The organism is Nocardiopsis sp. N85, assembly GCF_028882275.1.
Lineage (GTDB): Bacteria > Actinomycetota > Actinomycetes > Streptosporangiales > Streptosporangiaceae > Nocardiopsis > Nocardiopsis lambiniae.
On record NZ_JARBUT010000021.1, the window covers coordinates 1 to 57,671 of the forward strand.

Below are 57,671 nucleotides of genomic sequence, written 5' to 3' on the forward strand. Positions count from 1 at the left end.
TCGGTGCCCACCGGTCGGGCCAGGAACACGTCGTCGTTGAAGTACAGGTAGTGCTCCGACAGCCCCTCGATGTGGTGCAGGCGAGCGCCGATGGCGTGGGAGTTGAACGTGGGCAGAGCGGTCTCCGGAAGGATGTCGCGGTGGTCCACCACCGTGATCCCCGCCGCGGAGGTCTCCAGCCAGGCCGGGACCTGGGCGTCGGTCACCAGGTACACGTGCCGCACCCACGGCGCGTACATCTCCACCGACCGCAGCGAGTAGCGCAGCTCGTCACGGCTGGTGAACCGCGACGCACCGGCCGCCAGGGGGGTGTGCCCCTCGCCGCGGTGGAGGGCTCGCTTGGCGGCGTGAGCAGGATCGTCGCCGTCCACCCAGGTGTAGACCACGTCGACGGGGAAGGTCACCTCGTCCACCGGTGTCCACGCGAACGGCTCGAAGGTCGGATACTCACGCTCGGCCACGGTCACGGTGACGGGCTTGCGAGCGTCCGCGGGGAGCACGTCGGCGACCCGGTTGCGGCGCGGAGCCACCCAGGAGTCGGCCAGTACCTCCTCCGGGGCCTGGGCGCGCAGCTTCGCCCGCTGCCCCTCGGTGTCCTCGTGCTCCAGGATCTTGGCTCCCTCGCGCCAGAACTCCACATCGCACCCGAACTCGAACCCGGCCAGCTCGCGTCCGCTGGGGGAGAGCAGGCGCTCGGCGAACCGGATGACGAGCCCGGACTTGACCTTCTCGTCCAAGGCGCCGTCGACGTAGGCGCTGGCAGCGGCGACCACCCCGCCGGGGCCGGGCTTGATGGCGTAGAGGGCACTGGTGCCGTACAGCTCACGCATGGTGTCCAGCAGGCGCTTCTTGTCCGAGCGGTGCACCCCGACGACGTGGCGCAGAGGCGAACGGCCGCGCACCAGGAAGTGGCCGACCCCGGCGTGGGTCAGGGCGTCGGTGACCAGCCGGAGGTTGCGGGCCGATGCCCCGGCCGCGGTGAATGAGGTGACGGCCCGGCCCAGCAGTTCGGTCCCGTCCACGTCGTCGAGACGCAGGTCGGGGTCGGCGTCCAGCAGTTCCCGGCGGCGGCGGGCGATCTTCTCGACCCGCTTGTGCTCGGCCTCGGCGGCCTTCTCGGCGCGGCGCTCGGATTCCAAGCGTGCACGGGTGGCGGCGGGCAGTAGGCGTTCGCTCGCGCGCTTGACGCGGGAGGGCAGGGCCATGCGGGTAGTCCTTCGGCCGAGGGCAAGGAAATGAAGGGGCATCTGTCCGAGATTTCGGACAAGTGACCGCAATATAACGCATGGCTGTCATGTGAGGTTTGCATGGAGGAGGAGTGGAACTCTCCGTGTTCAAGTGACTTCTTTGTGTTGTGTCGAAGGCTTCTGGCGTCGATCTGCGACCCGGGGGTCGTCTGGCTGCGGTGGCCAAATGTGGTCACTGGGGTTTATGTGCAGTTGATGAAGCTTTGGTGTGAAAGTTGGCTGGTTTCCGTGTCGGGAAAACCCATGGGGATCTTGCGCGAGGAGTGAGGACTTCACTACCGTCACCCCGGGTTGCATCGGAAACTCGATCTGTTTTGGGTCTGAATCCCCCAAGTCACAACTGAACTAGACAGGTTCCCCCCACATGTGTCGTTCCCTGACCCGTGCGACAGCGGTTTCCACCGCTGCGGCATTGGCGTTGTCGTTGCTGGCCGTGCCACCCGCCTCGGCGGATGAGGACGACGAGCCCGTCTCATCCGCTGAGCGGTCGGTGGTCGATCTGGTCGAACGGGACGCGTTGGCCTTGGCGCGTGAGACCGGGGAGCCGGTCGAGATCGCCGCGCTGACCGATGAGAAGACCATCCACTACGCCAACCCTGACGGCACCCTGACCGCGGAGATCTCCGCCCTGCCGGTCCGAGTCCGCTCCGAGCAGGGGTGGATCGACGCCGACACCACCCTCGTGGCCGGAACTGACGGCCTGGTCCGTCCCCGTGCGGCGGGTATGGACATCGCCTTCTCCGGCGGGGGCGAGGCCCCCATGGCCCGCATCGGGATCGGTTCCAACAGCGTCGAGATCGACTGGGACGGCACCCTGCCCACCCCGGTTCTGGACGGTGACCAGGCCACCTACCCCGGCGTGTTGCCCGACGTCGACCTGGTGCTCACCGCTGGGGTCGAGGGCTTCACTCAGGTCTTGGTCGTGCACACCCCCGAAGCCGCAGCCTCCCCCGAGCTCGCCGAGCTCGAACTGCCCCTGGACACCAGCGGCGTGACCTTGAAGGCCGACGAGCACGGCAACATCGAAGCCACCGGTGACGAGGGCGGTCAGGGCGTGTTCAGCGTCCAGGCCCCGGCCATGTGGGACTCCACCGGCATCGAGGACACCCGGGACGAGGACCCTGTCCTCGCCCCGACGACCGGTGCCCGTACCGCGCTGGTGGAGACCGACGTCACCGTCGACGGCATCCGCCTGGTCCCCGACCAGGAGCTGCTGACCGGTGAGGGCACCGAGTACCCGGTGTACATCGACCCCTCGGTCAACGCCAACCGCCCCAACTGGGCCTACGTCGACAAGACGTTCCCGAACCAGGCTTATTACAACAGGAGCATCGACAGTGTCGGGGTGGGGTACTACTCGGGGGCTGATGGCACCTTCACCCGCCGGGCCCTGTTCCAGTTCACCGTGATGGCTCGGACCAACCAGTCCAACACGGTCATCAACTCGGCGACGTTGCGCACCGAAGTGGCCTGGTCGTACGACTGCAAGAACAAGAGCAATGTGCAATTGCATCGCGTGGACGCCTTCAACAGCAAGACCACGTGGAGCAACCAGCCCACCGCCCGCACCCTGCTCGACACCCAGAACGTCAGTGGCAGCTGGGCCACCTGCCCCGCCACCAGCGGAGTGGAGTTCGACGCCACCACCGCCTACAAGTGGGGGGTCGACAACGACGCCTCGCACATCTACCTGCGGCTGAAGGAAGAGAACGAGTCCTCCACCACCGCTTGGCGCCGGTTCGACGTCAAGAAGAAGCCTCCGGTGCTGGTGGTGAACTACAACAACCCGCCGGCTCAGGTCGCAACGTCGAGTATCTCCGACTCACTGGGCGGGGCCTGCTCCACCGACAAGACCAAGCCCCGGCTGATCAACAACACCACCACCACTTTCCGGGCCACGATCCGTGACTACGACGCTCGCGCCGACTGGGGAGGCCAGAAGCTCAAGGTCGCCTTCTCCTGGTCGGCCAACGGAGAGGGCACCGCTCTCGGCCAGGCCGAATCGGGTTACGCCGATGTCGGCTACTGGCCCAACGGCTCTGAGCGGTCGGTCAAGGTCTCCGGGCTTCCCGAAGGACAGCTGCTCGGGTATCGGGCACGTGCCCACGACCAGGCGGCCTGGGGTGCGTGGTCCGGATGGTGCTGGATCAAGATCGACACCACCAAGCCCGACACCGGTCCGACGGTCACCTCCGAGGACTACCCGGCTGATGAAGAGACCCACGGCAGTGTTGGCCGTACCGGGGACTTCACCTTCTCCAACAACGGAGTAGAGGATGCCGACTCGTACTACTACAGCTTGAACGACACCTCGTGTGAGACGAAGGCCTCCCTGTCCGCTCCGGGCGCCAGTGTCACTATCGCCCTCACACCGAGGCACAGCGGTGCGAACATGATTTACGCGCGTACCGTCGACGCCTTCGGTAACTCATCTCCCTGCGAACTCGCCTACTACTTCCTGGTGTCACCACCGAGCGGACCCCTGTCTCACTTCACCTTCGACGAAGGTCAGGGCACCACGGCCGTCGACAGTGTGAAGAGCGATAGGGCAGCCGTCTCCACCGGTGAAGTGGACTGGACCCGCGGCCGTGTCGGCAGGACCCCTTCAGGCGGCCACCGCCTTGAAGGCACAGCGGTCGAAGTGTCCGGGGGATCCCACCTGCGTACGGACGGTCCTGTGGTGGACACCAGCGGAGCCTTCTCCGTCTCTGCATGGGTGTACCTGGACGGGACCCCGACGGAGAATCTCGCCGCCGTCGCCCAGGATGGCGACCGCAACAGCGGCTTCTACCTCGGTTACCAGCACATCGAGGGCGGGCGTTGGGTGTTCAAGCAGGCTCCCTCGGATACCGACAATGTTTCCGTGTCACACCGTGCGATCTCGGCTGAGGCCGCCACGGCCGGTGTCTGGACCCACTTGCTGGGCACCTTCGACCCTGAAAACGGTGAACTGGCGCTTTACGTCAACGGAGACAAGCAGGCCACAGCCACGCAGAGGACCCCCTGGAACGCCGACGGCGACTTCGTCATCAGCGGTGCCCGCTACCACGGCGAACACATCGGCACCTGGCTGGGAGCCATTGACGATGTCCGGGTATGGGACCGGGTCATCAGCGACGAGGTGTACGTCGATGACCCCGAGGCGCGTTCGGAAGTATGGAACCTGGCCAACCGCCCCATCGCACTGGAAGGCCGCTGGAAGCTGGACGAGTACGAGGGCACGGCGGTCGCCGATTCCTCCGACCACGGGCTGACCGGAACGCTTCACGGGGACCCGCTCACCGCGTGGAACCAAGCGGTGAACGACGTCACCTTTGCCCCCGGGGTGAGCCTGGACCGCTCCAAGAGCGAGCGCATCTCCACCCAGGGCCCCGCGGTGCGCACCGACCGCAGCTACAGCGTGGCGGCCTGGGTCCGCCTGGACGAGGTCGGAGCCAACACCGCGGCCGTCTCGCAGAGCGGTAACGACCACAGCGCTTTCACACTCGCGTACCAGCACACCTATGACTGGAACAACTGGGTGATGAAGCTGCCTCCAGAGGACCGTACCGGTGCCACCGGCTGGCACCGTGCCCTCTCCGACGAGGCCCCGGAATTCGGCCGCTGGACCCACTTGGCCGCCACCTACGACCACACCCGACGTGAAGCCACTCTGTACGTCGACGGCATCAAAAACGGCACGGTCCAGGTTCCCAACGCCTGGCACGCCAGCGGTCCTGTGCTGATCGGCGGCGGGTTGTTCGAGAAGAACTTCGCCGACTCATGGGCCGGTGACATCAGTGATGTTCACATCTACCAAGGTGTGCTGAGCGAAAGCGAGATCCTCGCGGTCCTGGAAGGCATCGCTCCCGCACCCGCTCCCTGAGCCGTATGAATCAACCCCTCTGATCCCCCTTTGGCTTTCGGCAGCTGCGAGAAAGGCGTGCCGTGTCCGACACCTTTGCCGGTCGTCCTGAACCCGAGACGACCAAGAATCCCGATTCCCACGAAGAATCCGCCCCACCCGAAACCCGGGTCATGGCGAACAGCCGTGTGATCCGCTGGGTCAAGAGGCCCCTGACCTGTACCGCTGCGCTGGTCATGGTGGGTGCCTTCCTCCAAGCCGCACCGGCGTCGTCCCTCACCTACAACACCCGGCCCGAGGCCGTGGACGAGGAGTCGGTGCCCGGTAGCGATACCGAAGGGCCGTTCACCCTGTCCGCGCGGGGAGAGGACACCGTCGGCCAAGCCGACCTGGACGGGCCTCTCAGCTACTCCTGGCCCGGGGAAACGGCCGGCGAGGTCGAACTGGCCGAACCGGGCGCGAAGATCGAGGCGGTCGAAGACCTGCTCACCGTCTCCCAGGTCACGGACGAGGAATTCGTCACGTGGGCGGAGGCCACGGGTGGGGACTTCGCTCCGGCCCCCTCCGAGCAGACGGGGCCGGACGGGACGCGTGTCGTGCCGTCGAGCGCGATGGAGCCTCCTGTCGGTGAAGACGGCGGCGCCGAAGGGCGGGGTCCCGGGGAGACCCCGGAGGACCACGAGACGGAGGTCGAACCTGGCGACGAAGAGACTCCGAACGGGGAACAGCCGGTTCCCGAAGAGGAGCCGTCACCAGAGGTAGAGGAGCCCGCGGCTCCCGAGCCCGAAGAAGAACAAGAGACGACCGAGGAAGCCGCACCGGTCGAAGCGGTTCACGTCGAGGTCCTGGACCAGGACGCCGCCGAAGCGGCGGGTGTCAACGGCCTCCTGCTCAGGGTGACACGCGTCGACGGCCACACCGGAGTCGGACCGGTCGACCTGACCGTCGACTACTCCGGGTTCGCCGACGCCTTCGGCGGCGACTTCGGGTCCCGGCTCGAACTCATCGAGGTGGACCCCTGCCTGACAGGAGAAGGCGCCGATTGTCAGGACCGGGCACCGCAGCTCTTCACCACCGACAATGACGCCGAAGCCCGCACCGTCAGCGGAACCGTTCCCGCGCTCGCCGGCGAGGGGCTGCTCATGGCCGTCGCCGCGACGGGTGAGAGCGCGAGGGGCGACTACAAGGCCACCGACCTGGCGGCGGCGTCCAGTTGGGACGTGGGCCTCCAGAGCGGTGACTTCTCCTGGAGCTACCCTGTCGACACGCCCGCGGTGGCCTCCGACCTGACACCGGGCGTCGAGCTCGACTACTCCTCGGGGTCGGTCGACGGCCGGGTCGCCTCCTCCAACAACCAGACCTCCTGGGTCGGTGAAGGCTTCAACTACAACCCCGGATTCATCGAGCGCCGGTACGTGCCCTGTTCCGACAGCCAGCCCGACTCCGGCAAGACCGGGGACCTGTGCTGGTCGCGCCACAACGCCACGTTCTCGCTCAACGGCCGCTCCGGCGAGATGTTCCTGGACGAGGACGGCACCTGGCGCATGCGCCACGACGACGCCTCCAAGATCGAACGCCTCACGGGCACCACCAACGGTGACAACGACGGTGAATACTGGCGCATCACCACCACCGACGGCACCCAGTACTACTTCGGCATGAACCGCCTGCCCGGCTATAGCAGCGGAAAGGCCGAGACCAACTCCACCTGGACCGCCCCGGTGTTCGGCGACAACTCCGGCGAACCCTGCAACAAGTCCGCCTTCGCCGACTCCTGGTGCCAGCAGGGCTGGCGGTGGAACCTGGACTACGTGGTCGACGTGCACGGCAACGTGATGACGTACTACTACACCAAGGAGACCAACTACTACGGCCGCAACATGAAGGCCGATTCCCCCACCGCCTACACCCGCGGCGGTTACCTGAACCGCATCGAGTACGGCCTGCGCTCCGACAACGTCTACGGAACCGCGCCGGCCCGGGTGAACTTCACCGTCGGTGAGCGCTGCATCCCCACCAGCTCCTTCGACTGCGCGGAGAACAAGTTCACCAGCGCGAACGCGAGCCACTGGCCCGACGTCCCCTTCGACCAGCACTGCGCCCAGGGGCAGAACTGCACCAACCGCTTCTCGCCCACCTTCTGGACCCGCAAGAAGCTGAACGGCATCACCACCCAGGTCCACGACGGAACCGCCTACCGCAACGTCGACTCCTGGAAGCTGACCCACGCCTACCCCCAGACCGGGGACGGGACCCCTCCGGACCTCTGGCTGCACTCGATCGAGCACACCGGACACGTCGGCGGCGAGCAGAGCATGCCGCTGCTGGAGTTCGGCGGCACCCCGATGGAGAACCGGGTCGACACCACCGACGACGGTTTCGCACCCATGTTCAAGTGGCGGATCACCAAGATCCTCACCGAGAGCGGCAGCCAGATCGACATCACCTATTCGGGTGGTGAGTGCGACCCGAAGAAACCGCCGACACCCCACGACAACGGAACCCGCTGCTTCCCCGTCGTGAACACCACCGCCGACGGCAAGAGCGAATACACCGACTGGTTCCACAAGTACGTGGTGACCCAGGTCAGCGAGTTCGACCTGGTCACCGACCAGCCCGAGCAGCGCACGACCTATGACTACGTCGGCAACGCCGCCTGGCGCTACCGGGACGCCGACGGGTTCATCCGCGACAAGCACCGGACCTGGTCCGACTGGCGCGGATACGCCCAGGTCCGCGTCATCGAGGGGATGCCGGACGAGACCCGCTCGGAGACCGAGCACCGCTTCTTCCGCGGCATGCACGGCGACCGCCAGCCCAACGGGACCCGCACGGTCAAGGTGACCGACAGCGAGGGCAACGAGCACACCGACCTCAACGAGTACAACGGGTTCACCCTGGAGGAGATCACCCGCAACGGGCCTGGCGGGGACGTCGTCGAGAAGACGATCTCCCTGCCCTGGAGCCGGGTCACCGCGCAGCGCGCCTACTCCTGGGGCACCGTCGAATCCCGTATGACCGGCATGGCCTCCACCACCCAGTACATCGCCGTCGACGGCGGCTGGATGCGCACCCGGGAGACCGCCGAATACGACACGCTGGGACGTGCCACCCAGGTCCACCACCACGGCGACGTCGACGACCCCGGTGACGACCAGTGCACCCGCTACACCTACGCCGACAACTCCACCCTGCGGATCCTGGACGCCGTTGCGCGGACGGAGAAGGTCGCCGTCGGATGCGGCACCACCCCCTCCCGTCCCGGCGACGTCATCAGTGATGACCGGGTCCTCTACGACGGCCGGGGCTACGGGCAGGCGCCCACGGCCGGGCTGCCCACCGGTACCCAGCGCATCAAGGACTACGACGGATCCGCGCCCGTCTACCAGACGGTCCAGCAGACCGAGTACGACGCCTTCGGCCGGACGGTCTCCGAGACCGACGCCTCGGACAACACCACGGTGACCTCCTACACGCCGAAGACGGCCGGAGGCGTGGCGGTCACCGTCACCACCACCAACTCGCTGGGGCACGTCGACACCGAACACTTCGATCCCTTGCGCGGACTGCCCATCGCGGAGATCGACCCCAACGGCAACCGCACGGACCTGACCCATGACCCCTTGGGCCGCCTCACCCAGGTGTGGACACCCGACCGCAAGAAGGCGGACGGTGTCGACCCCGCCATGCGGTTCGAGTACCACGTGCGCAACGACGCGCCGTCGACCGTCATCACGCGCGCCCGACGGGAAGACGGCACCTACGCCTCCACGTACCAGATCTACGACGGGCTGCTGCGTCTGCGTCAGGAGCAGGCTCCGGCCGCCGTGGGCGAGGGTCGGTTGATCAGCGACGTCTTCTACGACGGCCGCGGGCTGAAGGTCAAGGAACGCCACGGCTACCACAACGAGGAGGCCGCACCGGGGCAGACCCTCTTCCACCCGGCTCAGGGAGACGACCGCATCCCCCGGTACACCGAGACCGTGTACGACGGCGCGGAGCGCCCCATCGAGGTCATCTCCCTCTCCCGGAGCAGGGAACTGTGGCGCACCAACTCCCAGGACCTGGGGGACCGTGTGCTGGTGACCCCGGCCGACGGCGCCATTCCGACCACCACGATCAAGAACGCCCTGGGCCAGACGGTCGAACTGCGACAGCACGCGGGGGACACCCCCCAGGCGGACTACACCGCGCTCACCTACACCTACACCGAAGCCGGTGAGGTGGCCACCGTCACCGATGAGGCGGGCAACGTCTGGCGCAACCACTACGACCTGCGTGGCCGCAAGATCAAGACCGAGGACCCCGACCGGGGAACGACCACCTACACCTACGACGACGCCGACCGCCTCGTCTCCCGCACGGACGCCCGCGACGAGACCGTCTCCTACGTGTACGACGCCCTGGGCCGCAAGACCGGCCAGCACAAGGGCGGAACGGACGGAACGCTGCTCGCCTCCTGGACCTTCGACACCGTCGCCAAGGGACAGCTGAGCAACGCCGTTCGCCACGTCGACGGGCAGCAGTACACCACCACGATCCACGCCTACGACCCCCTGGGGCGGTCCACGGCGACGACCGTCTCCATTCCGCGAACCCCGGAGAACGGTGGACTCGGCGGCCCCTACCGGTTCCGCAGCACCTACAACTCAGACGGCACCATCAAGTCGAACACCTTCCCCGCCGCCGGCGGACTGCCCGAAGAGGTCGTGACCTACACCTACAACAAGGCGGGCCTGCCGGTCTCCATCAAGGGGCTGAGCGGTACCTTCCAGGTGAACTACCTGCACGACGCCGTCTACTCCAGCCGCGGACAGGTCCTGCAGCGCACCTTCTACCGCAACGACGGCAACAGCCAGGCCAAGGAGACGTGGGCCACCCGCACTTACGACCCGGCCACCGACCGCATGACCGTGGCGAGAATCCACCCCGAGGTCGGCCACGGCACCCTCATCGAACAGACCTACACCTACGACGACGCCGGCAACGTGCTGAGCATCAAGGACGAGCCGACCGCCGAGGGGCTCCTCCCGGACGTGCAGTGCTTCGCCTACGACGACATGAGACGCCTCACCGACGAGTGGACCTCCCTCCAGGGCGGCGAACAGGCCTGTGACGGGGGACCGGCACGGGAGGACGTCGGCGGCGCCGCACCGTACTGGAACAGCTATACCTACGACGAACTCGGCAACCGCACCTCCGAGACGCGCCGCGGCCTGATCGAGGGCGGGGACGTCGAGAGCACCTATCACCGTCCCGAGGCGGGGGAGGACCGCCCGCACGCGGTGACCCAGGTCGACTCCAACGGCAACAGCGGGCTCGCCACCTACACCTACGACGAAGCCGGGAACATGACCTCCCGGCGCAGCGCGACCCGCGACCAGACCCTGGAATGGAACGCCGAGGGCCAGCTCGCGGCCGTTCACGAAGGCGGGAACACCTCCCGGTTCGTCTACGACGCCGAGGGTGAACGCCTGCTGCGCGACGACGGCGACACGGTGACCCTGTTCCTGCCGGGAACGGAGATCTCCTTCAACAAGCAGCAGCTCACCAGCCAGGGGACGCGCCTGTACGAGCACGAGGGCGAGGTCATCGCCAGTCGCTCCAGCAGCGGGGATATGCACTGGATCTTCTCCGACCACCACCAGACCGGCCAGTTGGCGATCAACTCGCTGACCGGCGAGAGTGTGCGGCGCAGGTTCACCGCCTTCGGCAACGAGCGGGGAACCGCCACCGGGACTTGGCCGAACTCGCGCGGGTACGTGGGCGGAGTGATCGACGAACAGGCCGGCTTCACCCGACTGGGGGCACGCTCCTACGACGGTGAAACGGGGATGTTCATCTCGGCGGACCCGGTCGTCGACTTCGCTGATTCGCAGCAGATGAACGGGTACGCGTACGCGAATAACAACCCGACGTCGTTCACGGACCCCGACGGGTTGTACTACCGTAAGAGCTTCTCCCAGGCCCGCAAGTGGGCCGCTGTCTACCGGGCCCGGCAGGCCGCCATCCGTGCTTACCAGGCCCGCATGGCCGCCATCCGTGCTTACCGAATCCGCCAGGCCGCGATCCGTGCTTACCAGGCTCGGCAGGCTGCCATCCGCGCGGCCAAGATCCGCGCTGCCCAGATCCGCGCGGCCAAGGCCGCCGCGGCCGCCCGCGCTGCCGCCATGCGAGCCGCCGCGGCCCGCAAGGCCGCGGCCGCGAAGGCCGCCCGTGAAAAGGCGAACCGGGAAAAAATTATCGGGCAAAGAAGTCTCCAAAAGGGCGAAAGGGGAAATTCTTTCCATGGGCCAATGGCGATCTCTCGCGTTATGGGCAAGGGGAAATCCAATGGTTCTAATTTTGGGATGAATGCGCTATCCTTTTCTGTTGTAAGATTCAACCGTCCTGAGCCCACGGATGAGCCCTCTGGCACAGAACCAGAGGGGACAAATTATGATCCACGAAATCAGTGTGTCAGGGCAGTTGTTCTAGCGGTCGGGGCTGGAATGGGTGCGTTTGCTGCAGGCGCGATGGTGGCAGCCCCTGGAACTCCAGTAATCGCTGTAGTCATTGGAGGGATTGCCTTTGTTGGGGGGTCTGCGGTGATGTACGTTTCAATTCAGGATGCCGCGTATGTCTGCTGATCGTTAGCTTTGTGTAGGGGTGCGTGGAGGAATTTTGATAGATTTTCTTTAGTGCAAGAACAATTGTTTGGGGCTGTAGGTGGCGGGGTAAGATGTCTGTGCTCCGCCACCTGTTTCTATCTCGCGTCTTGCCTGTCTTGTTGTTGTATAAGCTCAAGGGTCATGTGAGTGAAGTATCGCAAAGCGATCTTCGCGCCGTATGTCGTCTCTGTAATGTCTGATTTTGAATGTCCGCCTGATCGGTAATATCAGGAGGCCCCTTCAGTGATCCTGTGGTGATATTTTGTTTCATCCAGAAATTAATTTTTGGCAAAAATGAAAGAGTTTCAATGTTTTCGCGTTTTTGTGCGACATGGTGAATTGATTGGGTGAAATTATGGGTTGGAGAAAATTCATATTTATCTTGCTTGCGGCATCTTTCATTTCTTTCATGCTTGCTTTGTCTGTTCTCTTGTTTGATATATTTTCCCGGGGGTCTGTGGATCCGATTCCTTTGTTGGCTATTTTCTTGTCTCTTATTCCATTGGGGCTTTCGATTTACCATCTCTTCTGGAACGATCGAATAAATTGAGTTCTTTTGTAAGCATTCGGAAGGGTGAAAGCATGCGCTTGCTGGTCACGCCGATGCGGGGACGGGTGGCATCGACAACCTCGATTCTTCGTGTGTCCCGAACGGGAAGGAGGGTTCGATGCAGGGCGGTTTCAAAGTTGCTCTTGGGGTTTGCCGACCGTGAGCGCGTTGAGCGCCCAGTGGGTGTTGCGGGCATAGGCGCGTACTGATCTTTGATGTGTGGGTTGACGTTCGAGTGAGCTGGGAAAACCCTGCTCATGGAGCTTCCCCTCTCCTCTCCCCGCACCCCTGCCGAGTACGAGAAACGACGCCTGGTCGCCGCGGAGCTGTTCGACCAGGGCGAGCTGTCCCAAGCCGCGATCGCCCGCCTGCTGGGCGTGAGCAGACAAGCCGTCCACACGTGGCACACCATCTGGAAGAGCGAGGGCCCCGCCGCGCTGACGGCCCGCCCCCGCGGCGCCGAACCCTTCCTGAACGGCGCCCAGGAACGCGCCCTGGCCGCCCTGCTGGACTCTGGCCCCACCGAGCACGGGTGGCCCGACCAGTCCTGGACCCTGGACCGGGTCAACCACCTCATCAGCGAACGCTTCGAGGTGTCCTACGCCGATCCCTCCGGGGTGTGGCGGCTGCTGCAGCGGATGGGCTTTTCCCACCAGGTGCCCGCGATGCGGGCCGCCGAAGGAGACGAGGAAGAGGTCGACCGGTGGCGCACCCAGGTGTGGCTCCGGGCCAAAGGAGGACGCTGAAACCCGTGGTGCGTGGATCGTCTTCGCCGATGAGTGCGGGGCGAGCACGTCCCCGCCCACCCGCCGCACCTGGGGGCGCAGGGGGCGCACCCCGCTGGTGGCCACCCGTCGGGGCCGATGGGAGCGGGCCAACGCCGTCGGATGGCTGTGCGTGCACCCCGCCACCGGGGCGGTGAGGCCGTTCCACACCGTGCGGTGCTCTGCGATCACCGCCGCGATGCTGCCCACCCTGCTGGACCGGTTGCACCGGGCACTCCAAGGTCCGGTGGTGCTGATCTGGGACAACCACTCCTCGCACTCCGGGAAGACGATGACCGCCCAGATCACGGCACGGGACCGGGTGCGGGTGGTGTTCCTGCCCCGGTACGCGCCCGAGCTGAACCCGGTGGAGACGCTGTGGGCGCACCTGAAGCGGGTGCTCAGAAGCCGTCTGTTCCGGAGCCTGGAGGAGTTGGAGCAGGTGATCAACGCGCATCTGCGTCTGGTGCGCAAACGCACCGATCTGCTGCGGGGGTTCATCGACTCGGTGGGCTTGGACAGGGCCCGTGCAAGTTCCGGATCAGTGAGGATCGTCCGGTTCGGGCAGACCACAACCGTGCACGCAGACAGGCACGGGAACCCGCGATCATTGTGGTGTCGAAGCCAAATGATCCCGAAGGTCTCCCGTGCCCGCCCTCTCATCATCCCCGATCCCGACCGTGCTCGCGAACCTGAGCCCGATCGATCCACACACCATTCCCGACCTGCGCACCTACCTACGAGCGATCCCCGACCCCCGATCCCTGCGCGGCCTGTGGCACCCCCTGGACGCCATCTTGGCCATCTGCTCCTGCGCGGCCGCCTCCGGCGCCAAGACCATCGAGGAGATCGCCGAATGGGGACAACGCGCCCCCCTGCGCCTCCTGACGGCGCTCGGCGTGCGCCCCCACCCCCTGCACTACCGGCGCTCCCCGGCGGCCTGCACCATCGACCGCGTCCTGTGCCGCATCAACGCCCACGCCCTGGACGCGGCCATCGGCGCCTACCTCGCCGACCGACACCACGCCACCACCGCCACCGGTGATGACGGCGACGGTGCCACCGACAACGCACGGCCCGCACTCCCGGCGATCGCCGTGGACGGCAAAGCCCTCAAGGGCTCGGCCCGGCTCGACCAGCCGCGCCGCCACCTGCTCTCCGCCCTGGCCCACCACCCGCCCCTGACCCTGGCCCAGAGTGAGGTCGGTGCCAAAACGAACGAGACCCGCCACTTCCTGCCCCTGCTCCAGGGCCTGGACCTGGCCGGGCGGGTGGTCACCTTCGATGCCCTGCACACGGTCAAGGAGCACCTCAAACGGTTGGTGAAGGGCAAGGGCGCCCACTATGTGGCCATGGTCAAGGGCAACCAGCCCACCCTGCACGCCCAGATCTCAGGGTTGCCCTGGGGCAGGACACCCATCGCCCACACCCGTTCGGAGAAGGGCCACGGGCGCCGCGAGTCCCGGTCGATCAAGGTCATGGGCATCGCCGACAGCCTCGGCGGTATCTGCTTTTCCCACGCCAGGCTCGTGCTGCGGGTCCACCGCCGCCAGCAGGAGACCGGCAAGAAGCAGACCCGCGAGACGGTGTTCGCCGTCACCAGCCTGGACGCCCACCAGGCCACACCCGCCGATCTGGCCGCCTACGTGCGCGGACACTGGGCGATCGAGAACTCCAGCCACCACATCCGGGACGTGACGTTCGGCGAGGATGCCTGCACGGTCCACACCGGCAGCGCTCCTCGGGCGATGGCGGCGTTGCGCAACCTGGCCATCGGGGTGTTGAAGTCGGCGGGGGCGGACAACATCGCCAAGACCACCCGCGCGATCCGGGACCTACCCGAACACGCTCTGCCGTTCTACGGGATCGGTTACGAACCCGACCTCTCGGGAACTTGAACGAGCCCTGGAGGTGCCGGGAGACGGCCAAAGCGGTGAACACGATGGTCAAGTGCGCCTCGATCGATTCGCGCACGTGGTGAAAGACCGGCCGCGCGGCCAGATCGGACTTGGCCATCCGGAAGGACCGCTCCACTTGGTAGAGGTCGTGATAGGCGTCGATCACCGCCTGGCCGCCCATCACCTCGGGGCCGATGTTGGTGATGTAGCCTTCAGCCCGGCCAGGTCCCGGGCCCGTTGGACCAGGCCCCAGTCCACCCCTTTGGCAGCGCCGTCCAGGCGCACGAACCGGTCCTTCTTCAGCGGCCGAGACCCGTCGGCGACCTTCTCGGCCCGGGTGATCTGGGCGTTGATCGCCCGCTGGTCGCGCTGGTGGCGTTCGAACAGGTACTGGTAGACCACCCTGCGGGTGCGGGCGTTACGGCCGGTGCCCATCACCCGCGCCGATTCGAGAGTCTGCCCATCGGTGAAGTAGGTGCCGCAGGTCTGGAAGTGTTCGGCCAGATCGTAGGGCGCCTTGGTGATGCGCGAGCTGACGATGAACCGTGGTCCCGCTTTCTCCAGGGTGTTGAGGTTGGCGGCCGAGAGCATGCCGGCATCGGCCACCACGACGACGTCCTAGGCCTCGGGCAGGCCTTCGATGAGGTCGGTGACCACGGGCAGCAGCGTCTTGGCCTGGGCTTTGTTGCCCTCGAAGCAGTGCACCGCCAGCGGGAACCCGGTGGCGTCCACCAGCAGGCAGACGAGGATCTGCGGGTCCACGCGGCTTTCCTTACCCATCCCGACCTTGCGCAGACCGTCCTCTTTCTCGGCCTCGAAGTACACGGTGGTGCAGTCGTACATGATCAGGGCCAGGCCCGTGGTGGAGCGGCCGTGGGCCAGGCAGGCGTCGGTGATTCGTCGGCGGTAGTCGTGCTCCTGGCAGCGGGCCAGGCACCGAAAGACGGTCCGCAGCGAGGGTACGGACACGCCGAGTTCTCCCAGGACCCGCAGGGTGTCGGCCTTGGAGGTGGGTTCCACGATGTGGGCGAGCACGAGCTTGGCGAAGGTGGCATCGCGCACGGCATCGAAGCCCAGGCGGGTGTAGGCATCGGCCAGGGTGTCCCACAGCAGTTCGGAACGGGCGCCCACGCCCCTCGGGCCGCTGCCGCTGCCGGTGCCGGTGTGGGGCGCGGGTTCGGGTTCTGTCGCAGGTGCCGGTCCCACATCCAGGTCCAGGGTGAGCTGGCCGGGGTGCAGCCGTTGGTGGCGATCTCCATCAGCGCGGCGAGTTCGGCGTCGTTGTGGGCCGAGCCGATGTGGTCGATGTCCACGATCTGGCGGCCGTTCTTATGGACGATCTGGACCGCTTGCGCGCCTGATGCGGTGGTGACCTTCCGGATGAACGATGCCACTCGTTCACGCTATGGCCGGCACCTTGATTAGTCACCCCAGCCATCCTTCCCGAGCACTATCAGACCAGTTCAGCAGCTTGTTCCTTGCCGCGATGCTCAAAAGTGGCACGAGTCAGGTCGGACACCGGTCACGACCGGGTAACGCATGTCCCACGTCACTGTGACGTGCACAGGGGTGTGGGGCCGCACCGGACGGTGCGGCCCCCACGGATCGGGTGTTCTCCAGGTGTTCTAGGCGTCCGTCTTCTCCGGGCCACGCTGCTCCGGTTCGCCGGCGTCCGGAGCCGCTCCGGCGTCACCGGTGGCCGGGACGCGCACCGGTGCCACCAGGTTCAGCACCCAGTACAGGACGAAGGCGCTGACCAGTCCGACCACCCAGCCGTAGTCGGCCAGCGGTGCCAGCGGCGGGATCAGGCCGTCCTCGGGGAACGGGCCCAGCTTCGCGCCGGTCGCCGCGTCCACACCCGAGTGGGAACCGCCGACGGCCAGCAGGGTGCCGGTGCCGAACGCGACCAGCGCCCGCCAGTTCCAGCCGCCGCCGTACCAGTACTCCGACCCGCGCCGGTACAGGCCTGGCAGGTCCAGCCGGGTCCGGCGCACCACCCAGTAGTCGGCGAGCAGGATGCCCGCCACCGTGCCCAGGACACCGCCGACGGTGCCCAGCCAGGTGAAGATGTAGACGCTCTCGTTCTCCAGCAGCTTCCAGGGGAAGATCAGCACCCCCAGGAAGCAGGTGATGATCGCCCCGGTGCGGAAGTCGATCAGGCGCGGCGCCAGGTTGGCCAGGTCGTAGGCGGGCCCCACCAGGTTGGCGGCGACGTTGGTGGAGATCGTCGCCAAGAGCACGACGAAGATCGCGAACAGCAGTCCCAGGCCGCTGCCCATCTGCGCGACGATGTCGATCGGGTTCCACAGCGGTTCGTCGTAGACGGCGGCGGTGCCCGCCGTCACCATGACGGCCAGCAGCGAGAACAGGGTCATCGTGGTGGGCAGGCCCAGGGACTGTCCCACCGTCTGGGCGCGCTGGGAGTTGGAGAAGCGGGTGAAGTCGCTGATGTTCAGGGTCAGCGTGGACCAGAAACCGATGACGCCCATGAGCGAGGGGAAGAACAGCGCCCAGAACGACGGACTCCAGTCGAGTCCCTCGGGGGCGGCGGCGAGCATGACGCCCACGCCGCCGGCCTCCACGGCCATCCACATCAGCAGGGCCGCACCGCCGACGATCATCAGCGGGGCCGCCCACACCTGGACCTTGCGCACGCCTTCCATGCCCCACAGGATGATGAGCACCTGCACCACCCAGAACACGGCGAACGACAGCCACAGGGTCCACGGGTTGCCGCCGACCTCGGCGGCGCCGAGCCAGCCCTCGCCGAACATCCGCCCGGCGAGCACGTACACGCCCTGGCCGCCGATCCAGGTCTGGATGCCGAACCAGCCGCAGGCGACGGCGGCGCGCATCAGCGCCGGGAGGTTGGCGCCGCGCAGGCCGAAGGAGGCGCGGGCGAACACCGGGAACGGGATGCCGTACTTGGCGCCCGCGTGGCCGGTCAGCACCATCGGCGCCAGCACGATGACGTTGCCCAGGACCACGCAGAGGATCGCCTGCCGCCAGTCCATGCCCGCGGCGATGAGGCCGCTGGCCAGCGTCCAGGCCGGAATGCTCACCGACATGCTCACCCACAGGGCGGTGAAGCTCCCGGTGCCCCAGGTGCGCCGGGACATCGGCACCGGCTGGAGGTCCTCGTTGACGTAGGGGCTCTCGGGCATGGACGCGCCCTCGGCCAGGGAGACGCGCCCGTCGGGGTGGGTGACGGCGCTCGGTTCCGGGGTGGGTGGGGCTTGGGTCACGGGGCACCTGCTCTTCGGGGATACGGGGGATCAGGGGGTGGGCTCGGCGTCGGGCCCACGGGTGACGGGGCTCCCCCGGAACGCTGGAGAACTCCGGACCCGTTTCGGGCCGTCGGATATCCTCGCACGTCACCGAGGGTGCGAGGACGGCTCGTGGCGCCTGTCGCCGTGCCCGCCACGGCAGTGTGCGCGTCCCGTGTGACCGGGGTGTTCCGGAAGGCGCACTCGTCGGTGAAGTCCCCTCGGGCCGCCCGGGGCGCGGGCCCCGGGCGACCGCGTTCAGGACCGTCGGGACACGGCGGGGACCACGTCGCGCCCGTAGACGTCGATGACCCCGTCCACGTCGTCGTGCATCGCGTAGACCGCGAACTGGTCCACGCCCATCGCGCGCAGCCGCTCCAGCTTGGCCACGTGCTCCTTCACCGGCCCCAGCAGGCAGAACCGGTCCACCACGCTGTCGGGGACGAAGGCGGTGTCGGGGTTGTCGGCCCGGCCGTGGTGGCTGTAGTCGTAGCCCTGCCGGGCCTCGATGTAGTCGGTCAGCTCCTGGGGGACCGCGTCCGAGTGCCCGTACCGCGCCACCAGGTCGGCGACGTGGTTGCCCACCATCCCGCCGAACCAGCGGCACTGCTCGCGGGCGTGCGCCAGACCCTCCGCCGACCCGTCGGTGACGTAGGCCGGGGCGGCCACGCACACGGTGATCTCCGCCGGGTCGCGGCCCGCGTCGACGGCGGCCTTGCGCACCGCCTTGACCATCCACTCGGTCAGGTACGGGTCGGCCAACTGGAGGATGAACCCGTCGGCCTGCCGCCCCACCAGCTCCAGGGCCTTGGGCCCGTAGGCGCCCATCCAGATCGGCAGCGCCCCGTCGCGCACCCACGGGATGCGGAAGGTCGCCCCGTCCACGTCCGCCTCCCGGCCCTCGGCCAGGTCCTTGATCGCGGTCATGGCCTTGGAGAGCCGGGCCAGGGTGGCGGGGCTGCGCCCGGCGACGCGCATCGCCGAGTCGCCCCGGCCGATCCCGCACACCGTCCGGTTGCCGAACATGTCGTTCAGGGTCGCGAACAGGGAGGCGGTCACCTCCCAGGTACGGGTGCCCGGGTTGGTCACCATCGGGCCCACGACGAGGTTCTCCGTGCGCTCCAGGACGCGGCTGTAGATGACGAACGGTTCCTGCCACAACACCACCGAGTCGAAGGTCCACCCGTGGGTGAACCCGAGCCGGTCGGCCCGAGCCATCCGCTCCACCAGCAGATCGGCGGGCGGGTCGGTCTGGAGGACGAGTCCGATGTCCATGTGCTCTCCTCGCGGGTCAGATCAGGTACTGGCAGGTGCCACGGGTCAGGTAGCGGCCGTCCCCGGCCGTGCCGAGGTACGCGCCGCCGTCGACGATGACCCGGCCGCGCGACAGGACGGTGCGGGCCCGGCCCGTCACCCGCCTGCCCTCGTAGGCGGAGTAGTCCACGTTCATGTGGTGGGTCTCGGCGGACATGACGTGCTCGGCGTTCGGGTCGTAGACGACGATGTCGGCGTCGGCGCCCGGCGCGATGGTGCCCTTGCGCGGGTAGAGCCCGAACATGCGCGCCGGGGTGGCGCAGGCCAGCTCGATCCACCGGCGGCGGCCGATGTGCCCGTCCAGCACCGCCTGGTGCAGCAGGTCCATCCGGTTCTCCACCCCGGGCATGCCGTTGGGGATCTTGGAGAAGTCGCCCCGGCCCAGCTCCTTCTGCCCGCTGAAGCAGAAGGGGCAGTGGTCGGTGGAGACCACGGACAGGTCGTTGGTGCGCAGCGCCCGCCACAGGAGCTCCTGGTGCTCCCGGGGCCGCAGCGGTGTCGAGCACACGTACTTGGCGCCCTCGAAGTCCGGCTCGGCGAGGTTGTCCACGGACAGGAACAGGTACTGCGGACAGGTCTCGCCGAACACGTTGAGCCCCAGGTCGCGGGCGCGCGCCAACTCGTCGACGGCCTCGCCCGCCGACACGTGCACCACGTACAGCGGCGCCCCGGCCACCCGGGCCAGCTGGATGGCGCGGTGGGTGGCCTCCGACTCCAACAGGGCCTTGCGGACCTCCCCGTGGTAGCGGGGATCGGTCTTCCCGGCCGCCAGCGCCTGTTCGACCAGCACGTCGATGGCGATGCCGTTCTCGGCGTGCATCATGGTCAGCGCGCCGTTGGCGGCGCCGCGCTGCATGGCCCGCAGGATCTGTCCGTCGTCGCTGTAGAACACGCCCGGGTAGGCCATGAACAGCTTGAACGAGGTGATGCCCTCGTCGACGAGCACGTCCATCTCCTTCAGGGACGACTCGTTGACGTCGGACAGGATCGCGTGGAACCCGTAGTCGATCGCGCAGTTGCCCTCGGCCTTGGCCATCCAGGCGTCCACCCCGGCGCGCACCGGTCGTCCGGGGGTCTGCACCGCGAAGTCGATGATGGTGGTGGTGCCGCCCCAGGCGGCGGCCCGGGTCCCGGTCTCGAAGGTGTCGGAGGCGAAGGTGCCGCCGAACGGCAGCTCCATGTGGGTGTGCGCGTCGACCCCGCCGGGAATGACGTAGTGCCCGGTGGCGTCGATGACCTCGGCGTCGCTTCCGGCCCAGGTGCGGGCGGTGTCACCGCCCCTCAGGGCCAGCCCGACCACGGTCCCGTCCTCGATGAGGACGTCGGCCTCCAGTTCGTCGGCGGCGGTGATGACCAGCCCGCCGGTGATGAGGGTGCGTCCCATGGCCGTCCCCTAACCCTCGACCATGGGCCCGTAGGCGTCCGGGCGGCGGTCGCGGTAGAACGCCCACTGGGTGCGGACCTCGTCGATCAGGTCGAAGTCGAGGTCGCGTACGACCAGTTCCGCGGTGGTGTCCGAGGCCACGTCCCCCACGAACCGTCCGCGCGGGTCCACGAAGTAGCTGGTTCCGTAGAAGTCGTTGTCCCCGTACTCCTCGACGCCGACCCGGTTGATGGCGGCGATGAAGTACTCGTTGGCGACGGCGGAGGCCGGCTGCTCCAGCTTCCACAGGTAGCCGGACAGGCCCCGGCTGGTCGCCGACGGGTTGTACACCAGCTGCGCCCCGGCCAGGCCGAGCGCCCGCCATCCTTCCGGGAAGTGGCGGTCGTAGCAGATGTAGACGCCGACGCGGCCGACGGCGGTGTCGAAGACCGGCCAGCCCAGGTTGCCGGGGCGGAAGTAGTACTTCTCCCAGAACCCCTTGACCTGCGGGATGTGGTGCTTGCGGTATTTGCCGAGGTAGGTGCCGTCGGCGTCGATGACGGCGGCGGTGTTGTAGTAGAACCCGGGCTTCTCGATCTCGAACACCGGTAGGACCATCACCATGTTCAGTTCCCGGGCCAGGGCCTGGAACCGGGTGACGGTGGGTCCGTCGGGGACGCTCTCGGCCCAGCGATAGTGCTCCGCCTCCTGTACCTGGCAGAAGTAGGGAGCGTTGAACACCTCCTGGAAGCCGATGATCTTCGCGCCCTGGGCTGCTGCGTCGCGCGCGTATTCCTCATGGGCGGCGATCATGGAATCGGTGTCGCCGGTCCACTCGGTCTGCACGAGTGCGGCGCGGACGATGTGCGGCATTGTTCCCCTCGTTCCCCCGGAGCCGTCGCGGCCGGCCCGGAAGCGGTCGGTGAGTCCGCGTATGCCCTGCTGGCACGTGGGTGGCGGCGGGGCGGTGCGCGATGAGAATCGCACCTTAGAGAGAGGGGAATGGCCGGTCAATGTCCGACATCCTTGCGAACGCGATTCCTTCGTGTTGCGCGATTTCGCAAAACCACACAATGAGGGGCGATGTCCCTTTTTCGTGGCGTGAAGATATGGAGAAAGATCCAGGTTTGGAGGCTCTTCGGGGAGCGGATTTCATAGGTCCCTCCACATCCCGGTCGCCCGCCCATGAGCCCGGATGTTCGGACGGTGCCGGCCGGGGCGCCCCGCCCGCCGCCCCTAGGGTGGGGGCATGGCACGTCTGCTCATCGTTCACCACACCGTCTCCCCGGCCACCTGGGAACTGCTGGAGGCGGTGCTCGACGGGGCGCGCGACGACGAGATCGAGGGGGTGGAGATCGTCTCCAGGCCGGCGCTGGCGGCCTCCGTGTCCGACGCGCTCACCGCCGACGCCGTCGTCCTGGGCACCCCGGCCAACATCGGCTACATGTCGGGGGCCCTCAAGCACTGGTTCGACCTCGTTCACTACCCGGCCCTGTCCTCGGGGCGCACCGTGCCCTACACCCTGTACGCGCACGGCAACGACGACACCACCGGCGCGGTCCGCGCCGTCGAGGCCATCACCAAGGGCATGGGCTGGGTCCGCCACCGGCCGCCGGTCACCGTCGAGGGGGCGCCGACCGCCGCCGACCGGGACGCCTGCCGGGAACTGGGCGCCGTCACCGCACTGGCGGCCCTGGGCATGTGAGAGCCCCGCCCCGCGCGACGCGGGACGGGGCTCGGGGAACGCGGGGACGTCCTACTGGACGGGCGCCACGATCGGGTCCTCCAAGCCGAAGGTGGGGTCGTAGCGCACCTCGGCCACGGTGACCTCCCCCGTCACGGCGACCTGGCCGCTGGCCTGCTCGCCCGGCATGATGGTGACGGCGTCCAGCGGGTCGATGTCGGCGAGGATCGCCCAGTCGTTCACCACCGAACCGTCGTCCAGCACGTAGGTGAAGTAGAGCGGGTTGATGTCGAACGGCTCTTCCGAGTCGTTGACGAACGTGACGTCCAGCGCGGTGTAGGTCTCGGTGTCGCCGAGGGTGCCGCCGACGGTGCCGGCATGGGAGACGGTGATGCTCACACCGCTCTCGCCCACCGGGGCCTCTTCGGTCTCCTCGTCGGCGGGGCTCTCGTCGCCGGCGGGTTCCTGGCTCGCCTCGCCGGAGGGCGAGACCGTGGGGGTGTCGTCGCCGCCGGCCATCAGCGCGATCACGCCGAAGATGAGCAGGACCACCAGGATCAGACCCAGGCAGCCGCCCACGCCGAGGCCGACCTTGGCCCCGGTCGACATGCCCTTCTTCGGCGGCTGCGAACCCGGAACGCCGTACGGGTCCCCATAGGGGTCGCCGTAGGGAGGCTGTCCTCCGGGCGGACCGCCGTACGGGGGTTGACCGCCGTAGGGGGGCTGTCCACCGCTGGGGTCGCCGTAGGGGGGCTGTCCACCGCTGGGACCGCCGTACGAGGGCTGGCCGCCGGTGGGACCGCCGTAGGAGGGCTGTCCTCCGGGCGGACCGTACGGCGGCTGGCCGCCGGTCGGCCCGCCGTAGGGGGGCTGGGGGCCGGACGGGTTATCGGGGTAGGACATCGTGAGTGCTCCGGTCTCGAATGCGAGGCGGCGAAAGGGTCAGGTGCCGCGAGAGGTGCGTCGTGTGCCTCGGACGGAACACGCGCGGCCGTGAAGGGACACTATCCGACGGCGATGACGCGGCGATGGCCGCCGTGATCGCCGCGGAACCTCCACTGCACACTCGGATGACGACCAGCGCCGGGAGGTTCGCACAAGAGCCGGGGACTTCGTTCCGGAAGCCGTGATCGGAGAGCGACGACCTTGGTACGTTGCGCCTATGCGCACGGACTACCACCCCACTCCGACGGAGGTCGTCGCCTCCTGGATCCCGCACGATGCCCGGTGGCACGAGGCGGCCCGGGCGGCGGCCGCCGTCGGTACCGACGAACTGCGCCGCTACGTCATCGGGCTCGTCCACGAACACCGGGACCGGGACCGGGGGCTCACCGACGAGTACGACCTGCGCTCGATCGGCGCGGTGGTGGAGGACCTGGGGGTGGGCGGTCTGGCCGCCGTCGAATGGGGCAAGGTCCGCGACGCGCTGCTGCTGCCCCTGACCAAACGGGTCTAATCGTCCTCGGGAGGGTGACACTCCAGACATTCGGGCCCGCAGGGGTAGTTGGTCATCGCCATCGACCGGCAGCGCACGCACATCCGGCGTCTGCCGTCCGGTGGGTCGTGCCGCCACCGGTGGTGTCCCGCACGGCAGATCCCCGAGGGTTTCATCGCGGTGTCATCGCGGGCTGCGCTCATGCCCGCACCGTAGCGGAACCGGGGCCCGCTCGGAAGGCGTTCGGGGGAGGGCGGTGCCGGGTGGTCCGGCACCGGTACTACCGTGTGTCGTGGAACGCGCCGCCGACCTGGGCGGACGTGAGCGGGTGAAGGGGAGGCGGCGTGGTCGACTGGCTGACCATGACCATTCAGGTGGCGTCCCTGGCGATGGCCGGGTGGTGCCTGATCTCGACCTTCCGCGACCGGCCCATGCTCGTGCCGCACCTGATCGGCATGGGGGTCCTGTGGCTGCTGGTGCTCGGCCAGGCCGTGGCCACCGTCGTCACCATGGTCGGCGGAGAGCGTCCCGAGGAGACGGCCATGTTCGTCTCCTACCTGGCCACCGTCGTTCTGCTCCCGCCCGCCTGTGCCGTGTGGGGGTTCATGGAGCGCAGTAAGTGGGGGCCGGCCGTCATCGCGTTCGCCTGTCTGATCCTGCCCGTCCTGTTCGTCCGCCTCGAACAGCTGTGGAGCCCCGTTGTCTGACACCGCCCCGGACGCCGTGACCGCCGCGACCCTGCGCACCGGTCCCGGTCGGCTCCTGGTCGCCGTGTACGGCGTGTTCGCCCTCGCCGCCACCGCACGCGGCGTCTACCAGCTGGCCACGAAGTTCGAGGAGGCGCCGGTCGCCTACCTGCTCTCGGTGCTGGCCGGCGTCATCTACCTCGTCGCCGCCGTCGGGCTGGCCCGCGCCGGGCGGACCTCGCGGCGGGTCGCCCTGGTCTCCTGCGTCATCGAGATGGTCGGCGTCCTCGTCGTCGGCGCCGCGAGCCTGGCGTTGCCCGAGGTCTTCCCCGACGACACCGTCTGGTCCGGGTTCGGCAGCGGCTACTTCTTCATCCCGCTGGTCCTGCCGGTCGTCGGGTTGTGGTGGATCCTGCGGATCCACCGTCTCGACCGTGATTGATCCCGCCTCCGTCGTGACCCGGATGTGATCCGGCCTATACCCTTGGCCCCATGTCAGAGCCCCTTCCCCTGCCGGTGGCCGTCTCGGCCGACTGGCTCAGCGCGAACCTCGACCGGGTCGTCGTGGTCGACTCCCGGTGGTATCTCGACGGTCGATCCGGCCACGACGCGTACCTGGCCGGTCACCTCCCCGGAGCGGTGTTCGCCGATGTGGACACCGACCTCGCCGCCTCCGCGAGTCCCGAGGGCGGACGCCATCCCCTGCCCGCCGCCGCGGACTTCGCCCGGACCCTGGGCCGCCTGGGCATCGGCGACCACTCCCGGGTGATCGTCTACGACGACGCCGGCGGCTCCATAGCCGCCCGGCTCGTGTGGATGCTCCGCGTCCTGGGCACCCCCGCCGCCTTCCTCGACGGCGGCCTCCAGACCTGGTCCGGTGACCTGGAGAAGGGGGAGCACACCCCCGAACCCGTGCACCGCACCCCCCAGCACTGGCCCGCCGACCGGGTCGTGCACACCGACACCGTCCTGGCCACCTCCCGCGAACCGGGGCAGCTCGTCCTCGACGCCCGCGCCCACGGCCGTTACACCGGTGAGCACCCCGCTCCCGTCGACGCCCGTCCCGGCCACATCCCCGGCGCCCGCAGCGCCGAGTGGACCGGCAATCTCGGACCCGACGGGCTCCTGGCCGCGCCCGAGGCGCTGCGTGAGCGCTTCGCCGCCCTGGGCGCCGAGGACTCCGTCACCATCACCGTCTACTGCGGTTCCGGGGTCACGGCCTGCCACGACCTGCTCGCCCTGGAGCACGCGGGTCACCGCGGCGCGCGCCTCTACCCGGGCTCGTGGAGCCTGTGGGGAGGCGACGACTCCCTCCCCGTGGAGACGGGGGTCCCCGCCGGTCGCTGACATCGCCGACAACGGGGGAGGGCCGCCCGCGCCGGAGTGCGCCGGCGGCCCTCTTACGAGCCGAAATAGGATGGAAAGGGAACCAACCTCCCTTATGGGGCGTCCGAAAGGTCAGTGGCGTCCCCGGCACGATCCACGACGAAGGCGTCCCCCACGCGAAACGAGGAACCTTGCCCATCGAAGTCCTGCTCCTGGTGATCGTCGCCGTGACGGTGGCCGTCGTGGCCGTCGTCTACGCGGTTCGCGCCGCGAAGCGGAGCACCCCGCCCCCGCCCCGGCCCGCCCCCCACGACCCCTTCGCGAACACCGGTGACAGCACCGCCGGCGACCCCCGCGCCATCAAGGCCGGCGACATGATCGACTGGGGCACCGAGCGCACCTGGATCCGCGGCACCCTGCGCCTGTCCGAGGGCGGCTATGACTGGGCCGAGCACTTCCTGGAGGTCGAGGGCGGCAAGCGCTGGCTCTCGGTCGAGGAGGACCCCGACGTCGAACTCGCCCTGTGGTCCGGCCGCCCCGACCTGGACCTGACCCCCCACGGCAAGAAGATCGAACTCGAAGGCGTCGTCTACCGCCTGGAGGAGAAGGGCAGCGGCTCCTACCGCTCCGAGGGCACCACGGGCCTCAAGCCCCAGGGCGGATTCGACTACGCCGACTACGAGTCCGACGACGGCCTGCTGTTGGCCTTCGAACGGTTCGACCACGGCTCGTGGGAGGTCAGCACGGGCACCAAGGTGGCGCCCGGCACCTTCACCATCTACCCCGGGAGCTGATCCGGCACATGCGAGTCGGCATCAGCGCACCCTTCGTCGACACCCGGGCGGCCGACCTGGTGTGGGCGCTCGGGCACCCCCTGATCGACCCACTGGCCGTCCGCGCCCTGCGGGCGGGTCCGGTCGGGATCGAACTCCGGGTGCTCGGGGCCTCCCACCAGGTGGTCGTCGCGTCGGCGGACGGGGAACTGGTGGAGACGGTGGCCTGTCTGCCCGGCGTGGACGGGGGCCTGCCCGGCAGCGCCGAACGCGCGCACGGCGTCGGCCGCTACCGATTCGACTCGCTCGTGGAGACCCTCACCCGCACCGAACTCACCCACAGGGTCGACCGCCTCCACCGTGAGGTGGCGGACGACCCCGGCGGTCTCCTCGTCGCCTTCCCCGGTGACCCGTTGGCCGTGACCGCGCTGCACCTGAGCCCCGAGGGAGCGCGCGACGGCGGGGGTCCGCTCCGTTGGCGCACCTGGCACGTCTACCCCCAGAGCGGAGAACTCGTGACCACCGACACCACCCTGTCCGCCCACGTCCGCGGAGAGACCCCATGAGTCACCAGCACGGCAACGCGGAACCGCAGGACAACCGCAACACCATCATCACCCTCTTCGTGGTGATCGGTGGTGTCGTCCTGCTGCTCATCCTGCTGAGCGCCTGCGACAACAGCAGGAACAACAGCGCCCACTGCCCCGACGACGATCACGTGTCCGACCCCTACTATGACGACGACGATTGCCGATCCTCGTCAGGGTCCTCCTCCGGAGGCGGGGGTTTCTTCTTCTTCGGCGGCAGCGGCTCCAGCGGCTACAACAGCGGCGGCAGCGGCGGCTCCAGCGGCAGCGGCGGCGGCAGCGACTTCCGCGGCGGCGGCACCGGCTTCGGCAAGTGACCCACCGGACCTCCATCCCCTACCGAGACCTGGACTATGAACGAGATCCTTTTCAACAGCCTCGCGGCCCTCGCCTACGCGGGTGTGGGCGTGGTCATCCTCCTCGTGGGCTACCTGCTCATCGACCTGCTCACCCCGGGCAAGCTGCACAAGCTCATCTGGGAGGAGCGCAACCCCAACGCCGTGCTCCTGGTGTCGGCCAACACGCTGGGCGCGGCCGTCATCGTCACGACGGCGATCCTCTCCAGTGACTCGGAGATCGGCCTGGGCGCCGGCCTGCTGTCCACCGCCGTGTACGGGCTGATCGGTCTGGCGGTGATGGCCGTGTCGTTCCTGCTGATCGACCTCGTCATCCCCGCGAAGATCGCGCACATGATCAGCAACCCCGAACCCCACCCGGCCACCTGGGTGAGCGCCTCCGCCCACCTGGCGATCGCCGTGGTCGTCGCCGCCGCCCTCACCTGACCCGCGGCGCGGAGACGCACGGCACAGAAAGCAGTACCCCATCGTGATCGAGTCCCCGGCCCCGAGGCGGCCCCGACTTCCGGTGCCGCCCCGGGTGGCCCGATTCCTCGTGCTGGCCGCGGTGTTCCTGTGCGCGGCCTGCGGCCTGGTGTACGAACTGGCCCTGGTCGCGATCGGCAGCTACCTGCTCGGTGACACCATCACCCAGGCCTCCGTGGTCCTGTCGGTGATGGTGTTCGCCATGGGTGTGGGATCGCTGCTGTCCAAGCGTTTCCAGGGCAGCGCGGCACTGTCGTTCGCGGTCATCGAAGGACTGTTGTCGCTGGTCGGCGGTTTGTCGGTGCTGTTGTTGTACGGGGCGTTCGCCTGGTTCTCGGCCTATCAGCCGGCCCTGGTGCTGTTGGCGTTCGCCATCGGTGTGCTCATCGGCATGGAGATCCCCCTGCTGATGACGCTCATCCAGAGGATCCGCAGGCAGGAGGCGTCCGAGGCGGTCGCCGACCTCTTCGCCGCCGACTACGTGGGCGGCCTCATCGGCGGTCTGGCCTTCCCGTTCCTGCTGCTGCCGCTCCTGGGCCTGCCCAAGGGCGCGCTGGCGGTGGGCGCCCTCAACGCGGTGGTGGGCATCGCCGTGGTCCTGTGGTTGTTCCGCGCCGAACTGTCCCGGCGGGCGTACGTCGGCCTCGGGGTGGGGCTGGCCGCGATCCTCGCCGTGCTCGGCCTGGCCTACCTGTACGCGGACCGGTTCGAGGTCGACGCCCGACAGGCCATGTACCGTGACCCGATCGTGCACGCCGAACGCACCGAGTACCAGGAGATCGTGCTCACCCGGTCGATCGACGGCCGGGACGTACGGCTGTTCCTCAACGGCGACCTCCAGTTCTCCACCCTGGACGAGTACCGCTACCACGAGTCGCTCGTGCACCCGGCGATGGCCGGTCCCCACGAGGACGTCCTGGTGCTGGGCGGCGGCGACGGCCTGGCCCTGCGCGAGGTCCTCGCCTACGAGGACGTGGACTCGGTGACGCTGGTGGACCTGGACCCGGCGGTGATCGAGCTGGCCTCCACGGAACCGGTCATCACCGAACTCAACGAGGGCTCCTTCGAGGATCCCCGGGTGGAGGTGGTCAACACCGACGCCTTCCAGTGGCTGCGCGACAACGGCGACGACTTCGACGTGATCGTCGCCGATCTGCCCGACGGCCAGGACGTGGGCCCGTCGAAGCTGTACTCGGTGGAGTTCTACGCCCTGGCCCGGCACGCCCTGGCCGATGACGGGCGCATGGTGGTCCAGGCCGGGTCGCCGTTCTTCGCCCCGGACGCCTACTGGAGCGTGGGCCGGTCCCTGGACGAGGCGGGGTTGCCCGCCACCCCCTACAACGTGGACGTGCCGTCGTTCGGGAACTGGGGTTTCTACCTGGCGACCTCGCACACCGCCCCGGATCTGCGGATCTCCGACGACGCGCCGACACTGCGCTTCCTGGACGAGGCCCTGCTGGCGGCGGCCCAGGTGTTCCCGAGGGACCGCAGGGAGGGCGAGGACGTGCGGGCGTCCACGCTCATGCACCCGCGCATCATCGCCTACCACCAGAACGCCTGGCGCGGCTACTGAGCCGTTCCCCTTCGGGTCTCCGGTCCTGGCCCGGAGCACGGGAATCGGGTCGAAGGAGGCGTGGTGGCCGCCGCGTCGACGTCCTCGCCCGCCCGTCGCCCCCGAAGGGCGGCCATCGGCCGACGGTCTCCCTCCTCGAAGGCGTCCCCTGCGCCGGCCTCCGGAACCCCGTGGGCGCCCCGCCCCTGGACGGACGGCGCCCCGGCCCGGGTGGACCCGGGCCGGGGCGGGCCGACACCGCGCAGCCTTCGTTGTAGGACCGGTGGGCGGCCGCGCGGTGGATCGGTGAGGGGGCACACGGGAGAGGTCCCGTGGTCGGCTCCATCCTGGCCCACGCCGGCCGCGCGGGGCCCTCGCCGCGCCGCGCGGGACGATCCCCTTTACCCCGTCCTACCAACCTTTTCCCGACACGCCGCACGAACCATCACATAACGTCAGCTGTCGAAGCCCAGGCCCATCGCGTCCAGGCTCCGCAGCCACAGGTTGCGCCGCCCGTCGTTGCGGTCCGCGGCGGCCGTGGCCCGCAACGTCAGTTCGATGCCGAGCGAGCGCACGGGTTCGGGCGGGAACGGCAGCGGCTTCTCCCGCACCATCCGCAACCGGGCCCGTTCGGTGTCCAGCCCGTCGAGGCGGTCGAGCATCACCTGGGCGCCGAACCGCGTCGCCCCCACGCCCAACCCCGTGTACCCGGCGGCGTAGGCCAGCCGGCCGCCGTACCCGGTGCCGAAGAACCCCGAGAACCGGCTGCACGTGTCGATCACCCCGCCCCACGTGTGGGTGAACCGCACCCCCTCCAACTGCGGGAACGTCGTGAAGAAGTGCTCGGCGAGCCGCTGGAACGTCTCCGGCCGCTGGTCGTACTCCGGCCGGACCTTCCCGCCGTAGTGGTGGACGACGTCGTACCCGCCCCACAGGATCCTGTTGTCGGCGGTCAACCGGTAGTAGTGGAAGAGGTTCGCCGCGTCCCCCACCCCCTGGCGGCCCTTCCACCCCAGCGACGCCATCCGCTCCTCGCTCAGCGGTTCGGTCATCAGCGCGTAGTCGTACACCGGCGCCAGGTAGTGCTTGAGCCGCCGCAGCGGCCCCGGGAACGCCCCGGTGCCCCAGGCGACCTTGGGCGCGTGCAGGGCCCCGCCCCGCGTCTCCAGACGCAGCCCGGTCGAGGTGGACCCGATCGCCCGTACGGGCGTGTTCTCGAAGATCCGCACCCCCGATCGCAGACAGGCCGCCCGCAGTCCCCCGGTCAGCTTGGCCGGGTGAACCATCGCCACCCCGTCCCGCTCGTACAGCGCCCCCAGGTAGGTGGGGGAGGCGATCTCCGCGCGGGTCCGCTCGCCGTCCCACACCTCCGCCGTACCGCCCAGGGCGTTCATCGCCTTGGCGGACTCGTCGAACCCGTCGGCCTGCCACGGCGCGGTGGCCACGAGCAGCTCACCGGTGCGCTCGAACTCGCAGTCGATCCCGTACCGCTCCACGGTCTCCCCGATGGCGTCCAGGTTGGCGCGCCCCTGGCGTTCGAGTTCGGCGATCTCCTCCGGCCAGCGCTCGGCGCCGTTGTCGTACCCGTGGGTGAGGCTGGCGGCGCAGAACCCGCCGTTGCGCCCGGAGGCCGCCCACCCGGCGGTGCGCGCCTCCACCAGGACGACCTCCCGGTCCGGGTCGCGCTCCTTGGCGATGAGCGCCGTCCACAGTCCGCTGAACCCGCCGCCGACCACGGCCAGGTCGGCGAACACGTCGCCGACCAGGGTCGGCGCGGGCTCGGGCACGTCGTGACCGGGCACGTCGGGATCGAGCCAGAAGACCCGGGGGAGGGCGCCCTCCAGCGCCCGGGAGGCCCCTGCGGTGACCGCGTCGGCCATGGGTATCACACACTTCCGTCGGTGATGGGAACGATTCCTGATCCTGATACGTGTCGGGGCACCGACCCGGGCGACGCGCGCCCCGCCGGTGCCCCGGAGCGGGCCCTCAGGCCCGGCGTCGGGCCGCGACGATGTTGACCACGGCCATGACGAGTCCGACCGCGAACAACAGCGTGCCCATGACGTTGACCTGCGGGGGGATTCCGACGCGCGTGGCGCCCCAGATCCACAGGGGGAACGTGGTCACGTCGCCGCTGACGAACGAGGTGATGATGTAGTCGTCGATGGACAGGGCGAACGCCAGCAGCCCGCCCGCCATGATGGCGGGGAACAGCATCGGGAACGTCACCAGCCGGAACGTGGTCCACGACCCGGCGCCCAGGTCCCGGGCGGCCTCCTCCAGGCTCGGGTCCAGGGTGATGACCCGGGCCCGCACCGTGATGGCGACGAACGACACGCAGAACATCACGTGTGCGATGACCGTCGTCCAGTACCCGGTGGTCACGTTCATCATGAGGAACGTCGACAACAGGGCGGCGCCCAGCACCACCTCGGGAGCGCTGATGGCCGCGAACATCACCAGGTTGGTGAGCTGCTTGCCGCGGAAGTCGTACCGTCCCAGGGCCAGACCCAGCAGGGTCCCCAGCGCCCCGGCGACGAACATCGTCAACAGCGCGATGGTCACCGAGTTGTACATCGCCTCGTTGAGGTCGCGGTAGGCGAACGCGTCGGCGTACCACCGCAGGGTGAACCCCTGCCAGGTGATGTTGTGCCGCCCGGCCGGGTCGTTGAAGCTGAACACGATCATGAACGCGATCGGCGCGAACAGCCAGGCCAGAACGGCCCACGTGTACCAGCGTCCCCAGTCGGTCCGGCGTCGGATCCGGGGTGTGGACCGCTTCCGTTCGACGGGGCGGTCGGTGGTCTCGAACGTGGCGCTCACGACGTGTGCACCTCCATGACCCGTTCGGTGCCCAGTGCCCGGGCGTAACTGAAGATGCCGATGAGGAGCAGCCCCATGAGCACGAAGGTGATCGACGCGGCGATGGGGTAGTTGTTGTTGACCAGGTACTGGGTCCGGATGACGTTGCCGATCATCGTGTTGTCGGTGCCGCCCAGCACGGCCGCGTTGACGTAGTCCGCGCTGGTCGGGATGAACGTCATCAGCACGCCCGCGAACACACCGGGCAGCGACACGGGCAGGATCACGTGGAAGAACGCCCGGAACCGGTTCGCGTAGAGGTCGTGGGAGGCCTCCACCAGGTGGGGGTCCATCCGCTCCAGCACCGCGTAGATCGGCAGCACCATGAACGGCAGGAAGTTGTAGGCCAGCCCCAGGATCACGGCGGGAGCGGTGTTGAGCACCGCGAACCCCTCCGGGAGCAGTCCCAGGTCCTTGAGCGGACCCAGCGCCACGCCGTTGTCGGACAGGAAGAACCGCCAGGAGATCGTGCGCAGCACGAACGACACGAAGAACGGCAGCAGGAGCAGCAGCAGGTACGTGGTCTTGTAGGCGCCGCCCTTGAAGGCGATCCAGTAGGCCATCGGGTAGCCCAGGGCGATGCACACCAGGGTGGCGCACCCGCCGTAGAACAGGGAGCGCAGGATCTGCTCCCAGTAGGTCCCGATGGCGTTGACGTAGTTGCCCACCTCGAAGGTCTGCTGGAAGCCGGTGATCACGTTGCCCGTGGTCAACGACAGCGACAGCATCCCACCGATGGGGATCACGAAGAACAACGCCAACCAGGTCCACGCCGGCAGGACCAGGACGTAGGGCGTCAGCTTGCGGTTTCTCATGGGAAGACTCGGGATCGTCCGGCGTCAGCTCTGCGTGACGGCCTGGAACAGGGACGAGAAGCCGTCCTGCTCCTCGGTCGGCAGGACCACGAAGTTGTGCAGGTTCTGGTAGTCGCCCTCGGAGGGGAACACCAACGGGCTCTCGGCCATCTCGCGCAGCGCGTCGGCGCGTTCGCCGTCCTCGGCCGCGGCCCACTCCAGCATGACCTCCTGGGCGTGCGGGACCGGTGAGATGTAGGCGATGTACTCCGTCAGGCCGGTGGCGATCTCCGGCTCGTACAGGAAGTTCATCAGCTCGATCGCGTCCACCGGGGCCTGCGTGGTGTACGGGATCATGAGGTTGTCGGTCCACAGGGTGGCGCCCTCCTCGGGGATGACGAACTTCAGGTTCGTCCCCTCCTCGGAGTTCTGCTGGTAGATGTCACCGGACCAGGCCATGGTGATCCACAGGTCGCCGTTGGTGAGCGGCTGGATGAAGTCCTGGTCGTAGTAGGCGCGCACCACTCCGGAGTCGCGCTGTTCGCGGAGCCTGTCGGCGGCCGCCTCCCAGTCCTCCGGGGTGGAGTCCGCCGGGATGACGCCGTTGGCGAGCAGCCCGAAGTTGGCGATCTCCTGGGGGTCGGAGAACATGCCGACCTTGCCCTCGAAGGCGGGGTCCCACAGGTCCTGCACGCTGGTGATCTCCCGGTCGATGAACTCCGGGTTGTAGGCGATGCCGGTGATGCCGGAGGCGTAGGGGACCGTGTACTTGTTGCCCGGGTCGAAGGTGCTGTTCCTGTAGATCTCCCCCGCGTACTCCGTGAAGTTGGGCAGCAGGGCGTGGTCGAGCTGGACCAGGTAGCCCAGTTCGATGAGCTTGGCCAGCTCGAACCCGTTGGGCAGCACGATGAGGTCGTAGCCGAGGTCGTCCTCGTTGGCCAGTTTGGGCTGGATCCGGCCGAAGAAGGACGCGGCCTCCTGCACGTCCTCCTTGTACTCCACCTCGATGCCGGTGGCCTCGGTGAACTGCTGGATCTGGGTGCGCTCCGAGTCCATGTACAGGGGCCAGTTGGCCCAGCGCAGGTTCCCGGTGCGCTCCTTGCCCTCCCAGAAGTTCGCGTCGGCGGCGGGGTCGCGCTGCTGGCCGCCGACCCCGCAGGCGGACAGGGCGAGGGCCGCCGCGGCAGCCCCGCCGGCCTGGAGGGTGCGACGGCGGGTCGGCCCCGGGAGTTCCAGCGGGCTGCGGCGTGCCCTGGTGAGACCGCGAAGGAGTGCGGGGTCGAGACCGGTGCGCGAGCGGTTGTGCATGTCGTCGTTCCTTGACTTCGGTGATCCGCGGGGGGATGGCGGGGTTTCGGGCGTGGTCGGCGCCGACGGTCGGCGCCCTGAGGTCGTGGATCGCTGCCGCTCGGTCAGGCCAGGAGCGGGTAGGAGTGCCGGGCGGGCCAGGACAGCCACACCGTGGCGCCGCGTTCGGCGACCGGTGCGGAGTCCGAGACGTTCTGCTGGTACACGGTGATCTCCTCTCCACCGCCGATGTCGACCTGGTAGTGGGTGGCCGCGCCCAGGTAGACGGTCTCGGTGATGACGCCCTGGACGGCGCTGACGTCGTCGCCGGGGCGGTCGACGCCGATGCGGATCTTCTCGGGGCGCACGGTCAGGTGCAGGTGGGTGCCGCTGGTGACGGTGTCGGGCGACCCGGCGACCAGGGCGGTGGCGCCGTCGGCGATCTCCACCCGCCACACGCCACCGACATCGCCGCGCACCACGCCGCGGATCAGGTTGCTGGTCCCGATGAAGTCGGCGACGAACCGGGTGGCGGGCCGCTCGTACACCTCGGCCGGGGTGCCCAGCTGCTCCACCCCGCCGTTGTTCATCACCGCGAGGCGGTCCGACATCGTCAACGCCTCACCCTGGTCGTGGGTGACGTAGACGAAGGTGATGCCGACCTCGCGCTGGATGCGCTTGAGTTCCACCTGCATGGCCTGGCGGAGCTTGAGGTCGAGAGCGCCCAGCGGCTCGTCCAGGAGCAGGGCGGCCGGCTGGTTGACCAGCGCCCGGGCCAGGGCCACGCGCTGCTGCTGGCCGCCGGAGAGCTGGGTGGGGCGGTGCTTGGCCCGGTGCCCCAGTTCGACCAGGTCGAGCATCTCCGTGACGCGCCGCTTGATCTCGTCCTTGGCGACCTTCTTGCGCTTGAGGCCGAAGGCGACGTTCTCGGCGACGTTCATGTGGGGGAACAGGGCGTAGCTCTGGAAGACCATGTTGACGTCGCGGTGGTTGGCGGCGACACCGGTGACGTCGCGTCCGCCGAGCCGGACGGTCCCCTCGGTGGGGTCCTCGAACCCGGCGATCATGCGCATGGTCGTGGTCTTGCCGCAGCCGGACGGGCCCAGCAGGGAGAAGAACTCGCCCTGTTCGATGGTGAGATCGACGCCGGCGACGGCGTGCACCGTCTCGGAGCCGGAGCGGAAGGACTTGTACACCCCTTCCAGGCTGATCGCGGGTTCCGGCGACGGTGTGGTCCCCTCGTCGGAGGTCGCGGGTGCTGTGGTGCTGATGGAGGCCATGGTGGGGGTGGTCCTGTCGCTTGCTCGTTCCGTACCGGGTGGCGGCCGGTCCGCCCGAGCGGACCGGCCGGGTGGGTCACTCGCCGATGTAGCTCATGACGTGCTTGACGCGGGTGTACTCGTCGAAGGAGTACATGGACAGGTCCTTTCCGTAACCCGAGTGCTTGAAGCCGCCGTGCGGCATCTCCGCGGTGATCGGGATGTGGGTGTTGATCCACACGCAGCCGAAGTCGAGGCGGCGTGAGACCCGCAGGGCCCTGGCGTGGTCCTTGGTCCACACACTGGAGGCGAGGCCGTACTCGACCGAGTTGGCCCACGCGACGGCGGTGTCCTCGTCGGTGAACCTTTGCACCGTGATGACCGGGCCGAAGATCTCGTCGGTGACGAGTTCGTCGCCCTGGCGCAGGCCCGAGACCACGGTGGGCGCGTAGAAGAAGCCCTCCTCGCCGACCCGTGATCCGCCGGCCAGTACCTCGGCGTGGTCGGGGGCGCGGTCCAGGAACCCGCTCACCCGCGCCAACTGGTTCGCGTTGTTGACCGGTCCGAACGCGGCGTCGACGTTGCTCGGCGGGCCGGTGACGGTGCCCCGGGCCTGCTCGGCCAGGGCGGCGGCCAGGTCGTCGTGGACGCCGGGCGCGGCCAGTACCCGGGTGGCGGCGGTGCAGTCCTGGCCGGCGTTGAAGTACCCGGCCTCGGCGATGCCGGCGGCGGCCCGCTCGATGTCGGCGTCGTCGAACACGATGACCGGGGCCTTGCCGCCCAGTTCCAGGTGCAGGCGCTTGAGGTCCCTTGACCCGGCCTGGGCGACCTCGTAGCCGGCCCGGGTGGACCCGGTGAGGGAGATCAGGCCCGGGATCGGGTGCTCGACGAGGGCGCGGCCGGTGTCCCGGTCGCCCGCGACCACGTTGAGAACGCCCGGGGGCAGGAACTCGGCGGCGATCTCGGCGAGCAGGAGGGTGGAGACCGGGGTGGTGTCGGAGGGCTTGAGGACGACGGTGTTGCCGGCGGCCAGGGCCGGGCCGATCTTCCAGGCGGCCATCGCCATCGGGTAGTTCCAGGGGGTGATCTGCCCGACGACGCCGATGGGTTCGCGGCGGACCCAGGAGGTGTGGTCGGCCATGTACTCCCCCGCGGCGCGGCCCTCCAGGTTGCGGGTGGCGCCGGCGAAGAACCGCAGGGCGTCGAGGACCTGGGCGATCTCCTCGCTCTTGGTGAGTTCGACGGGCTTGCCACAGTTCTGGACCTCGGCGGCGACGAGCTCGTCCGCTCGCTCCTCCACACGGTCGGCGAACTTGTTGAGGGCGATCTGGCGCTGGGCCGGGGTCTGGTCGCGCCACTCGTTCTCGAAGGCGTTCCGGGCGGCCTGGAAGGCGGCGTCGACGTCCTCGGCGGTGGAGACGGGGGCGGTGGCGAAGACCTTCCCGGTGGCCGGGTCGATGAGATCGCTGCGGATTCCGTCGGCCGTGTCCACGTACTCGCCGTTGACGAAGTTGCGCAGGTCTTGGGTCACGGTGCTCTGCTCCCGGATCGGTCGAGCGCGTCGGTGCGCCGACTGGGCTGTTGGTGCGCGCGCATGGCGCTGTGATCTGCCACACTGCCATCCGACCACGGCGAGATCAAGATCTTCCAATGGATTCCGTTGTAAAAATTAGGTTTCTCAACGGATACTTGACAGAACGCACATAAGTGCGACTATTTCTATTGAGAGGGTCTTGTCACGAGGCCCCCGGGTCGACCCGATCGTGGTCCCCGCGAAACCAGACGACCTTGGAGTACCAAGTGGCAGCGCACCTGAGTCCTGAGCACCTCCAGCGGGCGGCCAAGGACCACCTGTGGATGCACTTCACGGAGATGGCCGCCTACAACGACGCGGACGTCCCCGTCATCAGCCGCGGTGAGGGCGTGTACGTCTACGACGACAAGGGCAAGCGGTACCTGGACGGTCTGGCCGGGCTCTTCGTCAGTCAGGTGGGGCACGGTCGCGCCGAGATCGCCGACGCCATCGCCGAGCAGGCCCGGGAACTGGCGTACTTCCCCATCTGGACCTACGCCCACCCCAAGGCCGTGGAACTGGCCGAGCGGATCGCCTCCCTCGCCCCCGGCGACCTGAACCGCGTCTTCTTCACCACCAGCGGCTCCGAGGCCGTGGAGTCGGCGTGGAAGCTGGCCCGCCAGTACTTCAAGGCCATCGGTGAGCCCACCCGCCACAAGGTGATCAGCCGGCGCATCGCCTACCACGGCACCAGCATGGGCGCCCTGTCCATCACCGGCCTCCAGGGGATCAAGACCCCGTTCGAGCCGCTGGTGCCCAGCACCCTCCAGGTGCCCAACACGAACTTCTACCGGGCGCCGCACCACGGCGACGACGTGGAGGCGTTCGGCCGGTGGGCCGCCGACCAGATCGAGGAGGCGATCGTCCAGAACGACCCGGACACCATCGCCGCCGTGTACGTCGAGCCCGTGCAGAACTCCGGCGGCTGCTTCCCGCCGCCGCCCGGCTACCTCCAGCGGGTCCGCGAGATCTGCGACCGGTACGGCGTGCTGATGGTCTCCGACGAGGTCATCTGCGCCTTCGGCCGCCTCGGCGAGTACTTCGGCGCGACCAGGTACGGCTACGTCCCCGACATCATCACCTTCGCCAAGGGCGCCACCAGCGGTTACGTCCCGCTGGGCGGCATGATCGCCCGCGAGCGCCTCATGGAGCCGTTCAAGGAGAAGGGCACCGCGTTCCTGCACGGCGTCACGTTCGCCGGGCACCCGGTGGCCGCCGCCGCCGCGCTGGCCAACCTCGACCTGTTCGAGAGCGAGGGGATCCTCGACAACGTCCGCGAGAACGGGCCGGTGTTCCGGGCCACCCTGGAGCGGCTCCTGGACCTGCCGATCGTCGGCGACGTGCGCGGCGACGGGTTCTTCTACGGCATCGAGCTGGTGAAGGACAAGGAGACCAAGGAGACCTTCACCGACGACGAGTCCCACCGTCTCCTCAAGGGGTTCCTGTCCGGTGCGCTGTTCGACGCCGGCCTCATCTGCCGCGCCGACGACCGCGGCGAACCCGTCATCCAGCTCTCCCCGCCGCTGACCTGCGGGCCCGAGCACTTCGACGAGATCGAGACCATCCTGCGCAAGGTCCTCACCGAAGCCTGGAACCGGCTCTGACCCCGGCCCCCACCCCTCGGTGCCCCCGTCCCCTCGGCGGGGGCACCGCCTTGTCCGGATACGGGCCGCACCTGGACCGGGACGGGGACGGGGTGGGATGTGAGCAGGGGCCGGGTCAGGCGGACCAGGTGAACACGTCGGCCTCGGCGGACACCAGGTGGGCGTCGGTCTGGCCGAACTGGACCACGCGCACGCCCACCCGGCCGCCCGGCGGCACCGCGCCCTTCCAGGAGTACGCGAACCGGCCGCGACCGGTGGCGTGCACCTCGCCGCCCGCCGGGCGTTCGGAGAGCGGGTCCCCGTTCGCGTCGAACTCCACCGCCCGCACCTGCACCTCCGTGCCCGGGGTGATCCCCATGAGGGTCACCCCCACCGACAGGTCGTACAGCCCCTCCTCCGCCAGCGCCCGGACATCGGTCGCCCCGTCCTCACGGCGGTCGAACACGATGTCGTGCCAGACGGCCGGGGTCAGGTCGCTGCGGGTGTCCTTCGTGAAACGGTGATGCTCGGGCATGGAGGTCTCCTCGGGACGGTCCGCCGGTCGGGTCCAGCATCCGCCCCCGAGGGTCACCGATCAATCACCGGCGGTGTCCGTGTCACCTGGGCCAGAAGAACACGTCGGCGGTGGCCGCCGTCACCCGGGCGGGCCGGTCGCCGAACTGGGCCACCCGCACCCGCACCCGGCGCCCCGCCGCCAGGTTGCCCTTCCACGCGTAGGTGAAGTGCGCGTCGCCCGCCGCCTGCACGGGGGAGTCGATGGGCCGGTCGCGGGCCACCTTCCAGCCGCCGTTCCCGTCGGGTTCGTACTCGGTGGCGCGCAACCGCACCTCCGTGCCCGGGGCCAGACCCTCGATGGTCACCCCCACCGACAGGTCGTACAGGGCGCCGCCCGGCTCATCGGTCCCCACCAGCGCGTACAGCGCCCCGGTGCGCCCGTCGTGACGCCGGTCGAACCGCAGGCTCGCCCACGTCCCCGGTACCAGCTCCTGGGCTTCGTCCTTCTCGAACCTGCGGTGGCCGGGCATGTCATCGTCTCCCTCGGAGGAACTCGGGGGTCGGGCGAAGGTGCCGTCCCGGACCATGCGGTAGGCCTTGTCACCGGGGCAGGAGGTGGCGACGAAGTCCCGGTGCCCCAGCACCTTCCCGGAGATGGAGGTGGCCGGTTCCATCAGCCACGCGCGCAGTCGCCGCACCGCCTCGACCTGCTCCCGGGGGATGCCGTCCCCGGGACCGGTGGCCAGGGTGACGCTGTAGTGCGAGGAGTTCCCGCCCGGCTGGGCCGCCTGGACGCGGTACAGCCCGCGTCCCTCCAGGACGTGGCCGTGCGCGCAGGCCATGAACGAGTTCCCGGTGAAGTACACCGTGCCCGCCCGCCGGGCCAGCCAGGTCCCGTCCGGCGTGGTGGGACACCAGATGTGGCCCTCGTACCGGATGCGGCAGACGACGAACCCCGGCGTGCGGGCCGCCACCGCCCGAGGGCTGAAGCCGTGCTCGGGGGACAGCTCGACCCGCCACCCCCCGAGCGGCACGCCGCGCACCGTCGCGGCCTGTCCGGCCAGGATGACGGCGAACCGGAACGCCTCCGCCCCCGCCCGGTCCGGTCGTTCGAGGAACCGGCCGTCGCGCCCGCCCGCCGACATGGTCACCCGCAGGAACAGGTCGAGTTGGGCCCGGGTGAGCGAGCGCAGGAACGCGTGGGAGGGCACCCGCCCCGGCATCTGCTCGGTCAGGATCCGCTCCGCGGCGGGGGACAGCCGGAACACCGCCGTGTCCACGGTGTAGCGCTCCCACCACCCGGGCCGGGCGTCCGCGGTCGTGTCGGGTTCCATCGCCGCCCCGAACAGGGCGTGCAGTGCCGTGCGCACCCGGACGGCGCTCTCGCCGTCGCGCTTCCTCGGCCGCCGGATCACCGTCCGGTGCCCCTCGGTCGTCCACGCCCAGCCGACCAGTTCGACCAGGGCGTCGGGCCACTTGGGCTGGACCGGCAGGTCGCCGCAGGGCGCGGCGGTGCGGATGCGATCGCGTGAGGTGAGCTCCTCGGTGACCGCCCACGCGCGCTCGAACCCCGGACCCGGACGTTCGTCCCGGCCCGACCGCCGGGTCGGGCGGCGTTCCACCGGCCAACGGTGTCCCGGGGTGGTCAGCGACGAGTGGGCTCTGCCCTCCATGAGGACGAGCTCGCGGGGCAGCGCGGGGAACACGTTCACCGCCTGGAGGGGCTGCCACCGGGACAGGCCGGTGGTGTGGTCGAGGGTCAGGACCAGATCGCCTTCGGCGATGTCGCGGAAGGTCCGCCACCCGTCCTCGGTGAGGATCTCCGTCTCCTCGTCGACGCAGTAGCCGATGTCCGCCCAGCCTCGGGAGGGGCCCGTGTGGAAGCGACGGGTGGCGTTCCAGTAGGCGACACAGGCCGAGTGATCCTTGCCGGCGAGGTTCTGGTCGACACTGTCGTAGTGGACGACCAGGCCGGAGCGGGGGTTCGCGCGGCCGGCGGGGGAGGGGCCCCAGCCGAGATCGGACCGGGAAGTGTACTTGCTCGGTCGTGGCATGACTCCATTGTGTCAAGGGGCCACTCCGTTGGGTGGTCGAATGGTGATATCCGACCGGGGGATTCCCGCGTGGCGTCGGGGGTGTCCGACCCTCCCGGTGGGGCACGATGGTGCCCACGTCACGTTCCGGGGAGGTCCACCCGTGCGCTCCGCACACACCGTCGGCATCGTCCGTGAGGCCGAGGCCGCGCTCATGGCCCGCCTGCCCCAGGGGGCGCTCATGCGCCGCGCGGCCACCGGCCTGGCCGTCGTCTGCGCCCGGCTGCTGCCGCGCGTGTACGGATCCCGTGTCGTGCTGCTGGTCGGCGGGGGCGACAACGGCGGCGACGCCCTCTACGCCGGCGCCGACCTGTCCGCCCGGGGCGCCGACGTGCGCGCCGTGCTCGCCGGGGACCGGGCCCACGAGGGCGGACTGGCCGCCCTGCGCGCCGCCGGGGGCCGGATCGCCGACTTCCACGAGGGCACCGCCGAGGACACCCTGTTCGACGCCGACCTCATCGTCGACGGCATGCTCGGCATCGGGGGTCGCGGCGGGCTGCGCGCGCCGCACGCCGTCCTCGCCGGGCTGGCCGCCACCGCCCCGGCCCCCGTGGTCGCGGTCGACCTGCCCAGCGGGGTGGACGCCGACACCGGCGAGGTGGCCGGGCACGCGGTCCGCGCCGACGTCACCGTCACCTTCGGCACGTACAAGCCCGGCCTGTTCATCGACCCCGGGGCCGCCCGCGCCGGCCGCGTCCGCCTCGTGGACATCGGCCTGGGGCCCGAACTGCCCGGTCCGGCCCTGCTGTCCTTCGAGGACGCCGACATCGCGCCGCTGCTGCCCGTCCCCGACGCCGAATCCGACAAGTACCGCCGGGGCCTCCTCGCCGTCCGCGCGGGTTCGGCCCACTACCGGGGCGCCGCCGTCCTGACCGTCGGCGGGGCGCTGCGCACCGGTGTGGGCATGGTCCGCTACGCCGGCCCCTCCCCGGTGGTGGACCAGGTGCTCGCCCGCTGGCCCGAGGTGGTCGCCGACGACGTGGATCCGCTCAGCAGCACCGACCTGGACCCGGGCCGTGCCGCCGCCGTCGTCATCGGTCCCGGCCGGGGTGTGTGGCCCGGCAACGTCGACGAACTCCACGTGGTGCTGGAGAGCGACCTCCCGGTGCTGGCCGACGCCGACGCCCTCACGATCATCGCCGCCGGCACCCTGTCCGACCTGGTCCGCACCCGCACCGCGCCCACCCTGCTCACCCCGCACGCCGGGGAGTTGGCCCGCCTCCTGGACACCGACCGGGCCGAGGTGGAGGCGCGACGCCTGGAACACGTCACCCGGGCGGCCCGCGAATTGAACTGCACGGTGCTGCTCAAGGGATCGACCACGCTCATCGCCCATCCGGGATCGCCGGTGGCGGCCAACGGGACGGGCACGCCGCTGCTGGCCACGGCCGGTTCCGGCGACGTGCTGTCGGGGATCATCGGCGCGCTCATGGCGTCGGGCCTGCCCGCGACGGAGGCCGCGGTGTGCGGCGCGCACCTGCACGGCCGGGCGGCGGTCCTGGCCCACGACGGCGCCCCGATCAGCGCCTCGGACCTGCTGGCGGGGATCCCCCGGGCGATCGCGCAGATCCGTGGCCACAACAGGACGAAGGGGATGTGAGGTGAGCGGAATGTGACACTCTGGGTGCTCCTCGACCGTATGGCCGGATGGATTCCCCCATGTCCCCGATTCCCCCTCCCGCGCTCCTCCTCGCGGCACCGCTGCCGTCCGCCCTCCGGTCGGCGTCGTGATCCACGTCCTGCTCTTCGCCACGGGTCTCGCCGTCGCGCTGGGCCTGGAGGCCCGGTTCATCGTCCACGAACGCCGGGTGTCCCGCGAGCCCGTGGACGGTCTGGTCCGCCTGGTGCTGCGGGCGGTCCCGCTGCCCCTCTCCTGCACGCGGCTCTACCTGGGACTCGTCGTCATCGTGCTGGTGGTGTGGAAGGTGGAGCCCACGGCCGTGCTCCAGGGCTGCGCGATGATCACCGCCTACGGGGTCGTCGGCATGCCGGCCGTCGACAAGGCGCTGCGCCGCCTGCGCACCGGTAGGGGGCCGGGCGGCCGGCCGGAACCGCACCCGCTGCCACCGCGCACTCTCGCCCACCGGAAGAGGAGGGCGGTCGGGGTCGTGCTCCTCACCGTCGTGATCGCGCTCTGCGGGGTGACGGTCGTCCTCACCGACGGCCTCACCCGGGGTTCCGGGGCCGTCCTCGTGGCTCTGGCCGTCGTGGGGTCGGTGGTCGTGCAGGCCCTCATCGTCCCGCGCATCGGGCTGGTCGGCACCCATCTGTACCTGCGCGGAGGGCGGCGCACCACGATCGTCCCGGTCGAACTCGTGGCCGGCGTCGAGCCGGGGAGGCGTTCCCTCACCGTGCGCCTCGCCGATGGGACATCGGTGACCTCCGGTTCCTGGGGCCGCACCCCCGGCCGGAACCGGTGGCTCGCCGACCGCGTACGCGACTTCGTCGCCGCCACCCGACCCGCGACCGAAGAGCTGCCGCCCCGGGGCTTGGACCGGGAACGGACGATCCCGGTGAACCTGTTCATGGCCTGGACCGGTGCGGGACTCCTGGCCCTGCACCTCTGGTGAACGGCGGGGAAACCGTCGGCCCGGTCGACGCGTCAATGAAAAAGACGAATCGAATGTCCCCTGTCCCGGAAGGATCCCCCGTGTCCCGTTTCCCCGGCGCACCTTCCCGGCACCCCATCGCCCCGCGCGGGGAAACCCGGTGACACGGCGCGGGAAGACCCGCCACCGCCCCCACACGACCCCCGAATGGCAACGCCGCGGGGCACGGCGGCGCGCCGACCGCCACGTACACGCGTGGCCCGCCGCGCGACCCGATCCGGCCGACGCACCGATGCGACCGCTGACCGCCTGGACGTTCGCGGTGCTCGCCGCGATCGCCGTCGGCGGCCTGGCCGGCACGGGTCTTGCCGCGCTGGCCTCCTACCAGGAGGAACACCGGGTACTCGCCGATCAGGGCCACCCGGCCACCGCCCGCGTCGTGGCGGTGGTGAACGGCGATCCGCGTGTCTCCTTCACCACAGCCGACGGCACCGAGGTCACCGCCATCGCCCGCGGCGGCCACGAACACGGCGGGCCCCGCGACGTCGCGGTCCGCCACCTGCCCGGCGACCCCGCCGTGGTGGTCACCGAGGGGCACACTCCGCGCCCCTGGTGGGTGGTGGCCCTCATGCTCCCCGCCGCCCTCGGCCTGGGCCTGTGGTACCTCCCGGGTTCGCTGCGCGACGCCCACCACCGGCACCGGGTTCGTGCCCACAAGGACGGTGCCGAACGCACCGCGCGCGAGGCGCGGCGGCGGGTCCTGCCCTGGGCGGTAAGCGCGTCGACCCTGGCCACCGCCGCGGCCGCCACCGCCGCCTTCGCGAGGATCGCGCCCTACCCGGCCCTGATCGCGGCGGGCGTCCTCGCCACGGGCGCGCTCGCCCTCGGCACCCGGGCGCTGCTGCTCCACGCCGAGCACGCCCCGGCACCGCGGCCGCCCCGCCCCATTCGGCTGCTGCCCCGAGGCGCGGGCGTGGTCCTGTGCTGCGCCGCCTTCCTGAGTGTCCCGCTGGGGTTGTCGGCCCACGGCCTCACCGGCCTGTACCTGGAGCACCGCGCCTTCGCACGCGACACCACCGCGGCCGGCACGGCCGAGATCCTCAGCCAGGGCGAGGTCGGCGGCCGCGGCCCGTGCCGCTGGTCCGCCGACCTGCGGTACACGGCCGACGGTCTCACCTACGAGCAGCGGGTGACGGAGTTCTGCTCCGACGACGCCGTGGACCTGCTGAAGGGCACCACCGAAGTCGACGTGGAATGGCCGGCGTCCGACCCCGCTCGCGTTCGTGTGGTGACGGCCGAATGAGCGCGCACCGTCAGCGGCGATCGAAGCGCAAGCCGGCCCCGCAGCGGCGGTCCTACCGTCCGAGCCAGGGCCGTTCCTTCCTCCAACCGGTCGGACTTCCCCGGGGTCTGGCCGAGGTCCGCCTGGACCGGCTCTCGACCCGGGACGCCATCGGAATCAACATCGGGCTCGCGCTCCTCGGCCTCATCGGACTCTTGGGCGGCGGGGGCGACCTCATCACCCGCTGGGAGTACGCGACCCGCGCCGAGACCGTGCACGGCACGGTCACCGCAGTCGTGGACGGCAGACCTGAGGTCGTGTTCACCACCGCCGACGGCGCCGAGGTCACCACGACCGCCCGCGGCTCCCACGATCCCGCGGGTCCTCTCAAGGTGACGGTCCGCCATCTGCCCGGGGACCCGGAGAGTGCGGTCCTGGACAACGGCCTGTGGGTGCCGCCGTTGCTGTACGGCGCGCCGCCGGTCCTGATCCTGCTCGTGCTGCTCCTGCGCCATCCGCGCGGCCCGCACGAGACCCCGTACCGGGCCCGGCTCCGCGCATACCAGCGGAAAGAACCGCCGGGGCCGGTGTTCACCCGCCCCATCACGTCGCGGCTCGCCGCAGGGGCGGTCCTGGCGGCGGTCGCCGTCGCTCTGCTGGCGTCCGGGACCGGGTGGGCGGCAGCGGCCCGGCCGGCGGGCAGCGCCACCGGACTCCCGGCGATCGCGGCGAGCGCGCTCGGGGCGGCCCTCGTGCTGCCCGGTTTCCATCTGCTGTTCCAGGGCTGGTGCCGATACCTGGAACGCGCACCCCGGGAGAAGTCCCCGGCGCCCCCGAAGCCGCTCTCCGGCAGGGCCTACCTCGCCCTGCTGTGCTCGCCGGTCGCCGTGCTCCTGCTCGTGGCGGTGCCCGCGATGCTGATCGAGGAGAAGCCCATCGCCACCCCCGTGCAGGGCACCGCGAGAGTGCTGGCCGTGGGCTGTGGGGACGTGATCGGCGACGACAGGGTGGCCCTCGCCTACGAGGTCGACGGTCTCGCCTACACGGCGACCGCCGCCATGCCGGGTCTGGACCTGGAACCGGGCGACGAGGCCCGGGTGGCCTGGGACGCCGACGACCCGACTCTGGTCCGGGTGGAGGGCGTTCGGTGAGCCACAAGGGCAAGCTGCTGGTTCCCGCCGGCACCGGGTCAGCGCTCAACGCCCTGTACCGGTACGCGGAGCGCGCACCGGTGAGGATCCGTCCTCCGGCGCGTTTCCGGGTGCTTCCGCGCGGAGCCGTCCGGGCACTCCGGGTGTCCGCTGCGGTCATCGGGATCGCGGGAGGCTGCGCCGTGCCCCTGTGGGGGGAGTACGCGGTGTGGCCCTCGACCGCCCTGACCGGGGCGGGCACCGCCGAGGTCGTCGACGTTCGGACGGTGCCGTCCCGCAACGGGGAGTGCCCGGGTCGTGCCCTGGTGGCGTACACGGCGGCCGAACCGCCCTATCGGACGACGCTGAAGGTGGAGTGCGACGACCTGCCGGCGCTGGGGTCGGTGGGGCGGATCGACGTACGGTGGTCCGCCACCGCCCCGGAACACGTCCGGTGGGTGCGATGAGGCATCCCGAACAGGCGCACGTCGACCTCCTCGAACGCCTCATGCCCGACCACCGCGTCGGCAAGAACGACAAGCCCATGAGCGGCTGCGGGTTCCTCCTCCTGGTCCTGCCGCTCGCCGTGATCCTCGGCCTCGTCCACGGTCTGGGTCTCGCCGCCGCCACCGAGGCCCACCTCAAGCGGGCCGCCTTCACGGCGGAGGGCCTCCCGGTCGAGGCGACCGTCCTCGAAGTCTCCTCCGGCCGGATCGTGGTGGACTTCGAGACCGACGCCGGGGAGCGGCTGATCACCCGGGCGGACGGCCACCACCGGCCCACCCCCGACCGCACCGTCGAGGTGCTCCACCTCCCGGACGCCCCCTGGGTCGCGCAGACGGTCGACCACGAACCGTGGCCGGGGTGGCCCCTGGTCCTGACGGCCCCGCTCCTGCTCCTGGGGGTGTTCGCCCTCCACCACCGGAACGGTCTGCGGGCCGGTTGGTTCGTGCGCCGGTTCCGGGTCCACGTGCAGGGCCCGCCGCACCCTCCCCGACCCTTGGCGCCGCTCCTGACCATCGCCGCGGTCCTGACGGCGATCGCGATGGTGCCGGTCGCCGTGGTGGCGTTCACCGACCGGACGGCGGTGATCACGGCCCAGACGTCCTTCCTGCTCGTTCCCGTGCCCGCGCTGTCGGCGTGTGCGCTCATCGCGGCCGTCCGGGCCGGGCTGCGGTACGCCGAGGACCGCCCCGTGCGACGGTTCCCCCGCCCGTTCCGGCTGCTCCCCCCGGGCACGGCGCGCGGACTGTTCGCCGCGCTCATGGTCGCCCTGGCCGCCTCCCTGTTCCTGCTCGGCGGCTCGGCCACGGCACCCGACGCCTTGCGCGAACCGGTGGCGGGCACCGCGGAGGTGGCGGATGTCCGGGCCGCGGAGGGTGGGACGTTCGTGAAGCTCCGCTACGAGGTCGACGGGATCGTCCACGAACAGGAGGTCCGCGTCGGAGAGGCCGCACTGGAACGGCTGTTGACGCGGGACACCGTGCCGGTCGAATGGGAGGCCGACGATCCCGCCCGGGTCCGGCTGAGAGGAGGGACCGAATGAGCGCACGTCCCGACCGGCGACCCGCGCCGACGGCCGCGGACCTCTCCTGGCTGTGGTGGGTGCCCTTCCTCGTCGCGGCCCTCGCCCTGGTCACCGAGTTCCTGGCGGAGTGGGTGGTGCGGTGGTTCGCGGTGGTGCCCCGCCCCGCGCGGATCGTCGCCGTGCGCGACGGGGACCCCGTGGTGCTCGTCGATGTCGGCACCGGGACCCCGCTGGAGGCGCTCGCCCACGGCTCGCACACGTCCGGGGACCCGGTGGAGACCACCGTTCGGCACGTCCCGTTCGTACCGGAGGCGGTGGTACTGGGCGACCACGTGTCCCCCTGGCCGTTCGTCGTGCTCACCGTCCTCCTCTGCCTCGGGTCGCTCGCGGTGTGGGCCCCCTGGGGCCTGCGCGCCGCCTGGAACCTGCGCCGCCGACGCCCGCCCCGCAGCCGCCGCCGTCCCCACAAGGACCGGGACCGGGGGATCGACCTGTGGGGTCCGGTCCTGTCACGGGCGATCCCGGGGGCGGTGTGCGCGGTGGGCGGCGCGCTGCTGGGCGGATGGGGTCTGATCCGGGCCTCCGTGAGCGGGGAGTCCCCCGACCTCGGGGCGTTGGCATCGCTCTTCGCCGCCTGGCTGTTGCTGCCGCCCGGGATCGTCCTGGCGCTGCGGGCCCTGCTGCGCTACGCCGACCGCGCCCCCGTGCGCGTCGTCCCGGACCGGGTCCGGACCCTGCCCCCGAAGGTGGCTTCGACGGTCCTGGTCCTCGCCCTGGTCCTCACGGCGCTGAGTCTCCCGGCCGGGTTCGGGTGGGACGCCTACCGGGAGCACCGCGCCATGGCCGTCACCGAGACCGGCACGGCCCTGGTCTCCGAGGTTCGGACCAGGGACGACCGAGGCGCTTGCCGGGCCGAGGCCGACCTGCACCACACCGTCGCGGACCTGCCCTACCGGACGACGATCGACGTCGACTGCGCGGACGTGTCGCACCTCCGGAGCGAGCGACTCGTCCCGGTGGAGTGGTCCGTGACCCGGCCCGAACACGTGAGGTGGATCCGGTGAACCCGTCGGAGCACGATCAGCGGCTGATCGACTTCCTCCACCGCCTGAAACGGGAGCGCGGCCGGGCCGCGACACGTCGGCGGACCCGACGGGACCACGTCCCCACCCTGATCGCGGTCCTCCTCCTGGGGGGTCTGTTCGGTGCCCTGGTGTTCCTCGCCTCGGCCGAGACGGTCCGGCAGGTCGCCTTCGCCCACCACTCCCGCACCGTCGAGGCGACCATCGTGGAGATCCGCCACGGCGAGCCGGTCGTGTCCCTGCGCACCGAGGCGGGCGAGGAGGCCACCGTCCTCGCCCATGGGACGTACCGGCACGGCGACCCCGTCGAGGTCACCGTCCGCCACCTGGTCGATCACCCCGAACAGGCGGTCCTGGCCGACCACCGGTGGACCCCGTGGTGGGCGCTCGCCCTCGCGGTCGTGGTCCTCTTCGGCGTACACGCCCTGTGGGCGCCGACGGGGATCCGGGGCGGGTGGGCCTGGCGCCGGGCCAGGGTCCACGTCCAGGGCCCCGAACCGGGCGGGTGGACACCGCGCGCCCTCGTCGGCCCCGTCGCGGGCGCGACCCTGCTGTCGGTGGCGGCGATCGGTCTCGCCGCGCCGCCCTTCGCCCGGGGAGGAGTGCCGTCCCTGGCCACCGCCCCCGAGGGCCTCGTGCCGGTGGGGGTCGCGGCGATGTTCGTCGTCGGCGCGGGCACCGTGGTGGTCCAGGCCTGGTACCACCGGACCGAGCGGGTCCCAGCGGCGCGCCCCCCGCGTCCGTTCCGTCTGGTGAGCGGTGGCGTGTTCTGGGTCCCCGCGCTGGTGGCGTGCGCGGTGTCGGTGATCGTCGTCCTCGTCTCCTGGCCCCTGGACGCCCTGGTCGAGTGGGAGCACCGGGAGGAGGGCGTCGCCGAGGTCATCGGGGTGACCTGCCGTTCCCAGGGGCGGGGGAGCTGCGCCGAGTACCTGGTCCTGCGCTACGAGGCCGACGGTCTGACCTACGTCGAGGAGGTCTCGGGCGACTTCGCCCCCGGTGGGGTCCCCGTCGTGTGGGACGCCGATGACCCCACACGGGTGCGGGTCATCGGATGATCGCCGGCCCGGTGGTGGTCACAGGTCCCGGGCGGCGTCCAGCCCGAGTTCGACGATGTCGGTGATGAAGTAGTCGCCCGGGTCGCGTTCGTCGCGCAGCAGCGGCAGCCGCTCCTCGTCCACCCACATGAACTCGGTGTGCTTCTCCGGCTCCAGCCGGGGCGCGTCCAGGTCGCCCTCCACCCGCACCAGGTAGTCCACCTCGTGCCGGGTGACCCCGTCGCCCGGGTCCCAGTCGATGCGGAACAGCTCGGCCACGACGGTGCGCAGCCGCCAGCCGGTCTCCTCCTCGACCTCGCGGACCAGCCCGGCCAGCATGGTCTCCCCGGACTCGACGTGCCCGCCGACGATGTCCCAGCAGTGCGGGAACACCTTGCGGTGCGCGGACCGCCGCTGGGCGAAGATCCTCCCGTCGGGGGCGGCGATGATCGCGCCCGCCACGTGGACGCGCCCGTCGGAGGTGTCGGGGAAGACGATCCCCGGCGCCACGTCGATGTCGTCGATCCCGTGTGTCATCGGCCCTCCCGTACGGTGTGCCCCCACCCTACGGCTCCACCGCGCCCCCGTCCCCGCCGCCGCCCCGGTCTCGGCGGGGGAGCCGCAGGGTGAGGAGCCTGGCGCGCGGGGCCAGTCGGCCGGCCAGCTCGAACACGCCCTCCGTGCGCGAGCGGTCCTCGTCCAGCACCGAGAACAGGTTGACGCCCAGGTAGAACGTGATCGCCCCGTAGGCGACCTCCCGGGCGGGCAGCAGCCGGCCCAGCGCAGAACCGCCCACCACACGCTCCCACTCGTGCTCGATGAACGCGATCCACGGTTCGGCCCGGTCCCGGATCTCCTCGCGCAGCTCGGGTTTGGTCACCGCCGCCGCCACCAGCTCGGAGAACTCGGTGATGTAGCCGCGTTCCAGGTCGGTGCGGTAGATGCGGGTGGCCGCCTCCACCAGTTCCTCCAGGGTGCGGGCCTCGGCGACGAGTTCCCGGTACATGGCCATGCGCTCCGCGCTGGACCGGTCCAGCGCGGCCAGCAGCAGTCGGTCGACCCCGCCGAAGTGGTAGAAGACCAGCGCCGAGTTGGCCTCGGCGCGCGCGGCGATGGCGCGGGCCGACGCCCCGGCGTAGCCCTCCTCGCGCAGCACCTCGGTGGCCGCGCCGATCAGTCGTTCCCGGGTCTCCTCACTGCTCCGCCGCCCGCCGCCACCGCTCTTGGCCATGCCCTCACCCCTCCGGCTGTTCCGATGTACTTCATCATACGGTTTAATCGAGTGATTAAACCGGTTGATTCAACCGATCGATGAAGGAGTTCGCCGTGTCCGAGAATCCCCTGACCAGCGGTTCGCGCTGGTTGCTCGCCGGGCTGATCCTGATCCTGCCGATCACGGTGCTCGTGATCCGGGTGACCCACTGGGGCATGCTCGACCAGACCGCCCTCTTCTACCTGGGGCTGCCCACCGCGATCGCCCTCCTCGTGGTGTTCACCGCCCGCCCCAAGAGCGGCACCGGCGTCTCCATGGCGGCCCTCACCGTCGTCCTCGCCATGGCCGCCCTCCTCCTCGGCGAGGGCATGGTGTGCCTGATCATCGCCGCACCCCTGCTCTACGGCATGATCGCGATCGTCTCCGGGATCGCCTCGCTCATCGCCCGCGGCGGTCGCGGCTCCCAGCAGGCCCTGTTCGCCGTCCCGCTCCTGTTCGTCCTCACCCTGGAAGGCGTCGCCGGGATCACCTTCCTGCCCCGCGCCGACCAGGGCGAGGGCTCCGTGTTCGTCGACGCCGCCCCCGTCGACGTCGCGTCCGCGCTGGCCGCCCCGCCCGCCTACGGCCCCTTCGAGGCCCCGTTCCTGCGCGCCGTCCCCTTCCCCGAACCGGTCGCCGCCACCGGCACCGGCCTGGCCGTCGGCGACACCCGCGCCGTCGAGTTCACGCCGCGCACCACCTTCCAGATCGGTTCCGAGCCCACCCCGCGCCACCTCGACCTGGAGATCGTCGAGAGCGAGGTCCGCGCCGACGGCGGCCGCGTCGTGTTCGAGGTCGCCGAGGACGCCACGTTCGCCCGGTGGATGGACATGCACCGCGCCACCGCCACCTGGACGGCCGAGGCCGACGGCACCCGCATGACCTGGACCATCGACTACGACCGCACCTACGAACCCTCCTGGTACTTCGGTCCGATCCAGGCCTACGCCACCGACCTGGCCGCCGGCTACCTCGCCGACACCTTCGCCGACGAGGCCCTGCGATGAACCCCGAACTCCCCGCCCTCCTGGTCCGGAGCGTCGGCCTGCTCGCCCCGCTGGTCCCGCTCGTCGGACTGTGCCTGTGGCGGGCGCCCCGACCGCGTGAGACCGCCGGAATGATCGTCTCCACCTCCTGGGCCCTGCTCACCCTCATCCCGCTCAACCTCTACGCGGTGCGCGTCGGCTGGTGGTCCTTCCACGCGGAGGGCGCCGTGTGGGCGGGCCTGCCCGTCGACCTGCTCCTCGCCTGGGCCCTGCTGTGGGGCGCGCTGCCCGCGCTCATGCTCCGGTTCCTCCCGGTGCCGCTGCTCACCGCGCTGCTCGTGTGGGTGGACATCATCGTCATGCCGCTCGCCGAACCCGTCGTCGTGCTGCACGGCACCTGGCTCATGGGCGAGTTCGTCGGCTCGGCGCTGTGCCTCATCCCCGCGCTCATGCTCGCCCACTGGACCCGGCGGAGGCGGGCCGTACCGGCGCGCGTGTGGGCCCAGGCCGTGCTCTCCTTCGGGCTGATGGTGGTGCTTCCGCTCGCGGTCGTCGGCGTCCTGCCCGGGGCGGAGGTCGCCGTCCCCGGTGGGGTGCCCGTCGCCCTCCAGCTCTTCGCCGTGGCCGCCCTGCCCGGCCTGGCCGCCGCCCGCGAGTTCGCCCGGGTCGGGAACGGCACCCCGCTGCCCTACGACCCGCCGGAACGCCTGGTGACCAGCGGCCCCTACGCCTACCTGCGCAACCCCATGCAGACCACCATCGTCGCCGTGTACCTGGTCCTGGCCCTGGTCTTCGCCGACCCCCGCCTCCTCGTCGGCGCCGCGGCCGCGTTCGCCTACGGGGCCGGGTTCGCCACCTGGCACGAGGGCGACGGGCTGCGCACGACCTTCGGCGACGACTGGGACCACTACCGCCGGGGGGTGCGCGCCTGGATCCCCCGCCGGCGCCCCTGGCCCGACCGGGCGCGCGGCACCCTGTACGTCGCGGCCGACTGCTCCATGTGCCGGGGCCTCGGGGCGTGGATCCGCGCCCGCGGGCCGATCGCCCTCACCCTCCGGCCCGCTCACGAACACCCCGAGGTGCTCCACCGGCTCACCTACGAGAACCCCGACGGGGTCCGCTGGAGCGGGGTGTCCGCGCTGGCCCGCGCCCTGGACCACCTGAACCTGGGATGGGCGTTCCTCGGCTGGGCCCTGGACCTGCCGGTTTTGCGGCACTTCGCGCAACTGTGCGCCGACGCCTTCGGGGCCGGGCCCCGGCCCTCCCGGGTCCTCGAACCCGCCCCCTGACGCCCGGAGTCCCCGCCGTTATGCTCGGTCGGGCCGGTCGCCGTCGGGACGCGCCGGCCCCGAACCCGTTCGCCCCCCGACGGTACGAGGACCTCCATGGAAGAACAGGCCATGCTCGCGCGGGACCTGGTCCTGCGCGTCTGTGCCGGCGCGACCGAGCTCGACCCGCACTGGATCCGGGTCGACGGCAAGGTCACCACGCCGTTCCTGGTGCCCCGTGACCGCAATCTCGTGCGCGCCGTCATCGCGTCGGGGCGGGCCATGGGGGTGGAACGGCTGCTGGTGTGCCGGACCCGGCCCGAGTTCTCCTACGAACCCGTCACCGAGATCCCCCTCGACACCGACACCCTCATCGACCTGGTGCGCGGATGGGGACCGCACCCGACCGACTTCCTGGTGTGCGTCGAGGACTTCTCGGCGGCCGTCCTCATCACCGCCGACGACCTGACCATCGCCGCGGGCCCGGCCGACTTCGTGCGCGAACTCGTGGGCGCCGACATCCCCCAGGCCCGTTCGCACTTCGCCTCCCGCGCCGAGATCGAGAAGACCCCGGAACTGGTCCGCGCGGCCCGGCTCTACCGCTGCGCCGGCACGGATCCGAAGCGCGTGCCCGGACCCGACCTCCACGAACGCCTCGCCGCCCACGGTGACCGGTTCAGACGGGGATCGCCCAAGGCCGCCCGCGCGCTGCGCGCTCTGCGCGGGGCATGGGGGTGGGCGGCGCTGGGAGTGGCGGCCATCGCTCCGATCGCGGTCTCCGCCATCGCGGCCCCGGTGCTTCCGGTGGTGATCACGCTCTTCGTGGTGCTGTTCCAGCTGGCGCTGATCGCCCGCTCCCGCACCGTGTCCTTCGCGACCCTCCTGCGGACCGCCGCCCTGGGGGCGATCCTGCTGTGGCCGCTGGCCCTGATCGAGGGAGCCGTCAACGAGGCGGTGGGGAGCGAGCCCCTGGGGGTGGTCGGCTACACCTACGTGGCCGTCACCGTCGAGGAGATCGGCACGCTCCTGCCGCTCGCGCTCCTGCCCCTGGTCGCCCTCCGGCGGGCCCGGCGTCTCGCCGCCGTCGACTTCGCGCTGCTGGCCGCCGCCTCGGGGGCGGGCTTCCAGCTCGCGGAGCACCTCGTCACCGCGCTCACGGTGGGCGGCACCGGGGGAGGAGGGTGGTTCCTGCCGGGGGGCAGCGGTGTCATGGACCGGGAGACCGGCGCGGTGGTCGCGGTGTTCTCGGGGCACGCGGTGACCACGGGCCTCGTCGGCGCGGCCCTCGGCCTGGCGATCGTCGGAGGGGGACGACGACTGTGGCTGCTGCCGCCGCTCGCCTTCGTCCTGGCGTTCCTGGAACACCTCAACCTCAACGCGCTCCTGGCGGGCGCGGCCCTGCACCCGGCCTCGGGCGTGGTGCTGAACCTGCTCGGCGGAGGCGCGCTCACCCCGTTCCTCCTGGTGGCGCTGCTGGTCTGCGCGGTGGCGCTGGACTACCGGCTCATCGCGACCGCGGCCGAGAGCACCCCGCCGCTGCCGGGGCTGCCGCCGCTCGCCGGGCTGCGCCGCCGGGCGCGCGGCCGGGCCGTTGCGACACGGGTCCGGGTGCCGGGGGACATCGCGCCGGGGTTCCGCCGCGCCGCCCTGGCCTGGGCGGAACTGCCGGTCACGCTCACCACCACGCTGTCGATGATCGTCCACGAGCTCGCGGCCGCCACCATCGCCGCCCGACGGGGACCGGCGACCCTCGGCGACACCTGGCGGTTCCTGCGAGAGCGCCGTGCGAACGCCATGGGCGAGGCCCGCTCGGCGGGGCGGCCCTGGCGGCACCACCCGTCCCAGAGGGAACTCACCCGCACCGCCCGGGACCTGGCCCGACGCCTGGGTCTGGCGGCCACCGGCGGGGTCACCGCCCTGACCGCGTCGGCGGCGGTGTCCGTGGCCGTCGTCCCGGCGATGGCCCCCCACGCCCCGGCGGGCGAACCCGGCTACGCCCTGCTCGCCCTGGACCGCCTCCAGGGGTGGTTCGCGCTCGCGTCGACGTCGGAGACCGTATGGGCGACGCTCCTGCTGGCCTCGGTGTTCATCCTGCTGCTCTCCGGCAACGGCGTTCCGCACGTCCACCCGCACATGCGCGACTTCCTGCGCTCGCCCACCGCCAACACCGGCGCGGTCCTGGGCATGTTGGCCCCCGGCCAGGTCGCCTACGCCGCCGTCGGTCTCGTCGGCCTGCTGCTCCCGCGCGCCGTCGACCGTCTCCTCGTCCGCTGAACCTCCGACACGCCCGGCCTCGACCCTCGTGGAGCGAGGGTCGCGAGTGTAGACTGAAAGAGAGCGGGTCTGTAGACCCGTTTCGAGAGAGCCCGGTACTCCGGGACGAGGGTGTGACGACAGAGCAGGATCCGGATCCGTTCTTCCGGGCCGCCATGCCACTTCGGCGCAGGCATGGAACCTGTCCCCTCTCCCGCACGCGCGTGATACGTTCACGCCCCCAACCGGCCCGGTGCGAGCACCGCTCGCCCGTCCCGGGGATCGTGGAGCACTCCACTCATGGCCGCTTTCACTCGACGCCCGCCCGCCGTCTCCGAGACCCCTCCTTCGGTCCCCCGGCTGAGGCTCAATCCCATCTCTCATCGGGGAGCCGTCCTGGACGGCGGCTGGTGGCCCAGGTCCGGTGACCCGGTGGCGGAACTGCCCGGACTGGTCCTGGCCATCGACGATCGGCTGGGCCCCGTCCACCTGCTCGAACTGGGGGTGACCGGCTGGTACCACCGCCCCGACCTTCTCGCGGTGGCCGGTCGCGCGATCCGTCTCTCCTGGTCGTTGGAGATGCCGCCCGACCTCGTGGTCGCGGTCGGCCGCAACGGCACGCGCACCCGACTGTTGGTCGTACCACCCGGCGTGACGACGTTCGCCGCCTGGTCCGCACTCGATCTGGCCATCCTGTCCACGAACACCGAGAAGGCCGCCGAGAACATGGACGTCGCCGGTATGTCCCCTCCATCACCCCGCACCGCTCCGGAAACGGACTGGGAGTCCGAGGGCGGTGAACTCTACGACGAGGATCGGCGCGCCTACCCCTCGCGCAGGGTCGCCGTGTCACGGGAGGAACGCGCCGGGCGGACCCTCCTGCGCATCTCGGGCGACATCGACCTGATGACCGCCCCCGGGTACCGGACCCGTCTGTTCGAGGTGCTGCGCGACGGCGGTGACAGGGTGGTCCTCGACCTGTCCGGAGTCACCTTCTTCAGCGCCGCCGGACTCTCCCTTCTCGCCGAAACCCGTGCCCGCGCCGAGCGGGCTGGGGTCGACCTGCGCCTGGCCGCACCCTCGGCACGTGTCGTCAGACTCCTGGAACTCACCGGGACGCACGGTCTCCCGCCACTTCACCCGACCGTGAGAGAGGCTTTGTCCAGATGACCCGTACGAATGGAACCTCTTCCGAGCGGCGAAGGGGGAGCGACTACGCGGTCCTCTCCCGCGAGGTGAGCGAACGCGGACTGTTGCGCAGACGCCGGGGCCACTACACGGCGCGGATCGCCATCACGTTGTCGCTGCTCCTGGCGGCCTGGACGGCCTTCGTCCTGATCGGCCCCTCCTGGTGGCAGATGGTGACGGCCGTGGTGCTCGGGCTGATCTTCACCCAGACGGCCTTCATCGGACACGACGCAGGACACGGACAGATCGCCGAGAGCGAACGGACCAACCGGCTCATCGGATGGATCCACGGGGATCTGTTGGTGGGGCTCGCGTTCGGCTGGTGGGTCGACAAGCACGATCGCCACCACGCCCACCCCAACCACGAGGGCAAGGACCCCGACATCGCCGGG

The 57,671-nt window shown here is 70.1% G+C and carries 44 protein-coding genes and 3 pseudogenes (1 of these 47 running past the window's edge); 30 read left to right on the top strand and 17 right to left on the bottom strand.

The features are described 5' to 3' along the window. Positions 1-1,205, bottom strand: a 1,205-nt coding sequence (locus PWG71_RS23365) for a stealth family protein (RefSeq protein WP_274812104.1), incomplete at its 3' end; no start/stop codon positions are given. Positions 1,206-1,611: 406 nt separating this feature from the next. Here PWG71_RS23365 and PWG71_RS23370 point away from each other — a divergent pair. The 5 genes and pseudogenes from PWG71_RS23370 to PWG71_RS23390 all read left to right on the top strand — a co-directional run bounded on the left by PWG71_RS23370 (position 1,612) and on the right by PWG71_RS23390 (position 14,953). After that, positions 1,612-5,112, top strand: coding sequence for a LamG-like jellyroll fold domain-containing protein (locus PWG71_RS23370; protein ID WP_274812106.1), 3,501 nt, complete (start codon positions 1,612-1,614; stop codon positions 5,110-5,112). Between the two features lie 152 nt (positions 5,113-5,264). Then, on the top strand, positions 5,265-11,720 hold the full coding sequence (locus tag PWG71_RS23375; RefSeq protein WP_274812108.1) for an RHS repeat-associated core domain-containing protein: 6,456 nt from the start codon (positions 5,265-5,267) through the stop codon (positions 11,718-11,720). Positions 11,721-12,548: 828 nt separating this feature from the next. Beyond that, positions 12,549-13,037: a winged helix-turn-helix domain-containing protein gene (locus PWG71_RS23380; protein ID WP_274812109.1), complete on the top strand. Its 489-nt coding sequence runs from the start codon at positions 12,549-12,551 to the stop codon at positions 13,035-13,037. A gap of 16 nt (positions 13,038-13,053) precedes the next feature. Continuing rightward, positions 13,054-13,458, top strand: a pseudogene (locus PWG71_RS23385) (transposase); the annotation flags it as partial. Positions 13,459-13,735: 277 nt separating this feature from the next. Next, complete coding sequence (locus PWG71_RS23390; RefSeq protein ID WP_274812111.1) at positions 13,736-14,953, top strand: ISAs1 family transposase; 1,218 nt, start codon at positions 13,736-13,738, stop codon at positions 14,951-14,953. A 7-nt stretch (positions 14,954-14,960) separates the two neighbouring features. Here PWG71_RS23390 and PWG71_RS28870 read toward each other — a convergent pair. The 5 genes and pseudogenes from PWG71_RS28870 to PWG71_RS23420 form a co-directional block, all read right to left on the bottom strand. Continuing rightward, positions 14,961-16,347, bottom strand: a pseudogene (locus tag PWG71_RS28870) (IS1634 family transposase); the annotation flags it as partial. Between the two features lie 231 nt (positions 16,348-16,578). Beyond that, on the bottom strand, positions 16,579-18,198 hold the full coding sequence (locus PWG71_RS23405; protein WP_274812116.1) for an NCS1 family nucleobase:cation symporter-1: 1,620 nt from the start codon (positions 18,196-18,198) through the stop codon (positions 16,579-16,581). A gap of 279 nt (positions 18,199-18,477) precedes the next feature. Then, positions 18,478-19,494, bottom strand: a complete 1,017-nt coding sequence (locus PWG71_RS23410) for a TIGR03842 family LLM class F420-dependent oxidoreductase (protein ID WP_274812118.1) — start codon at positions 19,492-19,494, stop codon at positions 18,478-18,480. 16 nt (positions 19,495-19,510) lie between these two features. Next, positions 19,511-20,917: a dihydropyrimidinase gene (gene hydA / locus PWG71_RS23415; RefSeq protein WP_274812120.1), complete on the bottom strand. Its 1,407-nt coding sequence runs from the start codon at positions 20,915-20,917 to the stop codon at positions 19,511-19,513. Between the two features lie 9 nt (positions 20,918-20,926). Next, complete coding sequence (locus PWG71_RS23420) at positions 20,927-21,769, bottom strand: nitrilase-related carbon-nitrogen hydrolase (RefSeq protein WP_274812121.1); 843 nt, start codon at positions 21,767-21,769, stop codon at positions 20,927-20,929. 376 nt (positions 21,770-22,145) lie between these two features. Between PWG71_RS23420 and PWG71_RS23425 the strand changes: the two genes are divergently transcribed. Next, a complete protein-coding gene (locus tag PWG71_RS23425; RefSeq protein WP_274812122.1) occupies positions 22,146-22,601 on the top strand; it encodes a flavodoxin family protein in 456 nt (151 codons plus the stop codon). 51 nt (positions 22,602-22,652) lie between these two features. Here the strand turns inward: PWG71_RS23425 and PWG71_RS23430 are convergent, their stop codons facing one another. Then, positions 22,653-23,483, bottom strand: a complete 831-nt coding sequence (locus tag PWG71_RS23430; protein WP_274812123.1) for a hypothetical protein — start codon at positions 23,481-23,483, stop codon at positions 22,653-22,655. 259 nt (positions 23,484-23,742) lie between these two features. On the opposite strand from PWG71_RS23430, the gene PWG71_RS23435 reads away from it, so the two are divergent. The 9 genes from PWG71_RS23435 (at position 23,743) to PWG71_RS23475 (ending at position 29,781) form a co-directional block, all read left to right on the top strand. Further along, entirely contained in the window at positions 23,743-24,036 is a 294-nt protein-coding gene (locus PWG71_RS23435) for a hypothetical protein (protein ID WP_274812124.1), read from the top strand. Between the two features lie 323 nt (positions 24,037-24,359). Further along, on the top strand, positions 24,360-24,722 hold the full coding sequence (locus PWG71_RS23440) for a hypothetical protein (protein ID WP_274812125.1): 363 nt from the start codon (positions 24,360-24,362) through the stop codon (positions 24,720-24,722). Then, on the top strand, positions 24,715-25,143 hold the full coding sequence (locus PWG71_RS23445; RefSeq protein ID WP_274812126.1) for a hypothetical protein: 429 nt from the start codon (positions 24,715-24,717) through the stop codon (positions 25,141-25,143). The genes PWG71_RS23440 and PWG71_RS23445 overlap by 8 nt, the downstream gene beginning before the upstream one ends. Positions 25,144-25,193: 50 nt before the next feature. Continuing rightward, complete coding sequence (locus PWG71_RS23450) at positions 25,194-26,048, top strand: sulfurtransferase (RefSeq protein WP_274812127.1); 855 nt, start codon at positions 25,194-25,196, stop codon at positions 26,046-26,048. A gap of 170 nt (positions 26,049-26,218) precedes the next feature. Next, positions 26,219-26,821: a DUF4178 domain-containing protein gene (locus tag PWG71_RS23455; RefSeq protein ID WP_274812128.1), complete on the top strand. Its 603-nt coding sequence runs from the start codon at positions 26,219-26,221 to the stop codon at positions 26,819-26,821. An 8-nt stretch (positions 26,822-26,829) separates the two neighbouring features. Beyond that, positions 26,830-27,366, top strand: a complete 537-nt coding sequence (locus PWG71_RS23460) for a DUF2617 family protein (RefSeq protein WP_274812129.1) — start codon at positions 26,830-26,832, stop codon at positions 27,364-27,366. Next, positions 27,363-27,704: a hypothetical protein gene (locus tag PWG71_RS23465; protein WP_274812130.1), complete on the top strand. Its 342-nt coding sequence runs from the start codon at positions 27,363-27,365 to the stop codon at positions 27,702-27,704. The genes PWG71_RS23460 and PWG71_RS23465 overlap by 4 nt, the downstream gene beginning before the upstream one ends. A 36-nt stretch (positions 27,705-27,740) precedes the next feature. Further along, positions 27,741-28,169, top strand: a complete 429-nt coding sequence (locus PWG71_RS23470) for a DUF350 domain-containing protein (protein ID WP_274812131.1) — start codon at positions 27,741-27,743, stop codon at positions 28,167-28,169. A gap of 43 nt (positions 28,170-28,212) precedes the next feature. Next, positions 28,213-29,781, top strand: a complete 1,569-nt coding sequence (locus PWG71_RS23475) for a polyamine aminopropyltransferase (protein ID WP_274812132.1) — start codon at positions 28,213-28,215, stop codon at positions 29,779-29,781. A 434-nt stretch (positions 29,782-30,215) separates the two neighbouring features. Here PWG71_RS23475 and PWG71_RS23480 read toward each other — a convergent pair whose 3' ends face one another. From PWG71_RS23480 to PWG71_RS23505, 6 genes are all read right to left on the bottom strand, one after another. Then, positions 30,216-31,640: an NAD(P)/FAD-dependent oxidoreductase gene (locus PWG71_RS23480; protein WP_274812133.1), complete on the bottom strand. Its 1,425-nt coding sequence runs from the start codon at positions 31,638-31,640 to the stop codon at positions 30,216-30,218. 106 nt (positions 31,641-31,746) lie between these two features. Further along, on the bottom strand, positions 31,747-32,583 hold the full coding sequence (locus PWG71_RS23485; RefSeq protein WP_274812134.1) for an ABC transporter permease: 837 nt from the start codon (positions 32,581-32,583) through the stop codon (positions 31,747-31,749). After that, the gene (locus PWG71_RS23490; RefSeq protein ID WP_274812135.1) at positions 32,580-33,437 is read right to left on the bottom strand and encodes an ABC transporter permease; all 858 of its coding nucleotides are present in this window, start codon (positions 33,435-33,437) and stop codon (positions 32,580-32,582) included. The genes PWG71_RS23485 and PWG71_RS23490 overlap by 4 nt, the downstream gene beginning before the upstream one ends. Before the next feature lie 24 nt (positions 33,438-33,461). Beyond that, positions 33,462-34,724 (bottom strand): polyamine ABC transporter substrate-binding protein, encoded by a 1,263-nt coding sequence (locus tag PWG71_RS23495; protein ID WP_274812136.1) that lies wholly within the window; start codon positions 34,722-34,724, stop codon positions 33,462-33,464. Positions 34,725-34,828: 104 nt separating this feature from the next. After that, positions 34,829-35,983 (bottom strand): ABC transporter ATP-binding protein, encoded by a 1,155-nt coding sequence (locus tag PWG71_RS23500; protein ID WP_274812137.1) that lies wholly within the window; start codon positions 35,981-35,983, stop codon positions 34,829-34,831. 76 nt (positions 35,984-36,059) lie between these two features. Beyond that, positions 36,060-37,511: a gamma-aminobutyraldehyde dehydrogenase gene (locus tag PWG71_RS23505; RefSeq protein ID WP_274812210.1), complete on the bottom strand. Its 1,452-nt coding sequence runs from the start codon at positions 37,509-37,511 to the stop codon at positions 36,060-36,062. 251 nt (positions 37,512-37,762) lie between these two features. Here PWG71_RS23505 and PWG71_RS23510 point away from each other — a divergent pair, with 251 nt between their 5' ends. Beyond that, complete coding sequence (locus PWG71_RS23510; RefSeq protein ID WP_274812138.1) at positions 37,763-39,139, top strand: aspartate aminotransferase family protein; 1,377 nt, start codon at positions 37,763-37,765, stop codon at positions 39,137-39,139. A gap of 50 nt (positions 39,140-39,189) precedes the next feature. Continuing rightward, positions 39,190-39,243 (top strand): annotated as a pseudogene (locus tag PWG71_RS28875) (excalibur calcium-binding domain-containing protein); the annotation flags it as partial. Between the two features lie 11 nt (positions 39,244-39,254). On the opposite strand, the gene PWG71_RS23515 reads toward PWG71_RS28875, so the two are convergent. Continuing rightward, a complete protein-coding gene (locus PWG71_RS23515; RefSeq protein ID WP_274812139.1) occupies positions 39,255-39,653 on the bottom strand; it encodes a hypothetical protein in 399 nt (132 codons plus the stop codon). A gap of 82 nt (positions 39,654-39,735) precedes the next feature. Then, entirely contained in the window at positions 39,736-41,688 is a 1,953-nt protein-coding gene (locus tag PWG71_RS23520; RefSeq protein ID WP_274812140.1) for an N-acetylmuramoyl-L-alanine amidase, read from the bottom strand. A gap of 142 nt (positions 41,689-41,830) precedes the next feature. On the opposite strand from PWG71_RS23520, the gene PWG71_RS23525 reads away from it, so the two are divergent. The 8 genes from PWG71_RS23525 (at position 41,831) to PWG71_RS23560 (ending at position 50,353) form a co-directional block, all read left to right on the top strand. Then, entirely contained in the window at positions 41,831-43,327 is a 1,497-nt protein-coding gene (locus PWG71_RS23525) for an NAD(P)H-hydrate dehydratase (RefSeq protein ID WP_274812141.1), read from the top strand. A gap of 127 nt (positions 43,328-43,454) precedes the next feature. After that, a complete protein-coding gene (locus PWG71_RS23530) occupies positions 43,455-44,297 on the top strand; it encodes a hypothetical protein (protein ID WP_274812142.1) in 843 nt (280 codons plus the stop codon). A gap of 271 nt (positions 44,298-44,568) precedes the next feature. After that, positions 44,569-45,579 (top strand): hypothetical protein, encoded by a 1,011-nt coding sequence (locus PWG71_RS23535; protein ID WP_274812143.1) that lies wholly within the window; start codon positions 44,569-44,571, stop codon positions 45,577-45,579. Next, the gene (locus tag PWG71_RS23540) at positions 45,576-46,709 is read left to right on the top strand and encodes a DUF3592 domain-containing protein (protein ID WP_274812144.1); all 1,134 of its coding nucleotides are present in this window, start codon (positions 45,576-45,578) and stop codon (positions 46,707-46,709) included. Before PWG71_RS23535 ends, PWG71_RS23540 begins: the two co-directional genes overlap by 4 nt. Next, positions 46,706-47,155 (top strand): hypothetical protein, encoded by a 450-nt coding sequence (locus tag PWG71_RS23545; RefSeq protein WP_274812145.1) that lies wholly within the window; start codon positions 46,706-46,708, stop codon positions 47,153-47,155. Before PWG71_RS23540 ends, PWG71_RS23545 begins: the two co-directional genes overlap by 4 nt. Then, positions 47,152-48,234 carry a hypothetical protein gene (locus PWG71_RS23550; RefSeq protein ID WP_274812146.1) on the top strand — a complete coding sequence of 361 codons (1,083 nt, stop codon included), beginning with the start codon at positions 47,152-47,154 and terminating at the stop codon, positions 48,232-48,234. Before PWG71_RS23545 ends, PWG71_RS23550 begins: the two co-directional genes overlap by 4 nt. Then, positions 48,231-49,280, top strand: a complete 1,050-nt coding sequence (locus PWG71_RS23555) for a hypothetical protein (RefSeq protein WP_274812147.1) — start codon at positions 48,231-48,233, stop codon at positions 49,278-49,280. Before PWG71_RS23550 ends, PWG71_RS23555 begins: the two co-directional genes overlap by 4 nt. Further along, the gene (locus tag PWG71_RS23560; RefSeq protein WP_274812148.1) at positions 49,277-50,353 is read left to right on the top strand and encodes a DUF3592 domain-containing protein; all 1,077 of its coding nucleotides are present in this window, start codon (positions 49,277-49,279) and stop codon (positions 50,351-50,353) included. The genes PWG71_RS23555 and PWG71_RS23560 overlap by 4 nt, the downstream gene beginning before the upstream one ends. Positions 50,354-50,371: 18 nt before the next feature. Here PWG71_RS23560 and PWG71_RS23565 read toward each other — a convergent pair whose 3' ends face one another. Both PWG71_RS23565 and PWG71_RS23570 read right to left on the bottom strand, forming a co-directional pair. After that, the gene (locus PWG71_RS23565; RefSeq protein ID WP_274812149.1) at positions 50,372-50,869 is read right to left on the bottom strand and encodes an NUDIX domain-containing protein; all 498 of its coding nucleotides are present in this window, start codon (positions 50,867-50,869) and stop codon (positions 50,372-50,374) included. A gap of 28 nt (positions 50,870-50,897) precedes the next feature. Continuing rightward, positions 50,898-51,563 carry a TetR family transcriptional regulator gene (locus tag PWG71_RS23570; RefSeq protein WP_274812150.1) on the bottom strand — a complete coding sequence of 222 codons (666 nt, stop codon included), beginning with the start codon at positions 51,561-51,563 and terminating at the stop codon, positions 50,898-50,900. A 95-nt stretch (positions 51,564-51,658) separates the two neighbouring features. Here PWG71_RS23570 and PWG71_RS23575 point away from each other — a divergent pair, with 95 nt between their 5' ends. The 5 genes from PWG71_RS23575 to PWG71_RS23595 all read left to right on the top strand — a co-directional run. After that, on the top strand, positions 51,659-52,591 hold the full coding sequence (locus PWG71_RS23575; protein WP_274812151.1) for a hypothetical protein: 933 nt from the start codon (positions 51,659-51,661) through the stop codon (positions 52,589-52,591). Beyond that, a complete protein-coding gene (locus PWG71_RS23580; protein ID WP_274812152.1) occupies positions 52,588-53,859 on the top strand; it encodes a methyltransferase family protein in 1,272 nt (423 codons plus the stop codon). Before PWG71_RS23575 ends, PWG71_RS23580 begins: the two co-directional genes overlap by 4 nt. Before the next feature lie 96 nt (positions 53,860-53,955). Beyond that, positions 53,956-56,112 carry a PrsW family intramembrane metalloprotease gene (locus PWG71_RS23585; RefSeq protein ID WP_274812153.1) on the top strand — a complete coding sequence of 719 codons (2,157 nt, stop codon included), beginning with the start codon at positions 53,956-53,958 and terminating at the stop codon, positions 56,110-56,112. A gap of 279 nt (positions 56,113-56,391) precedes the next feature. After that, a complete protein-coding gene (locus PWG71_RS23590; RefSeq protein ID WP_274812155.1) occupies positions 56,392-57,261 on the top strand; it encodes an STAS domain-containing protein in 870 nt (289 codons plus the stop codon). Continuing rightward, positions 57,258-57,671 carry the 5' portion of a fatty acid desaturase family protein gene (locus tag PWG71_RS23595; protein WP_274812157.1) on the top strand. Its footprint extends 636 nt past the window's final position, so the window shows 414 of its 1,050 coding nt (coding positions 1-414); it begins with the start codon at positions 57,258-57,260; its stop codon lies beyond the right edge, outside the window. Before PWG71_RS23590 ends, PWG71_RS23595 begins: the two co-directional genes overlap by 4 nt.

Excerpts from the sequence above, each read along its gene's own strand:
- PWG71_RS23430 (WP_274812123.1), bottom strand. The coding sequence starts at position 23,483 with ATGTCCTACCCCGATAACCCGTCCGGCCCCCAGCCCCCCTACGGCGGG.
- PWG71_RS23500 (WP_274812137.1), bottom strand. The coding sequence starts at position 35,983 with ATGGCCTCCATCAGCACCACAGCACCCGCGACCTCCGACGAGGGGACC.
- PWG71_RS23550 (WP_274812146.1), top strand. The coding sequence starts at position 47,152 with ATGAGGCATCCCGAACAGGCGCACGTCGACCTCCTCGAACGCCTCATG.
- PWG71_RS23535 (WP_274812143.1), top strand. The coding sequence starts at position 44,569 with ATGCGACCGCTGACCGCCTGGACGTTCGCGGTGCTCGCCGCGATCGCC.
- PWG71_RS23515 (WP_274812139.1), bottom strand. The coding sequence starts at position 39,653 with ATGCCCGAGCATCACCGTTTCACGAAGGACACCCGCAGCGACCTGACC.
- PWG71_RS23540 (WP_274812144.1), top strand. The coding sequence starts at position 45,576 with ATGAGCGCGCACCGTCAGCGGCGATCGAAGCGCAAGCCGGCCCCGCAG.
- PWG71_RS23370 (WP_274812106.1), top strand. The coding sequence starts at position 1,612 with ATGTGTCGTTCCCTGACCCGTGCGACAGCGGTTTCCACCGCTGCGGCA.
- PWG71_RS23520 (WP_274812140.1), bottom strand. The coding sequence starts at position 41,688 with ATGCCACGACCGAGCAAGTACACTTCCCGGTCCGATCTCGGCTGGGGC.
- PWG71_RS23585 (WP_274812153.1), top strand. The coding sequence starts at position 53,956 with ATGGAAGAACAGGCCATGCTCGCGCGGGACCTGGTCCTGCGCGTCTGT.
- PWG71_RS23580 (WP_274812152.1), top strand. The coding sequence starts at position 52,588 with ATGAACCCCGAACTCCCCGCCCTCCTGGTCCGGAGCGTCGGCCTGCTC.
- PWG71_RS23570 (WP_274812150.1), bottom strand. The coding sequence starts at position 51,563 with ATGGCCAAGAGCGGTGGCGGCGGGCGGCGGAGCAGTGAGGAGACCCGG.
- PWG71_RS23420 (WP_274812121.1), bottom strand. The coding sequence starts at position 21,769 with ATGCCGCACATCGTCCGCGCCGCACTCGTGCAGACCGAGTGGACCGGC.
- PWG71_RS23495 (WP_274812136.1), bottom strand. The coding sequence starts at position 34,724 with ATGCACAACCGCTCGCGCACCGGTCTCGACCCCGCACTCCTTCGCGGT.
- PWG71_RS23470 (WP_274812131.1), top strand. The coding sequence starts at position 27,741 with ATGAACGAGATCCTTTTCAACAGCCTCGCGGCCCTCGCCTACGCGGGT.
- PWG71_RS23555 (WP_274812147.1), top strand. The coding sequence starts at position 48,231 with ATGAGCGCACGTCCCGACCGGCGACCCGCGCCGACGGCCGCGGACCTC.
- PWG71_RS23410 (WP_274812118.1), bottom strand. The coding sequence starts at position 19,494 with ATGGACATCGGACTCGTCCTCCAGACCGACCCGCCCGCCGATCTGCTG.
- PWG71_RS23375 (WP_274812108.1), top strand. The coding sequence starts at position 5,265 with ATGGCGAACAGCCGTGTGATCCGCTGGGTCAAGAGGCCCCTGACCTGT.
- PWG71_RS23435 (WP_274812124.1), top strand. The coding sequence starts at position 23,743 with ATGCGCACGGACTACCACCCCACTCCGACGGAGGTCGTCGCCTCCTGG.
- PWG71_RS23425 (WP_274812122.1), top strand. The coding sequence starts at position 22,146 with ATGGCACGTCTGCTCATCGTTCACCACACCGTCTCCCCGGCCACCTGG.
- PWG71_RS23460 (WP_274812129.1), top strand. The coding sequence starts at position 26,830 with ATGCGAGTCGGCATCAGCGCACCCTTCGTCGACACCCGGGCGGCCGAC.
- PWG71_RS23450 (WP_274812127.1), top strand. The coding sequence starts at position 25,194 with ATGTCAGAGCCCCTTCCCCTGCCGGTGGCCGTCTCGGCCGACTGGCTC.
- PWG71_RS23490 (WP_274812135.1), bottom strand. The coding sequence starts at position 33,437 with ATGAGAAACCGCAAGCTGACGCCCTACGTCCTGGTCCTGCCGGCGTGG.
- hydA (WP_274812120.1), bottom strand. The coding sequence starts at position 20,917 with ATGGGACGCACCCTCATCACCGGCGGGCTGGTCATCACCGCCGCCGAC.
- PWG71_RS23565 (WP_274812149.1), bottom strand. The coding sequence starts at position 50,869 with ATGACACACGGGATCGACGACATCGACGTGGCGCCGGGGATCGTCTTC.
- PWG71_RS23590 (WP_274812155.1), top strand. The coding sequence starts at position 56,392 with ATGGCCGCTTTCACTCGACGCCCGCCCGCCGTCTCCGAGACCCCTCCT.
- PWG71_RS23480 (WP_274812133.1), bottom strand. The coding sequence starts at position 31,640 with ATGGCCGACGCGGTCACCGCAGGGGCCTCCCGGGCGCTGGAGGGCGCC.
- PWG71_RS23465 (WP_274812130.1), top strand. The coding sequence starts at position 27,363 with ATGAGTCACCAGCACGGCAACGCGGAACCGCAGGACAACCGCAACACC.
- PWG71_RS23380 (WP_274812109.1), top strand. The coding sequence starts at position 12,549 with ATGGAGCTTCCCCTCTCCTCTCCCCGCACCCCTGCCGAGTACGAGAAA.